Source organism: Bradyrhizobium sp. USDA 376, from assembly GCF_054063675.1.
The window spans coordinates 519,044-575,716 of the sequence record NZ_JBSSGN010000001.1 but is presented as its reverse complement, the minus strand read 5'-3'; the positions used below and the strand labels follow the sequence as shown (position 1 = coordinate 575,716).

Below are 56,673 nucleotides of genomic sequence, written 5' to 3'. Positions count from 1 at the left end.
CGGCGCCCGTGATGCCGATGATCAGCGCCTGGCGGATGATGAATTGCGGCATCAGGCCGAGCTGCATCCAGTCATGCGAGCGCGCGATGCCGTCCTGGGTGTTGGCGACGACGAAGGCGGGCAGCGTCATGCAGCCGATATAGAGCGGCAGCACCTCGGCCGGATCGATCCAGGGCGACAGCAACCTGACGATGCCGGCAAGGCCGAGCGACACCAGCGAGGAGGCGGCAAAGGTCAGCCAGCGGCTGCCGGAGAGGAAGCCGCGCAGCAGCGCATTCTCGCCGCTGGCGCGGTACTCCGGAATGATCTTTTGCGCGGAGGCCGAGATGCCGAAATCCATCATGCTGCCGAGCAGCAGCACCCAGGTCCAGACATAGACATAGACGCCGTAGTCGGACGTGCCCATCCAGCGCGCCAGCAGCACCTGCGAGACATAGGCAAGGCCTGCGCTGATCACGCGGATGATGAAGATCGTGCCCGCCAGCCGCCGCGTCAGCGACGCCTCGCTCGATCCGCCCGTGAGCCTAGCCCGCAGCCGCGCGATCAGCCCGGCCGGTCCGGTCGTTGCGGGTTGTGCATCCATCACGGCCACGTCGAGTCCCCAAGCGTCCCGCACCGAGCGTTCCGCATGCTGCGGCAGCCTTTGACCTAGCAACCATTCGTTAAGATACGGTTGGGTCAAGATGTTGTCCCGGCCTAGGCGCGTACGCATGAACTGGCGCGGTGGTCAGGCCGCGTATGAGGTGAGTGCTGTCCGGCATGAAACAGGCGGCCCTTTGGGGCCGCCTGACGTAGCCAAAGTGCGGATGGGTTATTGGCAGAGATGCTGGCGACCGTCAGCACTAAAGGGTGCCAGGCCTGCAGACGATGCCGTTGCGGGCGGCATATTGAGACCAGCTGCCGTTCCAGCCGTAACCGCCGCCGCCGCCATACATGGCGTAGGAATTGCCCCAGCCGCCGGGATTGCCCCAGCTGCCGGCGGCGGGAGCGCCTACTGGCGCCGGCTGTTGAGACGCCGTTCGACGAGATGCTTGCCGATACCGAGGGCCGGTGGGGGGACTGCCGGTTCCAAGACCCGTGCAGTTGGCGAATTCAGCTTGGCAGAGGTCCGGATTGGATTGGGCCCACTGCGCTGGTGCAGCAGAACTGAACAAGGCGGATGCCGCAACCACGGCCGCGCCAAGAATCCTTGGATTCATCATGGCTTGCTCCTTGTGGTTTGACGTGGTGCTGAATGCCACGTTTGACAGAGCCTATACGACGCTTGCGAGACTGACCATGCTGCTTCGGCATCGCCAAAATTGGGACTGCTCCGGGTCCAGGAACAGTAATGCTCTGGCTGATCGTAAGATTTCCGCTTGAGCGTCAGAGGCTGACGTCTGCGCCTTCTCGAGTACACGTTCTCGTGTGCAATTATGCACGGGGACGGGACGATCGGGAAACATCATTCCAGGTTCGTATTGAACTCGTACGACTTCTCCGGCCCAACCAGCGTGAACTTCAGCGCTGCGCCCTCGGCCTTGGCGCCTGGCGGCAGCCCGTCGAGCTCAAATGAGAAGCGCTTCACGCCGGGCGGGCTGGGCTCGACCGGCGCGGGGATCGGCAACGACCAGTCGGGCGTCGGCCCTTCGACGAACAGATTGACGTTGCGGCCATCAGGCACAATTACGTCGACCACCACATTCTTGGCCCCGTCGCGCTTGATGTCGCGGATGGTGAGCGGATTGGGATCGCCGATCGTGGCGGGCTTGGGCACGGTGTCGAGCGCGGCACGCAGGTTCGCATCTTCGGTCGAGGCCACGCTGTTGAAGCCGAGCTCGGCATTGGCCTCGACGGGAATGCAGAGTTTCTCGCATACCGCGTAGTTGATCTCGGCACGCAGCGTCACCGGCTTGTCGGCGGACTTGGCGACGATGCGCAGCGGCAGCACGATCTGGTCGCGATAGCCGATCGAATGGCCGCCCGCGCCGTCGTCGAACTTCAGCGGCGCCGGCCACATCACCGTCACCGCTTCGACATTTTCGGATTTCGAGAAGTCAAACCGCGGCGGAACGCCGGAATCGCCGGGCATGCGCCAATAGGTCTTCCAGCCGGGCTGGAGCTGGAAGGCGATACCGCCGAGCAGTACGGCGCCGCTGCGCGATCCCGCCAGCAGCCGCACTGCGGAATGTCCGTCGCGCTGCCAGGGCGAGGTGTCATCGGCGCGCGCGGCAAGCGCCAGCGACGACGCAAGCAGGGTTGTCACGACGCCAATCGCCGCACGCGGGGGAACTCTTGTCAGCATGGCACGTCTTTACAGGGTCACACCTAGGCAAACCATTGAATTGCTTGTGATGGATGCACTCGAATTGAGTCTCTGCAAGCCTTGATTTGACAGCGACCCGGCCCGACATCAGGATAGGAATTGAAACCGGAGTGCACCGATGGCTCCCACAGGCAAAAGGACGGGCGAAAGCACCCGCGGCGCGGGCGCCATGCTCCCCAATTCGGCCGGTTATCTCGACGGCCGACTCCTGATCGCGATGCCCGTAATGGGCGATCCCCGCTTCGAACGCTCGGTGATCTATCTCTGCGCCCACTCGGCCGAAGGCGCCATGGGCATCATCGTCAACCATCCCGCCGGCAGCATCGATTTCCCCGAGCTGTTGCAGCAGCTCGGCATCATCAAGAAGGGCGAGCACATCAAGCTGCCGGGGAACGCCGAGAGCATGAAGGTGCTGCAGGGCGGTCCCGTCGACACCGGCCGCGGCTTCGTGCTGCATTCCAGCGACTTCTACATCGAGAAGGCGACGCTGCGGATCGACGACGGCGTCTGCCTCACCGCGACCGTCGACATCCTGCGCGCGATCGCCAATGGCTCCGGCCCCAAGCACGCCATCCTCGCGCTCGGCTATGCCGGCTGGGCGCCGGGCCAGCTCGAGACCGAGATCCAGAGCAATGGCTGGCTGCATTGCGATGCGGATGTGGACCTGATCTTCGGCGACGACGTCGACGAGAAATACGGGCGCGCCCTCCGCAAGATCGGTATCGATCCGGGCATGCTCTCGAACGAGGCGGGGCACGCGTAGGCAGCTCCGCCGTCGTCCCGCCCTCCGCCGTCGTCCTGGCGAAAGCCAGGACCCATTACCACAGGACGTGGTTTGAGGCAGGCTGGTAGCAACAAGCCTTCGCCAAACGACGCTCGGTGGTAATGGGTCCTGGATCGGCGCTCGCTCCGCTCGCTGGTCCAGGACGACGAGGATTGATGCCGCCCCACCCTCCGCTGTCATCCCGGCCTAGTGTTGCGCACTAGGCCGGGACGACAGCGGAATGTGCGGCGCCTACTCCGCCGCCTGCTGCTGCACCGTCGGCTCGGTTCCCGCTACCGTTGCCCTGCGCATGTCGCGCGGTTGCGACTGGTCGTAGCGGCGGACGCGGTGCATGGTCTGGCGGTTGTCCCACATCACGAGATCATGCAGCGTCCATCTATGAACGTAGACGAACTCCGGCTGCGTCGCGTGTTCATTCAGATCGCGCAGCAGCAGCCGTCCCTCCGGCACGCTCATGCCGACGACCTTGCCGGCATGCGATGACAGATACAGCGACTTGCGGCGATGCACGGGATGCGTCCGCACCAGCCGCTGCAGCACCGGCTTGAACATCTCCTTCTCTTCGTCGGTGTACTCGGTGAAGCCGAGCGATCCACGCGAATACATCAGCGAGTGCTCGCAGACGAGGTCCTCGATCTCCGTCTTGGTCTCCTCGTCCAGCGCGTCGTAGGCCGCGCGCATGTCGGCGAATTCGGTGTTGCCGCCCGTCGGATTCACCACCCGCGCCGACAGCAGCGAGAATTTTGCCGGAATGGGACGGAACGAGCTGTCGGAATGCCACAGGCAGTTGCCGAGGTTGAACAGATGCGCGCGGCTGTCCTTCGCCAGCGGCTTGCCGTCCTTGCCGAGATTGGAGACGTCGTTGAGGCCGGACTGCAGCCGGTAATCCTTCTCCTTGGTCACGGTGCCGCCGCGCGCATCCTCGCGCTGGCCGAAATTCAGGGCGAAGGCCATCTGCTGCTCGTCGGTGATGTCCTGGTCGTGGAAGACGAGCACCGCGTATTTGTCCATGGCGGCCTCGACCTCGCGCGCCTCGTAAGGTGTGAGAGGCTTGCGCAGGTCGAGGCCGGACACCTCGCCGACAAAATGTTTCTGAAGCTGCCGGATGGCGATCGTCATGACGTTCTCTCCCGCGTGCCGCGAACGGTTGGTCCCGTTCTGTCGGTGAAAAAGCTACTCCCGCAACTGCCGTTGTCAACGCTCGGAGCGCATGGCTCCCCCGTAGCTCGGATGGAGCGCAGCGCAATCCGGGGAGGTCTTTCCGCGAGGTGAGAACCCCGGATTACGCTGCGCTCCATCCGGGCTACGCACCCATGATGCTGCCTCTCACGCGTTGCGCGCCATCAGGCCTCCGTCGACCGGGATCACCGCGCCGGTGAGGAAGGACGCCGCCGGCAGGCACAGGCTTAGCGTCATATGCGCGACCTCTTCAGGATCGCCGTAACGGCCGAGTGCGGTGCGGCGCTTGGCATAGATGGTCTTGTGCTCCTCGGAAATGCGGTCGGTGATGGCGGTGCGGATCGGGCCCGGGCAGATGCAGTTGACGGTGATGCCCTCGCGGCCGAGCTCGACCGCCAGTGAACGGGTGAGGCTCGCCACGCCGCCCTTCGCCGCCGAATAGGGGCTGTGCAATGCGGTGGCGCCGAGCGCCTCGGTCGAGGCGATGTTGACGATGCGCGGGCTTTTCGACTTGCGCAAGTGAGGCAGCGCGGCGCGGATGATGCGAGCATGCGCCGTCAGCATCACGGCGATGCCTTTGGCCCATGCGTCCTCGTAAGTCTCGTCGTCGATCGCGACGCGCACGGAGATGCCGGCATTGTTGACGACGATATCGAGCCCGCCGAAATGCGCGGCGACATCGCCGACCACGCGCTTGATCTCGCCGCCGTCGGCAACGTCGAGCTTCCACGCCTTTGCCGCTCCGCCGCTCGTCGCGATCTCCCTGGCGACGGCTTGCGCGCCCTGCTCGTCGTAATCGGTGACGGCGACGTTGGCGCCCTCGCTTGCGAACACGCGCGCGGTGGCGCGCCCCATGCCGCTGGCAGCTCCGGTGACGAGAACGGTCAGTCCCTTCACGGAACGACTGAGCTCCTTGAACTCGGACATGCTGTTTCCTCGCGGCGTCTTGCTTGTTGTTATGAGATTGACAAGGCTGGCATCGATCCGCAGACAGGTCAAACAAGCAAAACAAAGGGGAGGCCGCGATGGCGAACGAGCTGGATTTTTCGGGCAAGCAGGTGCTGGTCGTCGGCGGTTCCAGCGGCATCGGCAACGGCATCGCGCAGGCTTTTCGCGCCAGGGGCGCAGCTGTTGCCGTTTGCGGCACGCGTGCTCACGCAGCGGAATATTCAGCTGACGAAGGCTCCGACCTCACAGGTCTTTCCTATGCGCAGCTGGATGTCAGCAATGCCGCTGCGATCGAAGCATTCAAGCCGTCGTTCGATCGCCTCGACATCCTGGTGCTCGCGCAGGGCGCGGTGATCTATCGCCGCGGCGAATTCGAGATGGCTGGCTTCCGCAAGGTCGTCGAGGTCAATCTGATGAGCCTGATGGCTTGCGCAACGCGGTTTCACTCCATGTTGCGGGATGCGAAGGGCGCGCTGATCATGGTGTCGTCGACTGCGGCCTATCATTCCACCATGGGCAATCCCGCCTACAACGCCTCGAAGACCGGTGCGGTCGGATTGACGCGCACGCTGGGCGAGGCCTGGGCCGAGGACGGCATCCGCGTCAACGGCATCGCGCCCGGCCTCGTCGACACCAAGATGACGAAGGTGACGACCGACAATCCCAAGCGGCGCGAAGCGGCGCTGTCACGCATTCCGCTGCGACGACTGGGCACGCCGGCCGACATGGCGGGCGCAGCCTTGTTCCTGGCCTCGCCGCTGTCGTCCTACATCATCGGCCAGACGCTGGTCGTCGATGGCGGGCTGATCTTGTAGCGGGCTACACTTTCGTCGAGACTTGGAACTGCGCTGCTCCTGATCGGTTACTTGGGCTGACCCCCGAGGAGGAGCATCATGGACACGGATCGGATTGTCGGATCAGCCAAGGAATTCGCCGGACGCGCGGAAGGCGCAGTCGGAGACATGGCAGGCGATGCCAAGATGGAGGCGTCGGGCAAGGCGCGCGAAGCTGCAGGCACGGTGCAGAATCTCTACGGTCAGGCCAAGGATGCCGTGCGTGATGCCGCGGACACCGCGACGAGCTACGCCAAGGACGCCTATGAGAGCAGCGGCGACACCTTCCGCGATGGCACGCAGGCGCTGTCGAAGAAAGTGCGGGACAACCCGCTCGGCGCGCTGCTCGTTGCCGGTGGCATCGGCTTTGCGCTCGCGCTTCTGATGTCGCGCCCCGCCCGCCGTCCGCCGCCGCGCTGGCGCTATTACAGCTGAGCGACCTGCCACGTCATTCCGGGGCGCCGCGTCAACGCGGCGAACCCGGAATCCAGATGTTACGGCGCGAGATTCCGGGTTCGCGCTTTGCGCGCCCCGGAATGACATTTCAATCCACGAAATCGACTATCGGAACACTTCCGCCGATCGCCCGACGTTACCCGGCGGACGCGGAATCGCTGGGTTCGGATACGGATTGCGCGGCCCGGGTGCGGGCGCGAATTGACGCGGCGCCGGCTGCGGAGAGCCGAAGCCGAAGAAATCGCGGAACGACGGCGCGGCCTGCGCCGGCTGCTGCTGTGGCGCGACCGGCGGCTTCTTCGGCGCGAGCTTGGGCGGGGCGATCGCCGCGGCCGCCCCTGATGCATTGGGAGAGGCGGCGTTGCCGTCGGGCGTCGTCGCCGCCATCGGCGTATCGCCCTTGGCCTGCTCGCGGCCGACCTCGCGGCGCGGCCAGGCATAATCGTCGGCGCGGCCTGCAGGCGCCGTCAGCGGCTCGCCCTTCACCATCGTCTTCGCAGCGAGCGCATCGACGGCGGCGGGACGTGAGCCCGGGCCGCCCAGCAATTGATCGGTCGAGATCGAGGCAGCGACCAGCGGCACGATCGGGCCGGCGAGCGGCCGCGGCGCCGGCTTGCCGGGCTCGGCACTGGTGTCGGGCGTCGCCGGCTCGCTCGGCAGCGCGATCGGGCCGGAGCGCCCAGCCAGCAGGCGCGTGATCTCGCGCTCGACATAGTGGGCGAGTTTTCGCGCGCCCGGCTTTGTGAAGTAGACGCCGTCGGAGCTGCGGAGCTGGCGGATCTGGCCTTCGAAGTCCGGGCCCTTCTGCAGGAAGCGGCCGGCCTCGTCGACGAAGCCGTCCCAGACGTCGACATAGGTGATGCCGGCCTTGGCCGCGCCCTCGCGATAGAGCGAATCCAGGAACAGCATGTCAGCCGTCCCCTTCTGTCCGCGGATCGCGGGCAGGCCGACCCAGAGCACCGGCACACCCTTGGCCTTGAGCAAATTGGCCAGCTCCTCGACCTTCTTTGTGTAGAGCTCGACCCAGCGTTCGTCGCGGAATTCGTAGAGGCCGTTCGGATTGCGCGCCGTCTTTTCCGGCGCGGCCGCAGGCGCGTCGGCATTGTCGGCGTCGTCCTGCGGCAAGTCGGCATCGGCAGGCTTGTCGTCCGGCTTGGCGGCGGTGTCGCCGGGCTTGGCATCGCCGGGCTTCGCCGGTGGCTTGGCGCGCGTGCCCTTGTCGTTCTTCTTGTCCTTGTCCGAGGCCTTGTCGGATTTATCGGCGACGGGCTCGCGGATCGCGATACGGTCGTTGAGGCCGAGCATGACGACGATCACGTCGGGCTTCTCGGTCTCGAGGATGCCCTTCGCCGCCGCCGTCCAGTCCGAAGGCTCGCCCTTCGGCTGATACTTGATCAGGCCGGACGTGGTCTTGTGCTTGCGGATCACGCCCATGTCGGGCTGCTCGCTATAGGCGTCTTCCAGGCCATAGGCGAGCCAGTCGGCCATGGCGTCGCCGATCACCAGCACGTTCTTGTCAGGCGTGGTGTCGCGCTTGGCTGGTGCCGGCGCGCGCGAAAAATCCTGGCGCGGGGCCTGCGGCTGTTGCTGCTGGAACGGCTGGAAGAAGTCACCGCCGAACCATCCGCCGCCACCGCCACCCTGGCGCGGCGGCGGGGCCGAGCGTTGCGGCGGGCCGCCGAAGCCGGGGAAGTTGAAGAACTGCGCGGAAGCAGGCCCCGCGACCGAGACCAATATCGCAAGCGCCGTCCCCAGCGCGATCAGCGGGCCGGTCTCGGTCAGCGCCTTGAACAGGGACTTCTTCGACATGCGATCTCGGCCGCGCGCAATGGGGTCTGGAATAGGTTCGATATAATAACGGAATCGGGCGCCAAACGGGCAGATTCCGTTGCAGATTTTTGACGGATTCTCGCGCCATACACCGGGGAACAGCCGTCCCCGTCAAGGCTATCAGGCAAAATCCCTGTTCAGGGTTACTTTCGACGCGATTTTACCGCCCGCGTAGCCGCTCCAGCGCGTCGGAGGAGGCAAAACCGTCCGCAGGGATCCCGATCGAGGCCTGGAAGTTGCGCAGGGCCTCCCTCGTCTGGCCGCCGAACTGGCCGTCCGGGGTGCCCTTGTAGAAGCCGCGCTGGGCCAGAAGCTGCTGCAGTTCCAGCCGCTCGGTGCGGGACAGTTCGCGCTCCTGGCGCGGCCAGGGCTGCACGAAGGGCTGCCCCCCGCGCAGGCGGTCGGCGAAATGGCCGATGGCCAGCGCATAGGCCTCGGCCGGGTTGTACTTCATGATGACCCGGTAGTTCTGCAGCATCAGGAAGCCCGGACCCTGCGCGCCCGCCGGCGCCAGCAGATAGGCTTTCTCCGCCGGGTGCGGGAAGGGCTGGCTTGTGGCCCGCTTCAGCCCGAGCTTCTCCCACTGCGCGATCGTCATCGCCTTGGCGCGGTCGGCCAGCATGTAGTTGAACCCTTGCGGCACTACGACCTCGAAGCCCCAGGTCTGACCAGACTGCCAGCCGTCTTTCTTCAGGTTGTTGGCGGTCGAGGCGATCAGGTCGGTGGGATTGTCGACGACGTCGCGCCGTCCGTCGCCGTCGCCGTCCACGGCAAAGCGCTTGAACGCGGTCGGCATGAACTGGGTCGGGCCGAAGGCGCCAGCCCAGGAGCCGCGCATCTGCTCCGGGCGCAGATCGCCGCGGTTGAGGATCTCCAATGCGGAGAGGAATTCGTCCTTGAAATAGGCCTGGCGGCGGCCGATGCAGGCGAGCGTCGCGGTCGATTGCAGCACGCTGCGGTCGCCCATCTGCGTCGAGTAATTGGACTCGATGCCCCAGATCGAGGCGATGATGTAGCGGTCGACGCCGGTGGCCTTTTCCGTGGCATCGAACTGCGCCTTGTATTTGGCGAGCACCTCGCGGCCCTTGGCGAGGCGGTTGTCGTTCACGAGGATGTCGAGATAATCCCAGATCGATTTTGTGAACTCCGGCTGCGAGTCCATCAGGTCCATGATGCGCAGGTCGGGGCTGAGGCCCGCGGTGAAGCGCTGGAAGTTGTCCTGGGTGATGCCGCGCCGTGCGGCATCGGGCCACATCGCGGCGACGCAATTGTCGAAATTGCCGGCGGCCTCGCGGATCGCGGCGGCCGTCATCAGCGGATGGCCGGAGGCGCCGTCCTCGCCGCTCCAGGGTTGTGCGCCGCCTGGGCTTGGTGCGGGTTGCGAGGGCGCAGGGCTCGCGCCCGAGAAGATGCCGCCGAACAGGTTCGACAGCCCGTTCTGCGACTGGGCGTTCACGCTGGCCGGCATCAGCAAGACGGCCGCAACGATTGTTGCGTTGGTCACAAATCCAGCACGTTTTGCCAACCCTGCCATCGATTGCATCATGTCCCATCTGTCCGGCCAAAAATCCGCCATCAGGAGGCCCGGTTACGGTTGCCAATTGCTTAACAAAGGTGAAATTTTAGTGGCTACTTTTTTCTTAACTCGGCACGCGTGAGGCCCCACATCCGCCTTTGTTAGCGGCTGCAAACAGGCTAGCAAGATGCCATTGCTCCCGTCACGCATGCCCTCAGGTATTCGATCAATCCCATGAAAATTCGCAAAGCTGTATTCCCCGTCGCCGGCCTCGGCACCCGCGTCCTGCCCGCCACCAAGGCGATGCCGAAGGAGATGCTGACCATCGTCGACAAGCCGCTGATCCAATACGTCTATGACGAGGCGAGGGAGGCCGGCATCGAGCACTTCATCTTCGTCACCGGCCGCAACAAAAATGTCATCGAAGATCATTTCGACAAGATGTTCGAGCTCGACGCCACGCTGGCCGCGCGCGGCAAGAAGGCCGAGCAGGAAATTCTGGCGCAGAACCAGCCGGACGCCGGCGCCGTCAGCTTCACCCGCCAGCAGGCGCCGCTCGGCCTCGGCCACGCGGTCTGGTGCGCGCGCGACATCGTCGGCAACGAGCCGTTCGCGGTCGTGCTGCCGGACGAACTCGTGCTCAACACGCCCGGCTGCCTGAAGCAGATGATCGAGACCGCCGCAACGCTCGGCGAGAAGTCCAATTTGATCGCGGTCGAGGCGGTGCCCGATTATCTCACCCATCAATACGGCATCTGCGGCGTCGGAAAACGCACCGGCAAGATGTTCGAGGTCGACGGCATGATCGAGAAGCCGGCCAAGGGCACCGCGCCCTCCAACCTCTCGATCACCGGCCGCTACATCCTGCAGCCGGAAATCTTCAAGATCCTGGAGACCCAGGAGCGCGGCGCCGGCGGCGAGATCCAGCTCACCGACGCCATGATCGGCCTCGCCAAGTCGCAGAAATTCTACGGCGTCGAGTTCGAGGGCGAGCGCCATGATTGCGGCTCCAAGCCCGGCTTCCTCCGCGCCAACATCGCCTACGGCCTGAAGCGCCCCGAGCTGCGCGACGGGCTGATCGCGGAGATGAAGAAGTATCTGGGGCAGTGACATCGAAGGCGGACGCCTTCGATGTCATCCCGGGGCGGTCCGCAGGACCGAACCCGGGATCTCGAGATTCTCAGGTGCGCAATTGCGCACCTTAGTACGATGCTTCGCATCGCCCCGGAATGACAGTGTAGATCACGCCACCAGCGACAGCTTCGGCAGGCTCGCGACCACGGACTGGTTGCGGCCGCCGGCTTTGGCGGCGTAGAGCGCCTTGTCGGCGGCGGCGACCAGGATCGTCCAGTCCATGCCGGCGGTGGGGACGAGGCTGGCGATGCCGCAAGACACCGTCGACGTCGCCTGGTCGTCGGACCAGCCCTGCACCTTGAGGCGGATCGTCTCGGCGATCTTGAAGGCCTCAGTGGCCGAGGTGTCCGGCAGCAGCACCGCGAATTCCTCGCCGCCATAGCGCGCGGCGCAGTCGCCGGCCCGCCGCACCGAGTCGGAAATGCAGATCGCGATGCCGACCAGCACCTGGTCGCCGGCCTGGTGGCCGAAGGTGTCGTTGTAGGCCTTGAAGTGATCGGCATCGATCATCAGCAGCGCGACCGGCGTCTTCTGGCGCATCGCGCGCCGCCATTCGATGTCGATGACAGTGTCGAACCTGCGGCGGTTCTTCAGGCCGGTGAGCGCATCCGTCGTCGCCAGCTCCTCGAGCTTGCGCTCGGCCTCGGCGCGCCGTCCGATCTCGCGCGCGAGCACGAGCGTTGATGCCAGCATGAACACGATCAGCGCCAGCACCACGGCGCCGATTCGATAGGCCTCCTTCCGCCACAGCTCGAACACCGCGCTCAGGGGCTTGCCGGCCACGACGAACAGCGGGCCGTCGCCGCTGCTGCGGACATAGAGCCTCGGCGTGGTGTCGACGGGGCCTTGCCCCGCATAGGAGCCGCCGGCGCGGAGGTTGTCGGCCTTCCAGTTCTGACGGCCGTTCAGGTTCCTGCCGATCACGTCGAGATCGAACGGCCGCCGCATCATGATGGTGCGGTCGCGCTTGAGCACGGTGATGGTGTCTTCGGGATCGAGGCTCAGGCGCTCGAACAATTCGTGGAAATAGCTGAAGCGGATCGAGCCGGTGACGACGCCGAGGAAGCCGCCGTCGGTGTCGCTGATGCGCCGGCTCAGCACGATCGAATAGGCGCCGCGGAACAGCATCGGGCGGCTGATGAAGAGGCCGGCGCCGGGATTGTCGCGATGAACCCTGAAATAGTCCTCGTCGCCGCGGTCTTCAAATGGCGGGTCGAGTGTGGATGCGTCGATGGTCAGCCGGCCCTCCGCGTCATAGACCTGGATGGCGCCGAAATGCCGGGCCGTCGTCGCATGATCGAACAGGATCAGGTGCCGGACCGGCTTCGAGACTGTGGCGAGCTCCGGCAGCAGCATGTTGCTGGCGACCGCCTTCAGCGACAAATCGTAGATCTCGATGTTGCGGCTGATGTCGGATTCGATGGTCGTGGCGAGGTTTTCCAGCGTCTGGCGGGCCAGCGCCTCCTCGCCGCGGCGCATGTCTAGCATGACGTTGACGCAAATGGCGGAAAAGCCGATCACCGTCACCACGGACGAGATGATCAGCAATTTCGTCGAAATCCGCCACGGCCGACGGGCCATGACTTCGCGCCATCCAGACAGCATCGTTTGCTCCCGACCCTGATGGATGCGCCCGAAATCTTGAGTAGTGTTTAAGCTGGTACGGCGCTGCCGCAATGAGTTAAGAATCGGTTGATGCGGCTAACGATTTTCGGCAGGCCTCATGTGACGAGATCCGGTCTGCGGACGAGAGGACGAGTGTGAACGACTACGACGCGTTGCGCGATTATCTGCTGCGGCACAAGCAGACGGAATTCGTGCTGACTTTCGAAGAGATCGAGGAGATCATCGGCGCGGCCCTGCCGCGCGCGGCCAATCGTGCCTCGTGGTGGGACAGTTTGCGCAGCCCCGACATCCAGATGCCGCAGCGCGAAGCCTGCCTCGCCGCGGGATTCGTGGCCACACGGATGCCCGATGGCCAGAGCGTGCGGTTCAGGAAGCAGAGCCAGCGGAAGCGGTGAATCCGGGCCGTATGATCCTGCGCTGGCTGAGGGGAATTTTTGGCGCAGCGCTGATCGGTCTGGGCGCGCTGTTCGCGCTCGCCTTCGAGGCCCGCTACTGGCGCTGGCGCGACTGCTTCAACGAGCTCGGCCGCTGCTACGATCCGGTTTCGCAGGACGTCTATCTCGAGCAGGCGGGATTGGTCTGGGGCAGCCTTGCGGCGATCTCGCTGCTGGCGGGATTTTGCCTGGTCGTAAGTCTGCGGCGTAAGGCAAGCTAAAGCACGAGTTGCGGAGACAGTATCGTAGGGTGGGCAAAGCGGAGCGTGCCCACCACCTCTGTCGTAGGGTTGGATGGTGGGCACGGCGCAAGTGCGCCTTTGCCCACCCTACGGTACCAGATCAGGCGGACGCCGCGAACGTGCGAACGGTTGCCGCTAGCCGAGGTGCCGAGCCAAGGCCTTCATTGGCGCGCACGGAGCCAGCGTTCGTCGGCGGCGTGTGCTCGTATCAGACAGCTGGTTGTCTGCCGGTCGCACGCGCGCATGCACACGTTCTGGCGGCCCCGAACGTCACCGGCTCCGCCGGTGTAGTCGGCACATGTGCCGATGCAGTTTGCGCCTCGATCCTCGCATCGTGCAGCCGTCACTGCTTCGGCCGAGGGGGCGAGGAACATTGCGGTGCCTATGAGGGTGATCGCGTAGAAAAGGTGCCGGGTCATACGTAACTCCCGAGAAGAACGCCCTTGGTCTGCTCATTCCAGCCGTTGCGCTTGACGCGTGTGGGCACGCCGAGAACGACAGTGGCGAGCCCAACGACCTCGATGACGAAAACCGTTCTGGATCGAATGCTGCGCGCCAATTTTCGCGGCGGTTGAGCCGCGGCCCATTGATCTGGATCAAGCACGGCCTCATCGGCACCGCACCCCGTGGCTTCGCGGGCGGCCTCTCAAGAAGGGGAGAGGGAGGGATCAGAATCGTAGGGTGGGCAAAGCGAAGCGTGCCCACCATTGGCGCGGCATGTGTGGAGAGATGGTGGGCACGGCGCAAGTGCGCCTTTGCCCACCCTACGATACCGGACTCGCGGGAGCGATCAGCTCGCCGCTTCCAGCCGCACTTCGGTCAGCAGGCGCATCGCGGCGTCCGCGTCCATCGGCTCGCCGAAGGCGAAGCCTTGCGCGTATTCGCAGCCCATCTGGTAGAGCTCGACCGCGTCGGAATCGGTCTCGGCGCCTTCGGCCACGACGTCCATGCCGAGGTCGTGCGCCAGCGCGATGATCGACTTCAGGATCACCGGCCGCGTGCCGCGGTTGGTGGTGCGCACGAAGGACTGGTCGATCTTGATGGTGTCGAACGGGAAGCGCTGCAGATAGGCCAGCGAGGAATGGCCGGTGCCGAAATCGTCGAGCGACAGGCCGGTGCCGAGCTCGCGGATGCGCGTCAGCATCTGGGCTGCATGCTCCGGGTTCTCCATCACCAGCGATTCCGTCAGTTCGAGCTTGAGCGTGCCGCGCGCCACCGAGGAGCGCGACAGCACGGTGCGGATGTCGTGGATCAGATCGTGGCGCAGCAGCTGCCGCGAGGAGACATTGACGCTCGCGAAGATCGGCTCGCGCGAGCGCATCGCGCGCTGCCATACCGAAAGCTGCTTTGCGGTCTGGTCGAGCACGAACATGCCGAGGTCGACGATCAGGCCGGTCTCTTCCGCGATCGAAATGAACTCCGACGGCGCCATGCGGCCGAGCTTCGGATGATCCCAGCGCGCAAGGGCTTCGAAGCCGGCAACCGAGCGATCCTCCAGCCGCACGATCGGCTGGTAGAGGATCGTGATCTCCTGCCGCTCGATGGCGCGGCGCAATTCGCTCTCCAGCGTCAGGCGGTCGGTTTTTCGCGCGCGCATTGCTGGTTTGTACACATCGATGCGGTCGCCGCCGATGCGCTTGGAATGATACATCGCAAGCTCGGCGTCCTTGATGATCTCGTCCGTCAGCTGCGTTTGCGGATCGGAAAGCGCAAGACCGATTGAAGCCGTCAGGAAGATCTCGCGATCGTTGAAGGCGATCGGCGCGCGGATGGTCTTGCGAATGGTCTCGGCGAAGTTGGTGATCCGCGCCGGATCCTGCTCCGACAGCAGGATCAGGCCGAACTGGTCGCCGGCAAGCCGCGCCAGCGTGTCCTGCGGCTTCAGGATGCGGGTAAGGCGGCGGGCGAGGGTGAGCAGGATGGAGTCGCCGACTGCGATGCCGACGGAATCGTTGACCTGCTTGAAGCGGTCGAGGTCGATCACCATCAGCGTCGGCCGCAGCGTCGGCATGGTCTTGGCGAAGTTGGCGACCCCGCCGAGCCGGTCCATGAACAGTTTTCGGTTGGGCAGGCCGGTGAGGTTGTCATGCACGGAATCGTGCAGCAGGCGTTCCTCGGCGTTGCGCAGCTCGGTGACGTCGGTAAGCGTGCCGACCACGCGCGAGACTTCGCCGTCGGAGCCGACCACCGGGCGCGCCTTCAGCGCGAACCACATGAAATGGCCGTCGGGGGTGCGCAGGCGGAAATCCTGCACCAGGCGGCCGCGGCGCTGGTCGAGCACGCTGTCGAGCGCGGCGCGGAAACGGTCCTGGTCGAGCGGATGCAGCACTTCGAGCCAGGAGGCGGCCGGGCCTTCCAGCGTGCCGCGCTTGAGGCCGAGCAGGGCTTCGGTCTCCGGGCTGGTGAAAACCTTGTCGGCGGACACGTCCCAGTCCCAGATCAGGTCGCCGGAACCGGCCAGCGCCAGCGCGCGGCGCTCGATGTCGGAGACGACGCCGGTGGTGGCGCCGCCGCCGGCAAAGGCGTGCTGCATCACCGTGAAGCCGATCAGCATCACGATCAGCACGAGGCCGCCGAGCAGGGCAGGGCCGACGATGTCGTTGGTGACGGAGCCCGCGACCGTCATGCCGGCCGCGACCACCCAGACCACGAGGAGGAACCAGGTCGGGATCAAGAGCACCGCGCGGTCGAAGCCGTGGGTGGAGAGATAGACGATCAGCGCAAAGCCGGCGAAGGCGATCAGCACCAGCGAGATGCGCGCGATGCCGGAGGCGACGGCCGGATCGAACAGCGCGAGCGCGACGAGAGAGCCGAGGAACGCGAGCCAGCCCACCGTGATGTGCGAATAGCGCACATGCCAGCGACTGAGGTTCAGATACGCGAACAGGAACACCAGCAGCGTCGCCGCGAGGATCGCCTCGCCCGCCGCGCGCCAGATGCGCTCGGCGTTGTTCGACATGTCGAGCACCTTGCCCCAGAAGCCGAAATCGACGCCGATATAGACCAGCACCGCCCAGGCCAGCGCCGCGGCGGCCGGGAACATGATGCTGCCCTTCACCACGAACAGGATGGTGAGAACGAGCGCCAAGAGCCCGGAGATGCCGATCACGATGCCCTGGTAGAGCGTGAACGAGTTGACCTTGTCCTTGTAGGATTCGGGCTCCCACAGATAGAGCTGCGGCAGCTTGTCGGTGCGCAGCTCCGCGACGAAGGTGACGACGGCGCCGGGATCGAGCGTGATGCGGAAGACGTCGGCCGTCGCGCTCTCCTGACGTTCGGGCCGGTCGCCGATCGACGGCGTGATGGTCGCGATGCGTGACAGCCCGAGGTCGGGCCAGAGCAATCCTGACGAGACGATGCGGTAATGCGGCGCGACGATCAGGCGGTCGAGCTGGTCGTCGGTGTTATTGGCGAGCGCGAACACCACCCAGTTCTGCCCGCCTTCGCGGGCACGCACCTCGATGCGGCGGACGATGCCGTCGGTGCCGGGCGCGGTCGAGACCTGGATGCGGTCGGCATCGCTGCGCTGATGCTCGAGCACGCCGGTGAGGTCGATCGCGGGCGCGTCACCGCGGACGCTGACGGCGTCGAGCGCGCGCGCGGGGTACGCGGCGACAAGAATCATGAGGCCCAGCGCGATGGGCGCGAGGCACCTGATCAGACGCAAGGTCAGTTCTCCGCGTTCGACGCAACTCTTCGGTGGAAGACGATTTCACACCGGACAGAATTGGTTCGGTGCGTCGCGATAGATGCCACGAAAGCGAGGAAAATCAAAGGGTTTCCGGCGTCTCCCGTGGGCCGCTGGCCTAGACCTCCAACACAATTTTGCCAATATGTGCGCTCGTCTCCATGCGCCGGTGCGCGTCGGCAGCCTTTTCCAGCGGGAAAGTGCTGTCCATCAGCGGTTTGACACGGCCTTCGCGCAAGAGTGGCATCACTTTCTGCTCGATTGCGGCCACCATCGCCGCCTTGTCCGCATTACTACGGGGGCGCAGCGTCGAGCCGGTATGGGTGAGGCGCTTGACCATCACCTTGGCGATGTTGGCGGTGATCTTGGGGCCGTTGAGGGTCGCGATCTGGACGATGCGGCCATCGACGGCGGCGGCATCATAGTTGCGGTCGACATAGTCGCCGGCGACCATGTCGAGGATCAGATTGACGCCGGCCTTGTTGGTCTCTTCCTTGACGACAGTGACGAAGTCTTCGGTCTTGTAATTGATGGCGCGATCGGCACCGAGCTTGAGGCAGGCGTCGATCTTGTCCTGCGATCCCACGGTGACGAACACCTTCGCGCCGAATGCCTTCGCGAGCTGGATCGCCATGGTGCCGATGCCGGAGGAGCCGCCATGGATCAGCAGCGTCTCGCCGGCCTTCAGGCCGCCGCGCTCGAACACATTGTGCCAGACCGTCATCAGGGTTTCCGGCAGCGCGCCGGCTTCCTTGATCGACAGTGCCAGCGGCACGCCCATCGCCTGGGCGTCCTGCGCGATGCAGTACTGCGCATAGCCGCCGCCGGCGACGAGCGACATCACCTTGTCGCCGATCTTGTGCCGCTTGGCGTTGCTGCCGACCGCCACGACTTCGCCGGCGATCTCGAGTCCGGGCAGGTCGCTGGCGCCGGGCGGCGGCGGATAGGCGCCGGAGCGCTGCGCCACGTCGGGCCGGTTGACGCCGGCAGCCATCACCTTGACCAGGATCTCGTCGGGACCGGGCTGCGGAAGGCTGCGTTGTTCCGGCACCAGCACCTCCGGTCCGCCGGGCTTGGAGATGGCGACCACGGTCATTTGCGCGGGCAGCTTGTCCATGATGTGTCCTTGAGCAAAGGTGCGGGAGGAACGAGGCCATTGCTTAGCCAGCGCGGCCCAAGCTGGCAACCGCCTCAGCCGTGTGACAGGCGCGAACGCAGGAGGAACGACATGCCGATCGAAGACGACGACCGCCCGCGCAAGAAGGTCACGCACGAAATCGGACAGGATCTCTCACTCTTGTCGGTGGAGGAGCTGACCGAGCGTGTCGCTCTCCTGAAGACCGAGATCGCCAGACTGGAAGAAGCCGCCACCAAGAAGCGCGCCTCGCGCGATGCGGCGAACAGTTTCTTCAAGTCGTAGTTGCCGCCGCACCATCACCGTCCACCGTCGTCCCGGACAAGCGCGCCACAAGCGCGCGCCGATCCGGGACCCATACCCACAGCGTGCAGTCGTCGCGCGAAGCCGGCAACTCCGAGTCCCGTCGCCACATCACATCCGCCTGTGGCTGGGTCCCGGATCGGCGCTTACGCTTGTCCGGGACGACACCGGGATTTGTCGCTGGGCGCGACGACTGCGAGTTTTGTTCCGCACCGCACTCGGCCGCTGGCCGACATGGCTAACGAACCCTCAAAAAATTCGTTCGTTTACGGTCGATTAAGCTTTCGGGTTTATGACTGGAACTGTCCTCGTTTGGACACCGAGTGGCTCCTGTCCACTCTGTTTGACGCCTCCCTGTTATCAACTTTCAAAGCCGCCGGTCTCCGGCGGCTCTTTTTTTGGTCCAAGGCGTTTTCGAGCGAAGTGGGTATCGGTTCGCGTCAAGAAAGAGCGTCAAACCAAGAGTCTATTCGCGGTTGAATTCCGAGGAATGACCCGCGGAAACCATATCCGCGCTTGTCGCTGGACTCCGCGTCTCGCCCGCGCAATGATTTGTTCATCATAATCCGGCGCCAAAGCCGGACCGGTAAACAGTTGCGTAAGGGGCGTTAACCATGGAACGTTTGCAAGCCGAAGGTGCTCTCGTTCAACTCAGCGAGCGGTTCACCAATTCTGCGGCGTTCGGCGTCCTGTTCCGTGAGGGCATGGATCTGGTCGAAGAGACCGCCGCCTATCTCGACGGCGCCGGCCGGGTCGAGGCCAAGGCGCTCGATCGTGCCGTCAGCCTCACCTATGCAACCGAGAGCATGCGTCTCACCACCCGCCTGATGCAGCTCGCCTCCTGGCTGCTGCTGCATCGCGCGGTCAAGGAAGGCGAGATGACGCTGATGCAGGCCAACCGCGAGAAGACCAAGGTCAAGCTCACCGCGGCCGATCCCGGCCCCGCCGACACCATCGAGAAGCTGCCCTCGCAGCTCCAGGAACTGATCCATCGCTCGATGAGCCTGCAGACCCGCGTGCGCCGCCTCGATACCACCATCCACACCCCGCCGGCCGAACACGTCGCCATCGGCAACCCGCTGGTGCCGCACCTCAACGCGCTGAAGGCCGCGTTCGAGCGGTAATCACAGGTGCCGTAGGGTGGGCAAAGGCTCGCAGCGCCGTGCCCACCATCTGTCTTTCATCATCCTCTGTCATTCCGGGGCGCGAAGCGCGAACTATGGTGCGCACTTGCGCACCAGAGAATCTCGAGGTTCCGGGTTCGATGCTACGCATCGCCCCGGAACGACAGTTGCACAAACAAAAACGCCCCCGGCTCTCCGGGGGCGTTTTTCGTCTCCAGCCTTGCGGGCCGGATCAATCCTTTTTGAGAAAGCCCGAAAACTTCTTCTGGAAGCGTGAGACGCGGCCGCCGCGGTCCATCAGCTGCTGCGAGCCACCGGTCCAGGCCGGGTGCGACTTCGGGTCGATGTCGAGGTGCAGCTTGTCGCCTTCCTTGCCCCAGGTGGAGCGGGTCTGGTACTCGGAACCGTCGGTCATCACGACCGTAATCGTATGATAATTCGGGTGAATTTCGGCTTTCATGGCAATTCCTCGGCGCGCCGGCGCCTTCGTGGGTGGCTAGCGAATGACGGATTTGGGCGGCTCTATACCCCACAGGCCCCCTTAAAACAAGCCATTGTGGGGACTGGAGAACCGGGCCGTCCCCTAAGGGACATCCCGGATTTGCCACTCCTCTTGCACCGGCCTATGTGGGGAGAATTGTCTGCTTGGGTCCGATCTCATGAGCGCAGTGGAACGGCTTGACGACCAGTACCGCGACGAGCGCGATACCGCGCCGGCGGACACCTCCTCGATCGAGGCCGAGCTGATCGAGCAGCCCGCCAAGGGCCGCGCGAAGCTGAGGCCGCTGCTGGCGCTCGCGCCCTATGTGAGCCGCTATCGCGGCCGGGCTGCACTCGCCTTTGTCGCGCTCACGATCGCGGCGCTGACCACGCTGCTGGTTCCGGTCGCAGTGCGCCGGATGATCGATTTCGGCCTGACGCCCGAGGGCATCGAGCTGATCAACAGCTACTTCTCGGTAATGATCGCTGTCGTCGCCGTGCTCGCACTGGCGAGCGCGGCGCGTTACTATCTCGTGATGACGATCGGCGAGCGCATCGTCGCCGATCTGCGCCGTGACGTGTTCGCGCATCTGCTCTCGCTGTCGCCGTCCTTCTTCGATTCCGCGCGCAGCGGCGAGCTGATCTCGCGCCTTACCGCTGACACCACGCAGATCAAGTCCGCCGTCGGCGCCTCCGTGTCGATCGCGCTGCGCAATCTGATGATGTTCCTTGGCGCTGCCGCGATGATGGTGATCACCAGCCCGAAGCTATCGGGCTTCGTGCTGCTCGCCATTCCCCTGATCGTGCTGCCGCTGGTCGCGTTCGGGCGCTGGGTGCGCCGGCTTTCGCGCAACGCGCAGGACACGCTCGCCGATGCCTCCGCCTATGCGGGCGAGCTGGTCGGCGCGATCCGCACCGTCCAGGCCTATACCAGCGAGGGCTTTGCCGAGAAGCGCTTCGGCGGCGAGGTCGAGCAGGCCTACGAGGCCGCGCGCACCTCGACCCAGGCCCGTGCCGTGCTCACGGCCATCATCATCTTCATCGTGTTCGCCAGCGTGGTCGCGATCCTCTGGATCGGCTCGCATGACGTCTTGACCGGCGCGATCACGCCGGGCCGGCTCGGCCAGTTCGTGCTCTATGCGGCCTTCGCCGCCGCCGGCCTCGGCCAGCTCAGCGAGGTCTGGGGCGAGGTCTCGGCGGCCTCGGGCGCCGCCGAGCGCCTGTTCGAGATCTTGCACGTGCAGCCCGAGATCGCCGCTCCCGCTGCACCGCGCGCTTTGCCGGTGCCGCCGCGCGGCGAGGTCGGCTTCGACCGCGTCAGCTTCGCCTATCCGGCGCGTCCCGACGTCAACGTGCTGGACGCCGTGTCGTTCACGGTGCGGCCCGGCGAGAAGGTCGCGATCGTCGGTCCCTCCGGCGCCGGCAAGAGCACGATCTTCCATCTGCTGCTGCGCTTCTACGATCCGCGCAATGGTGCGATCTCGCTCGACGGCGTGCCGGTGAAGTCCGCCGATCCCCGCGATTTCCGCTCGCGCATCGCGCTGGTGCCGCAGGAATCCAACGTGTTCGCCGCGAGTGCGCGCGAAAACATCCGCTTCGGCCGGCCCGATGCGACCGATGCCGAGGTCGAGCGCGCCGCCGAGCTGGCGCACGCCGCCGAGTTCATCCGCCGCCTGCCGGAAGGCTTCGACACTCCGCTCGGCGAGCGCGGCGTGACGCTCTCCGGCGGCCAGCGCCAGCGCATCGCCATCGCGCGCGCCATCCTGCGCGATGCGCCGCTGCTGCTGCTGGATGAAGCGACCTCCGCGCTCGATGCCGAGAGCGAGACGCTGGTGCAGACCGCGCTGGAAGAATTGATGCGCCACCGCACCACGCTGGTGATCGCCCATCGCCTCGCCACCGTCCTGTCCTGCGACCGCATCCTGGTGATGGACCACGGCAGGATCGTCGAGCAGGGCACGCATGCCGAGCTCGTGGCGGCGAACGGGCTCTATGCCAGGCTCGCGAGGCTGCAGTTCGAGGGGGTGTGAGGCGGCGCCGACAGTTTCATCGCTCGCACTTCGGCGAGAGCGCCGGCACGTTCGGCCACAGCCAGTTCTTCCAGCTTCCGTCCGCGTCCACGCAGGCTGATGATCCCGGGCTGTTCGTCTGCGCAGGGGCGCTCGATGTCGCAAAGCGCTGGTCGACATAGCTCGTCGACACATATCCGGCGACGATGACGGCCAGCATCACCGAGGACCCCTTGGCCAGCTCGCTCAGCTTCATCGATCGTCTCCATCGGCTTGTCATGCCTGAGACAACGAATAACCGGCGCTGCGGGATCCCCAACGTGACAGGCCTCACGCCCGCCACACCATCTTCAGCACCGGCCGGCCCGAGGTCGGGTTCACGTCGTCGCCGGCATGGGCAAAGCCGTTGCGCTCGTAGAAGCGGATGGCGCGGGCGTTGTCCTTGTTGACGAGCAGCGTGACGCCCGAAGGCGACAGGCGCTTGGCCTCGTCCACCAGCAGCCGTGCCGCATCCGAGCCCCAATGCGCGGGATCGACCACGAGCTGGTCGAGATAACCCTCGCCGTCGATGGTGACGAAACCGGTCAGCACGCCGGCTTGTTCCGCAACGACAATCGAGGCTTTCGGCACCAGATCCTTGCGCCAGCGCTCGCGCCACCATTCGAGCCGCGCGGCGAAGTCGATCTGCGGATAGGCCTCTTGCCAGGTGCGATGCCAGAGGTCGATCGAGGCTTCCTCGTCCTCGGGGCGGTAGGGGCGGAGGTGGAGCGCGCTCACTACCGCTCCGTCAGCTTCAGCTCGATGCGGCGGTTGCGCTTGAAGGCCTCTTCCGTGTTGCCGTTGTCGAGCGGCTGGAATTCGCCGAAGCCGGCGGCGACGAGACGCTGGGCGGGCACGCCGAGCGAGATCAGATATTGCACCACCGAGATCGATCGCGCAGCCGACAGGTCCCAGTTGGACTTGAAGTTCGCACCGCTCACCGGGCGCACGTCGGTATGGCCGTCGACGCGCAGCACCCAGGGAATATCGCTCGGGATCTTCTTGTCGAGCTCGATCAACGCGGCTGCCAAGGTGTCGAGCTCGGCGCGGCCCTCGGGCAGCAGCGTCGCCTGGCCGGTGTCGAAGAACACTTCGGACTGGAACACGAAGCGGTCGCCGACGACGCGGATGTCGGGGCGGTTGCCGAGGATGGCGCGGAGGCGGCCAAAGAATTCCGAGCGGTAGCGCGACAATTCCTGCACGCGCTGCGCCAGCGCGACATTCAGGCGAGAGCCGAGATCGGCGATCCGGTTCTGCGATTCCTTGTCGCGCTTCTCGGAGGCATCGAGCGCCTCCTCCAGCGCCGCCAATTGCCGGCGCAGTGCGCTGATCTGCTGGTTCAGGACCTCGATCTGCGCCAGCGCCCGCGCTGAAACGGCCTTCTCGGAGTCCAGCGCCTTGCCGAGCTCGGTGGTCTTGCCCTGCGCGTCGCTGCCGGCGGCCGCCAAGCCCTCATAGAGGCCCTTGACGCGGTCGCGCTCGGACTCGGCCGAGGCGAGGCCGGCCCTCAGTTGCGAGACCTGATCGTCGAGCGTGAGCTTGCCGAGCTTTTCCAGCGACAGCAGTTCGTTGAGCTGGGCGATCTTGGCGTTCAGCTGCTCGAGCGCCTTGTCCTTGCCGGTCACCTCCTGCGACAGGAAGAACTGCACCACCAAAAACACCGACAGCAGGAACACGATCGACAGCACCAGCGTCGACAGCGCGTCGACGAAGCCCGGCCAGTAGTTGAAGGCGCCTTCGCTGCGGCGGCCGCGCGCTAGAGCCATTTACGTCTCCGTCCTTTCGTGTCCCGGACGCGGTGCAGCGTGTAACGCTGCTCCGCAGAGCCGGGACCCAGAGTTTTTCTCGAATGGGCCCCGGCTCTGCGACGCATCATTTCATGCTGCGTCGCGTCCGGGGCACGATACCGTCTCAACTCTTTTCCGGCTGGCGCGCGATCCGTTCCAGCAGGCGCCGGATCTCGCGGTTCTGCTCGCCCTGGCCGTCGGCCCATTCGCGGATCATCTGCTGCTCGGTGCGCATGTGCGAGACCAGCGCCTGGATGGCTTCGGCGAGGCTCGCCATCGCCGCGGTGGTGCCGCGGCTGGCACTGCCGTCCTCGAGCACGGAGCGCAGCCGCTCGACGGCGGCTTGAAGCTCGCCGCTGGCAACCCCGCCGCCGGCGGCGGCGACAGGCACTTCGCCGCGGCCATATTCGCGCACGGTGGTGGCGAGCCAGTCCTCGAGGTCGGTGTAGAAGCGGTTCTGCGCCTGGCTCGATTGCAGATCGAGGAAGCCGAGGATCAGCGAGCCGGCGAGGCCGAACAGGGAGCTGGAGAACGAGATGCCCATGCCGCCGAGCGGCGCGGCGAGGCCCTCCTTCAGCGTATCGAACAGCGCCCCGGAATCGCTGCCGACCTTGAGGCCGTCGATCACCTTGCCGACCGAGCCGACCGTCTCGATCAGGCCCCAGAAGGTGCCGAGCAGGCCGAGGAAGACCAAGAGGCCGGTCATGTAGCGGGAGATGTCGCGGGCCTCGTCCAGGCGGGTCGCGATCGAATCGAGCAGGTGCCGCATGGTGGTCTGGGTGATGGTCATCCGCCCGGTGCGCTCGCCGCCCAGGATCATCGCCATCGGCGCCAGCAGTTTCGGGTGCCGGGCGGGGGCAAGGCCCGGATCGGCGATGCGGAAATTGTTGACCCAGGACACCTCGGGGTAGAGCCGGACGACCTGGCGGAAGGCCAGCACGATGCCGATGAACAGCACCGCCCCGATCAGGGCGTTGAGGCCGGGATTGGCGAAAAAGGCCTGGACGATCTGCTTGTAGAGCACCACGCCCACCAGGGTGCACAGCACCAGGAAGACCAGCATCCGCACCAGGAAGACGCTGGGCGAGGACAGTTTTGTGTATTCGATGTCCATGGAGGAGCGGGGCGAGGCGCCTGGCGGCATGGCCGGTATCATCCGTTACGAACTTGATTGCGGGGCGCACTATGGCACAGGCCCGGTCCAAAAAAAGCGCCGGATGCGCCGATTTCTGGCGAGCTTTCGGAACCCAAAGCGGAAACCGCGCTTTGATAACGCGTAATTTGCAAAACTTCGGCATTCCGCAGGCCGCCGGTGCCCTGTGGCTGCGGCTGTCGCCGGCGCCTGCCCGTTCTTCCCTCCGCTGCCCCACGAGACCTGACCAAGGGAGTGGTCGCATGAGCGTCGTTTCCGCGATCATCGGGACTGCTGAACGCGTGCCGCTGCCTGACGTCGTGATTCGCGCGGCGATCCAGCGCCTGTGCTCCCGGGCGGCGACGCGGCTGTCGGCATTGGACGCGGCCGACGATGCCGCCTTCGCCGGGCGGATGATGTTGCGGCCGATTGCCGGGGACGCCGGGCACGACGAGGCGCCAGCTTCCTTTGTCGCGAAGGTGCTCGGCCCCAACCGCAAATATTCGTGCTGCTTCTACAAGACGGACGCGACCACCCTGCAGGAGGCGGAGGAGGAGGCGCTGCGCCAGACCGTCGAGCATGCCGGTCTCGCCGACGGCCAGGCCATCCTCGAGCTCGGCTGCGGCTGGGGCTCGCTGTCGCTGTGGATGGCGCGGCAGTTTCCGCACGCGACGGTGACGGCGGTGTCGACCTCGCAGGCGCAGCGCGCCCTGATCGAGGAGGAGGCGCGGCTGCGCGGGCTGTCGAATCTGCGCGTGGTCACCGCCGACATGAATGCGTTCGCGCCCGATGCCCGGTTCGACCGCATCGTCGCGGTCGAGACGTTCGAGCGCATGATGAACTGGCGCAAGCTGATGACGCGCCTGCGCTCATGGCTCGCGCCCGAGGCGCGCCTCTTCATGCACATCGCCACCCATCGCACCGGCTCCCACCTGTTCGACCCGGCCGATCGCGAGGACTGGATCGCGCAGCATGTCTTCACCGGCGGGCTGATGCCGAGCCATCACCTCGTCAGGCAATTCGACGACATCTTCACGGTCGAGAAGGAATGGTGCTGGAGCGGCACGCATTATCAGCGTACCGCCAACGACTGGCTCGCCAATTTCGACGCCCATCATGGGACGATCGAGGCGGCCTTGCGCAAGGTCTATGGCGATGACACCGGTCTTTGGATGCGGCGCTGGCGCTGGTTCTGCCTCGCGACATCGGGCCTGTTCGGCTATGCCGGCGGAACCGAATGGGGTGTCAGCCATTACCGGATGAAAGCCGTCGATTGATTGCGATCTTCTGTCGCAGCACTTGGTGTGGAACCCGACTCACAATCCGGTGAGTCCCAAAAAACCTCAAAAGGTCAGCACGATAGGTCGTGTGACATTGAGCCGCCCGCAGCATGCGTTGCGTCGCAGCAAGTCCATTCTATCTTGACGGCATCAGCCGCGCGCAAATCACCCAGAACGGGCGGCGCGGCGCGTTAGCAGTTTCAACAATATCGGGGCACTTAACTTCATGTCAGGACTTCGTGCGCGATCGGCATGCGTTGCAATGATGCTCGCGGCCTTGGCGCCGCTGTTGGCAGGATGCGACGAATCAAGCTCGGCCATCTCTACCGCTCCGCCCACCGATCCTGACGTCAGCATCGTCGTCGTCAAGCCGCAGCCGCGTGCCGTGGTTCGCGAGCTGCCGGGTCGCATCGCGCCGACGCGCGTCTCCGACGTGCGGCCGCGCGTCTCCGGCATCGTGGTCGAACGGCTGTTCCGCCAGGGCAGCGAGGTGAAGGCCGGAGATCCGCTCTACCGCATCGATCCGCGTCCGTTCGAGGTCGAGGTGATGGCGAACGAGGCGGCGCTCGCCAAGTCGGAGGCCGCGTTGATGCAGGCCAAGCAGCAGGCGCACCGCATTGCCACCCTCACCAGGGATCGCGCGGCCCCGGAGGCCGAGAACGAGAAGGCGATCGCCGCCGAACGCCAGGCCCATGCCGAGGTCGAGGGCCGGAAGGCCGATCTGGCCCGCGCCAAGCTCAACCTCGACTATGCCACCGTGCGCGCGCCGATCGACGGCGTCGTCGGTGCGGCCCTCGTCAGCGAGGGCGCGCTCGCGGTGCAGAACGAGACCAATCTTGCCACCATCCAGCAGCTCGATCCGATCTATGCCGACTTCACCCAGTCGGTGACCGAGCTCAACCAGCTCCGCCGCGCCTTCGAGAGCGGCGATCTCGAGCGCATCGCGGTCGATGCCGCCAAGGTGCGGCTCGTGCTCGACGACAACACGCTCTATTCGCTCGACGGCAAGCTGCTGTTCTCGGATGCCAAGGTCGATGCCCATACCGGGCAGGTGACGCTGCGCGGCGAGTTCCGCAATCCCAAGCGCGAGCTGCTGCCGGGCATGTATGTCCGCGTCCGCATCGACCAGGGTCTCGACAGCGACGCGATCGCGGTGCCGCAGCAGGCGATCCAGCGCAATGGCGGCGGCGGCAGCGAGGTGTTCGTCGTCAAGGACGATAACCACATCGCGGTGCAGCCGGTGCGCACGGGCTCGGTGCAGGACGGACTCTGGTTCGTCACCGAAGGCCTGAAGGCGGGCGACAAGGTCGTGGTCGAAGGCTTCCAGAAGTTTGCGGCCGGCGACAAGGTCAAGCCGCAATCCTGGTCGGAAGCGGAGGCGACCGCGGACAACCGGCACGCCCAGAAGCTGACGCGGTAACGCGCCATGGCGAGTTTCTTCATCGACAGGCCGATCTTCGCCTGGGTGGTCGCGCTGTTCATCTGTCTGATCGGCGCGATCTCGGTGCCGCTGCTGCCGATCGCGCAATATCCGATCATTGCGCCGCCCTCGATCTCGATCTCGACCAGCTATCCCGGCGCTTCGCCGGAAAACCTCTACAACAGCGTCACGCGGCTGATCGAGGAGGAGCTCAACGGCGCCTCCGGCATCCTCAATTTCGAATCGACCAGCGACTCGCTCGGCCAGGTCGAGATCATCGCCAATTTCGTGCCGGGCACCGACACCAGCGCGGCCTCGGTCGAGGTGCAGAACCGCATCAAGCGCGTCGAGGCGCGCCTGCCGCGCGCGGTGATCCAGCAAGGCATCCTGATCGAGGAAGCCTCCAGCGCGGTGCTCCAGATCATCACGCTGAACTCGACCGACGGCAGCCTCGATGAGGTCGGCCTCGGCGACTTCATGATTCGCAACGTGCTCGGCGAGGTCCGCCGCATTCCCGGCGTCGGCCGCGCCACGCTCTATTCGACCGAACGCAGTCTTCGTGTGTGGGTCGATCCGGCAAAACTGGTCGGCTACGGGCTGGCCGCCGACGACGTCAACAAGGCTATCGCCGCACAGAACGCGCAGGTCGCCTCCGGCAGCATCGGCGCCGAGCCTTCGACGTCGAGCCAGCGCACCTCGGCGCTGGTGCTGGTCAAGGGCCAGCTCTCCTCGCCGGATGAGTTCGGCGCCATCATCCTGCGCGCCAATGCCGACGGTTCGACCGTGCGCCTGCGCGACGTCGCGCGCATCGAGGTCGGCGGCCTCAGCTATCAGTTCAACACCCGCCTCGACGGCAAGCCGACCGCCGGACTTTCCGTGCTGATGTCGCCGACCGGCAATGCGCTGGCGACCGCGAGCGCGGTCGAGGCCAAGATGAAGGAGCTGTCGCGCTTCTTCCCGGCCAACATCTCCTACGAGATCCCCTACAACATCACGCCGGTGGTCGAGGCCTCGATCAAGAAGGTGCTGACGACGCTGGTCGAAGCCGTGGTGCTGGTGTTCGTGGTGATGTTCCTGTTCTTGCAGAACATCCGCTACACCATCATCCCGACCATCGTGGTGCCGGTGGCGCTGCTGGGCGCCTGCAGCACGCTGCTGCTCGCCGGCTACTCCATCAACATGCTCTCGATGTTCGGCATGGTGCTCGCGGTCGGCATCCTCGTCGACGACGCCATCGTAGTGGTCGAGAACGTCGAGCGCATCATGAGCGAGGAGGGCCTGCCGCCGAAGGAGGCGACTCGCAAGGCGATGTCGCAGATATCGGGAGCCATCATCGGCATCACGCTGGTGCTGATGGCGGTGTTCGTGCCGATGGCGTTCTTCCCGGGCTCGGTCGGCATCATCTACCGCCAGTTCTCGGTGACCATGGTCGCCGCGATCGGCTTCTCCGCGTTCCTGGCGCTGTCGCTGACACCGGCGCTGTGCGCGACCTTGCTCAAGCCCGTCACGGCCGGTCATGGCCACGCGAAGCGGGGCGTGTTCGGCTGGTTCAACCGCATGCTCGAAGGCGGCAAGGAAAACTATTCCCGCACCGTCGGCTTCTCGCTGAAGCGCACCGGCCGCCTCATGCTGGTCTATGTCGCGCTGCTGGTTGGCCTGTCCTGGGCCTTCGTCAGCCTGCCCGGCGGCTTCCTGCCCATCGACGACCAGGGCTTCATCACCACCGACGTGCAGACGCCGTCGGATTCGTCCTACGGCCGCACCGAGGCCGTGATCGAGAAGGTCGAAAAATATCTGGCGCAGCGGCCCGGCGTCGACAACGTCACCTTCCTCACCGGCTTCAGCTTCTCCGGCCAGGGCATGAACACCGCGCAGGCCTTCATCACCTTGAAGGATTGGTCGGAGCGCGGCCCAAGCGAGTCGGCCGCGGCGATCGTCAATGACATCAACCGCGATCTGGGGTCGTCGGTCCGCGACGCAAAAATCTCCGCACTGCAGCCGCCGCCGATCGACAATCTCGGCAATTCCTCGGGATTCTCGTTCCGTCTGCAGGATCGCGGCCAGAAGGGCTATCCGGCCCTGATGCGCGCCGCCGACCAGCTGATCGCCGAGGCCAATGCGAGCCCGGTGCTGCAGAAGGTCTATATCGAAGGCCTGCCCGAGGCGGGCGTGGTCAATCTCGTCATCGACCGCGAGAAGGCCGGCGCCTTCGGCGTCACCTTCGAGGACATCAACAACACGATCTCGACCAATCTCGGCTCGAACTACATCAACGACTTCCCGAACCGTGGCCGCATGCAGCGCGTCGTGGTGCAGGCGGACGCCCGCGACCGCATGCGGACCGAGGACATCCTCAACTACAACGTCAAGAACAGCCGCGGCCAGCTCGTGCCGTTCTCGTCCTTTGCCACCGTCGAATGGGCGCGCGGCCCCACGCAGATCGCCGGCTTCAATTATTATCCGGCCGTGCGCATCTCCGGCGAGGCCAGGCCCGGCTTCACCTCGGGCGATGCCATCGCCGAGATGGAGCGGCTCGCCGGCAAGCTGCCGCGCGGCTTCGGCTATGAATGGACCGGCCAGTCGCTGCAGGAAAAGCTGTCTGGATCGCAGGCGCCGTTCCTGCTCGCCCTCTCGATTTTCGTGGTGTTCCTGTGTCTCGCCGCACTCTACGAGAGCTGGACCATTCCGCTCGCGGTGCTGCTCACCGTGCCGCTCGGCATCGTCGGCGCCGTGATCGCGGCGATGCTGCGCGGCCTGCCGAACGACGTCTATTTCACCGTCGGCCTCATCACCATCATCGGCCTTGCGGCAAAGGACGCGATCCTCATCATCGAGTTCGCCAAGGATCTGCGGAAAGAAGGCAAGCCGCTGGTGGAAGCCACCATCGAGGCCTGCCGCCTGCGCTTCCGCCCGATCCTGATGACGGGCCTCGCCTTCATCTGCGGCGTGCTGCCGATGGCCATCGCCCACGGCGCCGGCGGCGCCAGCCAGCAGGCGCTCGGCAGCGTCGTGATGGGCGGCATGATCGCCGTGGTGATCCTGGCGCTCCTGATGGTGCCGGTGTTCTTCGTCTCGGTGCAGCGCGTGCTGGCGGGGGATCGGGAGCCGGAGGCTGTGACGCAAGGCGAGGCGTACGGGCCGCCGGCGAGGGCGAAGCCTTAGCCAAGAGGGCTGGTAAGGGGCGCACGCTGTCTCACTCCCTCGCCCCGTTCTTACGGGGAGAGGGTGGGGTGAGGGGCTGCTTCTACGAACTCGCTCTATGTTGCAGTCAAAGCGCTTTGGCCATCGCAATGCGAGTCGGATGGACCGTCGATTTGACTTACCGATTGCCTTGCCCCTCACCCGGATCGCTACGCGATCCGACCTCTCCCCGCTGAAGGGCGGGGAGAGGTTAAAAGTGTCACTTCCGCAAAATCTTCACCAGCTCCCCGTGCACGAACTCATTGCCGCACACGACGTGCCCCGTGACCAGCGGATCGCCCGGCGTCGCGATGTCGCTCACGGTGCCACCGGCTTCGCGCACCATCAGCATGCCGGCGGCGATGTCCCAGGATTGCAAATTGCGCTCCCAGTAGCCGTCGAGACGGCCGGCGGCGACGAAGGCGAGGTCGAGCGAGGCGGCACCGAAGCGGCGCAGGCCCGCGACGCGGTCCTGGATCGCGGTCATCTCGCGGCGGAATTCCTCGTGGTCGCCGCGGCCGATGTGGGGCAGGCCGCAGGCCACCACGCATTCGTTGAGCTGGCGGCGGCCGGCGACGCGCAGGCGCTGGTCGTTGAGGAACGCACCCTTGCCGCGCTCTGAGATGTAGAGCTCGTCATTGGCGGGGTTGTAGATCACGCCCGCGATCACCGTGCCCTCGCGGGCAAGACCGATCGAGATCGCGAATTGCGGGATGCCGTGCAGGAAGTTGGTGGTGCCGTCGAGCGGATCGACGATCCAGGTGTGGCTCTTGTCGGTGCCCTCGCGGGTGCCGCCTTCCTCGCCGATGAAGCCGTAGCCGGGCCGGGCCTTGGCGAGATCCTGGTAGAGGATCTCCTCGGCGCGCTTGTCTGCGAGCGAGACGAAATTCGCCGGCCCCTTCAGCGAGACCTGCAGATGCTCGATCTCGCCGAGATCGCGCTTGAGGCTGCGGCCGGCGCGGCGCGCCGCCTTGACCATGACGTTGATAGTGGCGGAATACAGCATGTGCTCTAGGTCTTGATCGGGGGAATTTGGCGCAGAAACACGCCTGTTTGAGGGACTGGGTGCCCCGTGAGGGGCCCCGCGTCAAGTCATTTGGTCCCGAGCCATTTCTTGGCGGCAGCCTCCGCCTTGGCCCGGTCGTCGGCCGGCAGTTCGGACAATTGCTTGTCGAGCTCCGGATCGCCCTTGCCGGCGGTTTTGGCCACCAGATGCCATTTGAAGCCTTCGACCTTGTCTACGGGCGCGCCCATACCGTTGATCAGCACCCAGGCGAGGCGGTTCTGCGCGACGGCGCTGCCCTGGCGCGAGGCCTTGCGGAGCAACGCGACAGCTGCCGGCTGGTTCTTCGGCGTTCCAGTGCCGTTGAACATGGCGATGGCGTATTCGACCTCGGCATCGACATTGTCCGCCAGCGAGGCCGCCTGCAGCAGCCGCACCGCGCGTTCCGAGTCCTTCGGCACCCCGGTGCCTTCCTTGTAGAAGGTCGCGAGCGCGTATTGCGCCTCGGGCAGGCCGGCGTCCGCAGCCTGGCGCAACAGCTCGGCGGAACGCTTGACGTCCTGCGGCAAGGTCTGGCCGTCGAGATAGAGCAGAGCGAGATTATAGGCGGCCTTGGGCTCGCCGAGCTTGGCCGCGGAGGCCATCAGCTTGACCGCCTCGCCCTTGTCGACCGGGCCGCCGCGGCCGGAGATGCGCAGCATGGCCAGCGCGAACATCGCCTCGCGGTCGCCGGCGTCGGAGGCACGCTTGTACCATTCGAGCGCCTTGGCGTAGTCGCGGCGGATGCCCATGGCGTTGGAATAGAGCTCGCCCAGCATGGTCATTGCCTTGGGATCGCCGGCTTGGGCGCGGGCGGTGGCGAGCTCGAACGCCGTCTTGTACTGGCCGCGCTGATAGGCGCCGAACACCAGGTCGACACCGGGCGTGTCGGTCGGCGGCGCCGGGATCACGGTCGCGGGCAGCTGAGGTTTTGGAGAAGCGGCCGGCTTGGGCGAGGCCGAAGGTTTCGGCGCCGGCGCGGCCTCCTTCTTCTTGGCGGGCGGAGGCGCCTTGGGTTTCTGCTTCTCGGCCGGAGGGCTCGGCGTCGTGGCCGGTGGCGTGATCTGGAGCTGTGCGGCCGCGGGCCCTGTGAGCAGCAGCGTGGCCAGGATGGTGATGCACGGGAGCTTCATGTCGGGCGCTAGCCGTGCTCCTGACCGGCAGTATCTTGACCGCCAGGCGCCGTCGCGTGGGCCTTCTTGATCGCAACATCGGCCTCGATCAGCGCAGCCTTGGGCCCGCGCGGATCGGCCCAGATGAACTCGCCGACCAGCACGAAATCGGCGCCGCTGGCCGCGAAGTCGTAGGCCTCTTCCAGCGACGTGGCAAAGCCGACGCAGGGCGGCTCGAACAGCTCGGCCCACCAGTCCAGCCGCTCGGCAATCGCCTGCGACGACGGCCGCTGGCCGTTCGCGTCGGGCTCACCGAACAGCAGGTAGTCGGCACCCATCTCGCCCGCATCCATGGAATGGTGCCGCGTCGTCAGTCCGCCGACGCCGGCGATGCGATCGGGCTTGAGCGATGGCAGCGCCTCCTTCAGCGCGGCGATGCCGGGCAGGTGTGCGCCGTCGGCGCCGCCACGTGCGACCAGCTCAGGATGGCCGTCAACGAGCAGCGCAGCGCCCGCTTTCTGCACCGGCGGCGCGAGCGCCTTGATGCGCGAGATCATGCCGCGCTGGTCGGTTTCCTTCAGGCGCAGCAGCACGGCCGCGACGTCGGCGGCGGCGAGCAGGCCCGGCAGCTCGGCGACGAGCGCAGCGGGATCATCGACGACGGGCGTCGCGAGATAAAGGCGCGGCGCCGGGCGCGGCGGGGGCGGTTTGTTCGACAAGATCTAGGCTGCCTTCTTTTCCAGGCTGCTTTGCCACTCGCCCTTGGAGGCGAGACCGTTCATCCGGGCGCGATGGCTGAAGGCGCGCTGTCCGGCCGCGACGTTCTCGGCCTTGCCCGACCAGGCTTTCTGCGGCGCGGCCTGCAGGGCACGGCCGTAGGAGAAGGTCAGGCCCCAGGGCAGCGGGCCGAGCTTGTGCATGGCGTTGAGGTGGGCCGTTGCCTCCTCGTCCGACTGGCCGCCGGAAAGGAAGGCGATGCCCGGCACCGCCGCGGGCACGCAAGACCTGAGCAGCCGGATCGTCTTCTCCGCGACTTCCTCGACGGAAGCCTGCTTCGGTGACTTCTTGCCTGAGATCGCCATGTTCGGTTTCAGCACCATGCCTTCGAGCGCGACGCGCTGCACGCGCAATTCCTGGAACGTCTTGTTGAGCACGCGCTGGGTGACGTCATAGCAGCGATCGATATTGTGGTCGCCGTCCATCAGCACCTCAGGCTCGACGATCGGCACGATCTGCGCGGCCTGGCACAGCGCGGCATAGCGCGCCAGCGCATGGGCGTTGACGCTGATCGCCGTCATCGAGGGAATGCCGCTACCGATGTCGATCACCGCGCGCCATTTGGCAAAGCGCGCGCCGCGCTCGTAATATTTCTTCAGCCGCTCGGCGAGCTTGTCGAGCCCGACGGTGACGAGCTCACCCGGGCACATCGGTAAGCCTTGCGTGCCTTCGTCGACCTTGATGCCGGGAATGGCGCCGCTACTCTCGATCAGCTTGATGAGGGGCGTGCCGTCCTTGGCATCCTGCCAGATCGTCTCGTCATAGAGGATCACGCCGGAAATATACTGGCTCATGGCTTCGTTGGAGCGGAACAGCATCTCGCGGTAGTCGCGGCGATTGGTTTCGGTCGATTCCACGCCGATCGCGTCAAAACGCTTCTTGATGGTGCCGGAGGATTCGTCGGCGGCAAGGATGCCCTTGCCCGGCGCGACCATGGCGGTCGCGATCCCATTGAGCTCAGTCAGATTCATCGAGAGGTCCTCCCAAAACGATTCTGCCCTTGCCCGTGAAAATAGACCGTTCTCGGGCAATTGCCGAGTTAACGTTCGTCGCAGGGTAAAGGGGGGAGGTCAGGGTAAGCGTCGGGCTGGCCGGGCGGCCCTTCACCTCGCCCCGCTTGCGGGGAGAGGTCGGATTTTACGCGATGCGTAAAATCCGGGTGAGGGGGTACAGGTCTATCGATAGGGCACGGCTCGCGGAGAGAGCCCCTCACCCCAACCCTCTCCCCGCGAAGAGCGGGGAGAGGGAGGGAGAGATCATGCCACCTTCGGATCCAGCTCGCCCTTGGCGTAGCGCTTGGCCATCTCGGCGGTGGTCAGCACCTTCTTGATCTTGGAGGCCTGGCCTGCGGTGTTGAACTCCTGCAGGCGCTGCTTGCACAGCTTGGTCATCGCTTCCATGGCCGGCTTCAGGTACTTGCGCGGATCGAACTCTTCCGGGTTGTCCTTGAGCACCTTGCGGATCTGGCCGGTCATCGCCATGCGGTTGTCGGTGTCGATGTTGATCTTGCGCACGCCGTGCTTGATGCCGCGCTGGATCTCGGCCACCGGCACGCCCCAGGTCGGCTTCATCTTGCCGCCATAGGCGTTGATGATGTCCTGCAGGTCCTGCGGCACCGAGGAGGAGCCGTGCATGACGAGATGCGTGTTCGGCAGCTTGCGGTGGATCTCCTCGATCACGTTCATGGCGAGGATGTCGCCGTCGGGCTTGCGGGTGAATTTGTAAGCACCGTGAGAAGTCCCCATCGCGATCGCGAGCGCGTCAACCCTGGTCTCCTGCACGAACTTCACGGCCTCGTCCGGATTGGTCAGGAGCTGGTCGTGGCTGAGCTTGCCCTCGGCGCCGTGGCCGTCTTCCTTGTCGCCCATGCCGGTTTCGAGCGAGCCGAGCACGCCGAGCTCACCCTCCACCGAGATGCCGCCGAGATGGGCCATGTCGGTCACGGTCTTGGTGACGCCGACATTGTAGCCCCAGTCGCCCGGGGTCTTGCCGTCGGCCTTGAGCGAGCCGTCCATCATGACGGAGGTGAAGCCGGCCTGGATCGCGGTCATGCAGGTCGCGGCCTCGTTGCCGTGGTCGAGATGCACGCAGACCGGGATGTGCGGATAGATCTCGGTGACTGCGTCCATCATGTGCTTGAGCATGATGTCGTTGGCGTAGGAACGCGCACCGCGCGAGGCCTGGATGATCACGGGCGCGTCGACCTGGTTGGCCGCGTCCATGATCGCCAGCGCCTGCTCCATGTTGTTGATGTTGAAGGCCGGTACGCCGTAATCGTTCTCCGCTGCATGGTCGAGCAATTGACGTAACGTGATCCGAGCCATGTGTCTTTTTCTCCGTTTGGGCCTACAGGGCCGCTTCTTTCTTGCAGACGAACTACTTGATGCGCAGGACTTCGACGCCGGGCAGGGGCTTGCCTTCCATCCATTCAAGAAATGCGCCACCGGCAGTCGAGACATAGGTGAAGTCACCGGCCACATGGGCCTGGTTGAGGGCTGCAACGGTGTCGCCGCCGCCCGCGATCGAGATCAGCTTCTTGGCCTTGGTGCGTTCGGCGGCGTGCTTGGCGGCCGTCACGGTGCCGCGGTCGAACGGCTGCAGCTCGAAGGCCCCGAGCGGGCCGTTCCAGACCAGCGTCGCCGCATCGTCGATCGCAGCCTGGACGCGCACGACCGATTGCGGGCCGACGTCGAGGATCATGCCCTCGGCCGGGATCGCATCGAGCCCGTAGGCGTGCGAGGGCGCGTTCGCGGCGAAATGATAGGCGACGGTGGCGTCCACCGGCAGGATGATCGCGCAGTTGGCGGCTTCCGCCTTCTCCATGATGCGCAGCGCCGTCGGGGCGAGATCCTTCTCGGCCAGCGACTTGCCGACGGCGACGCCCTGGGCGTGCAGGAAGGTGTTGGCCATGCCGCCGCCGATCACGAGCGCATCGACCTTGTTCACGAGATTTTCGAGCAGGTCGATCTTGGTCGAGACCTTTGCGCCGCCGATGATGGCGATGACGGGCTTGGTCGGCGAGCCCAGCGCCTTCTCCAGCGCATCGAGCTCGGCCTGCATGGTGCGCCCGGCATAGGCCGGCAGCTTGTGGCCGAGGCCTTCGGTCGAGGCGTGGGCGCGGTGCGCGGCCGAGAACGCGTCGCTGACCCAGATGTCGCCGAGCTTTGCCAATTCCGCGACGAAGGCGGGATCGTTCTTTTCCTCTTCCTTGTGGAAGCGGGTGTTTTCCAGACACAGAATGTCGCCGTCGTTCAGAGCTGCAACCGCCGTGGCCGCCGGCTCGCCGATGCAGTCATCGGCGAAGGCGACGGGCTTCTTCACGACCTTGGACAGCGCTTCGGCAACGGGCTTCAGCGAGTCCTTGGCATCGCGGCCCTTGGGCCGGCCGAAATGCGCGAGCAGGATGACCTTGCCGCCCTTGTCCGAGATTTCAGTGATGGTCGGCGCGACGCGCTCGAGCCGCGTTGCGTCGGTGACGCGCCCGTTGTCCATGGGCACGTTCAGGTCGACGCGCAGCAGCACGCGCTTGCCCTTCACGTCGACGTCGTCGAGGGTGCGGAATTTGTTGGTCATCTGACGCTTCCTTGTCCCGGGCGCTGCGCAGCGCAAAGCGGTGCGCTGCAGAACCGGGACCTACGCGGGGGACATGGGTCCCGGCTCTGCGGCGCACCGTGAAGACACGCTGCGCCGCGTCCGGGACACGAGAGTAACGCTCAGATCACCTTCGCCAACGCGACGGCGGTGTCCGCCATGCGGTTCGAGAAGCCCCACTCGTTGTCGTACCAGGACATCACGCGCACCAGCGTGCCGTTCTGCACCTTGGTCTGGTCTTCGTGGAAGGTCGAGGAGTGCGGGTCGTGGTTGAAGTCGATCGAGACGTTCGGCGCACTGGTGTAGCCGAGGATGCCCTTGAGCTGCTGCTCAGAGGCGCGCTTCATCGCCGCGTTGATTTCCTTGGCGTCGGTGGCGCGCTTGGCGACGATCTTGAGGTCGACCACCGAGACGTTCGGGGTCGGCACGCGGATCGCGACGCCGTCGAGCTTGCCCTTCAGTTCCGGCAGCACGAGGCCGATCGCCTTGGCGGCGCCGGTCGAGGTCGGGATCATCGACATCGCGGCCGCGCGGCCGCGGTAGAGATCCTTGTGCAGCGTGTCCAGCGTCGGCTGGTCGCCGGTATAGGCATGGATCGTGGTCATGAAGCCGGTCTCGATGCCGACGAGATCGTTCAGCACCTTGGCGACCGGCGCGAGGCAGTTGGTGGTGCAGCTTCCGTTGGAGACGACCAGATGATCCTTGGTCAGCGTGTCGTGGTTGACGCCGTAAACGATGGTGGCGTCGGCGCCGTCGGCGGGCGCGGAGACCAGCACGCGCTTGGCGCCGGCGGTCAGATGCGCGGAGGCCTTGTCCTTCGAGGTGAAGATGCCGGTGCACTCGAGCGCGATGTCGACGCCGAGATCCTTCCAGGGCAGCTTCGAGGGATCGCGCTCGGCGGTCACCTTGATCTTGTTGGCGCCGAGACTGATCGAGTCACCATCGACGGTCACGGTGCCGGGGAAGCGGCCATGCACGCTGTCGAAGCGGAGCAGATGGGCGTTGGTCTCGACCGGGCCGAGATCGTTGATGCCGACGACCTCGATGTCCTTGCGGCCTGACTCGGCGATAGCCCGCAGTACGTTGCGGCCGATGCGGCCAAAACCGTTGATTCCGACGCGGACTGCCATGTTTCGTCTCCTTCAATGACCGTTGTCGTCCCGCAGAACGCGCTTCGCGCGCCTGCGTGGATTTTTTAGGGCGGACGCCCGGTTCGGCCGGGCGGGGGCTTGATCATATGAGACGTTACGTAGTCCTTTTTTTTGACAAGCTCAACTCTCAGCTAACGCGCTTCAGCACAGCGTTAACCGCAGCCTCGGCGGTGATGCCGAAATGCTTGTAAAGCTCCTTCGCCGGACCGCTTTCGCCGAAGGAATGCATGCCGATGAATTCGCCATCCTGGCCGATCACGGCATCCCAGCCCCAGCGTACTGCGGCCTCGATTGCGATCTTCACCGGCGCATTGCCGATGATGGCGGCGCGCTTGGCTTCTGGTTGCGCTAACAAAAGCTCGAGCGAGGGCACCGACACCACCCGTGACGCGATGCCGCGCTCGGCGAGCTGCTTCTGTGCGGCAACTGCGATCTCGACCTCCGAGCCCGACGCGAACAGCGTCACCTTGGCTTCGCCCTGCGCCGGAACCAGTTCATACGCGCCGGCCGCGCAAGGGTTGTCGTTCGGTGCGGTGGTGCGGAGCTGCGGCAGGTTCTGCCGCGTCAGCGCCAGCACGGTCGGACCGTCGACGCGGTTCAGCGCCAGTTCCCAGCACTCGGCGACCTCGATGGAATCGCAGGGGCGGAACACGCGCATGTTCGGCATGGCGCGAAGTGCGGCGAGATGCTCGACCGGCTGATGGGTCGGGCCGTCCTCGCCGAGGCCGATGGAGTCGTGGGTCATCACGTAGACGACACCGGCGCCCATCAGCGCGGCAAGGCGCATCGCAGGACGCGCATAATCGGTGAAGACGAGGAAGGTCGCGCCGTTCGGTGCGAATCCGCCATGCAGGAAGATGCCGTTCATCGCAGCCGCCATGCCGTGCTCGCGGATGCCGTAATGGATGAAGCGACCCTTCGGCGTCTTGGCGGAGAAGGCGGTCGCCGACTTCGCCTTGTTGTTGTTGGAGCCGGTGAGATCGGCCGAGCCCGCCAAAAATTCCATCGGCATTGCGGCTGCGATCGCCTCGATCGCTGCTTCCGACGATTTGCGCGTGGCGGCAACGAGCGGCTTCTCCAGCAGATCCTTCTTGTGCGCCTTCAGCGCCTTTGCCAGCGAGGCCGGACGTTCATGGCGCAGGCGGCGCTCGAACTCGGCGCGCTTGCGGCTGCCGAGCTCACCGAGCCGTGCTTCCCATTCCTGCCGTGCCGCTGCGCCACGGGAGCCTGCATCACGCCAGGCCTTCAGCACGTCGTCGGCGACCGCGAACGGCTCGAGCGAGATGCCGAGATTTTCCTTGGCGGCCTTGAGCTCGTCGGCGCCGAGCGCCTCGCCGTGCACCTTCGAGGTGCCGGCCTTGTTCGGCGCGCCGAAGCCGATGGTGGTGCGGCAGGCGATCAGCGTCGGCTTGTTGGATTTCTTCGCGCGCGTAATCGCAGCGGCGATGGCGGCCTGGTCCTGGCCGTCGATCTTCTCGGCGGCCCAGCCGGCGGACTTGAAGCGCTTCACCTGGTCGACGGAATCGGCGAGCGAGGTCGGGCCGTCGATCGAGATGCCATTGTCGTCATAGAGCACGATCAGCTTGTTGAGCTTCCAGTGCCCGGCCATCGCGATCGCTTCCTGCGAGACGCCTTCCATCAGGTCGCCGTCGGAGGCGAGCACATAGGTGTGGTGGTCGACGATCTTCTTGCCGAACTCGGCGGCGAGCATCTTCTCGGCGAGCGCCATGCCGACCGCGGTCGAGATGCCCTGGCCGAGCGGGCCGGTCGTGGTCTCGATGCCCTTGGTGCGGAAATTCTCGGGATGTCCGGGGGTCAGCGAATCGACCTGGCGGAACTGCTTGATCTGGTCCAGCGTCATCTCGGCATTGCCGGTGAGATACAGCAGCGAATAGAGCAGCATCGAGCCGTGGCCGGCCGACAGCACGAAGCGGTCTCGGTCCGGCCAGGCGGGCGCTGCGGCGTCGAATTTCAGGAACTGCGTGAACAGCACCGTGGCGATGTCGGCGGCGCCCATCGGCAGGCCCGGATGGCCCGATTTCGCCTTCTCGACAGCGTCCATCGAAAGGCCACGGATGGCGTTGGCCATACGGGTGGCATCGACCTGCGTATGGGCCATACGGGTGGCGTCGAGCTGCATCATGATGAAAATCCGTCTGAAATGAGGCGCTTGATGGCCGTGCACGCCGCGCGGGATCGCGCCTGGCGGCCACGGGAGATGGGGGCTGGATAGCACCTCGGTCCCGGGAGTCCAAGGCAATCAAACGCCGGTTTGACCGTAAAAGTTGCCTGTGTGGAGACCGGTTTTCCGCCGGGATCGTGCCGGTGGGAATCGCCCGATCGGGACGATGTCCTTCCGATCTATCGGTGCATAGTTTCCGGGCGGCGTTGCGCTTGGCTAGCTTGCCACGTAAATTTCTGCTTCTAACCGCTTGCCGAACCGAGTCTTTTGCCGGGCGGCAAGCTCCAGGGAAAGGCCACTGGGCAAAGGCCGCCAGGTTCCGCCGCTGACTGCATGAACGATCGCGTGTCCAACAGCTCTGCCATGACGGAGTCCTCTGCCGTCGAGATCGAGATCGCGACCCGCAGGCTCATGGCGGCTCTCGATGCGCTCGAAAGCGCGGTCGAGCGGCGGCGCGATGCCGATCGCGACGAGAACGAGCTTGCGGCGCGAATCCAGGCCTTGGGTGCAGATCGCTCGCGGCTTGCCGACGAGCTCGACGGCGCGCTGGTGAAGGCGCGCAAGCTCGAGCGTACCAATCGCGAGATCTCCGACCGGCTGGATTCCGCAATCGTCACGATACGCTCGGTGCTCGATACCGGAGAGGATGGATGAGCCACATCAACGTCACCATCAACGGCCGGCAATACCGCATGGCCTGCGAGGAGGGCCAGGAGGTGCGGCTGCTCAAGCTCGCCGAAACCCTGGAGACACGCATCCAGTCGCTGCGCGGAAAATTCGGCGAGATCGGCGATGCACGGCTCACCGTGATGGCCGCGCTGACCGTCTGCGACGAACTGATCGATACCGGCAACCGTGTCCGCACCCTCGAGCAGGAGTTGACCGAGCTCCGGGATTTCCGCAACGCCGCGGTCGAGCGCGCCCGCATGACCCAGACCGCGGTGGTGAACGCCCTGAACGCCGCCGCCGAGCGCATCGAGAAGTCGACCCAGGTCCTGAACCGGACCGTCGGCAACGGGATTGCGATCGGGTAGGGGCCGCTGCCGCGCGGCCTGCGCAAGCGCCTCGTCCTTCGAGACGACCGCTCCGCGGTCTCCTCAGGATGAGGCTGACCGGCAGCTTTGCCTGTAAAAATTGCTGCTAAGCACTCAGTCCTCATCCTGAGGAGCCCGCAAAGCGGGCGTCTCGAAGGATGGCCGCATGCGGGCTTCGCGCCACTGGCGATTCGTCAGTATCGTTGTTACATTGCGCGGGCGAGGCTGCGACGTGCGTCAGGAGCCATATATCCCCGGGGCCTTATCGATCCTTTAGGGAACTGTCCCTGGCCGGGCCCGTGGGCCCGGACATATGGTGCCCACCTACTTTCGTAGGGAACTCCGGGATCGAGTGCTTCAACGGCGTACGCGGCTTCGCACTTTTGTTTGCTTGGTTTGCGCTTGTTGAAACGGACTGCGGCCAGTTCAACAGGTGTCATGCCCCCGAGTGCGCAATTGCGCACGGGGCGGGGCATCCAGTACGCCGCGGCCTTTGTGTGAATCACGACCGCCTCTGGAATACTGGATCACCCGCATTCGCGGGTGATGACATGGGGGACCAAAGCGCATGTCAAATTCGAAAGCCGAGCTCCGTGCCAAAGCCCTCGCCAAACGCGATGCGCTGAGCGAGAAGAAGCGCGCGGCGGCGGCTGCAAAACTTGCCAAGCGCGGGCTGCCGTTCGAGCTGCTGCCCGGCAGCATCGTCTCCGGCTATTCGCCGATCCGCAGCGAGATCGATCCGATGCCGCTGTTGAAGAAGCTTGCGGAGCAGGGTGCCAGGCTGGCGCTGCCTTGCGTCACCGCGCGCGGCCAGTCGCTGATCTTCCGCATCTTTCATCCGAACGACCGCCTGATGCTCGGCCCGCTCGGCATTCCCGAGCCGTCGCCGGCAGCCGCTGAAGTCATCCCCGACATCATGCTGACGCCGCTCGCGGCCTTCGACCGCCTCGGCCATCGCATCGGCTATGGCGCGGGGCATTACGACCACACCTTCGCGCATTTGCGGAAAGCCAAGCAGATCGTCGGCATCGGGCTTGCGTTTGCAGCGCAGGAGATCGAGGCGGTTCCGGCACTATCGCACGACGTGGCGCTGGATTATGTGCTAACGGAATCGGACGTGTTCGATTTCCGGAGTTCTGAAGTTGCGCATTCTCTTCGTGGGTGATGTCGTCGGCCGTAGTGGGCGCGAGGCCGTCGCCGAATATCTGCCCGGCATGGTCAAGGACTGGTCGCTCGATTTCGTCGTGGTCAACGGCGAGAATTCGGCGGGCGGCTTCGGCATCACGGAAGCGATCTACCGGGAGTTCATCGAGGCCGGCGCCGACGCGGTGACGCTCGGCAACCACTCCTGGGACCAGCGTGAGGCCCTGGTGTTCATCGAGCGCGCCGACCGCCTGGTGCGCCCGGCGAACTATCCGCGCGGCACGCCCGGCCGCGGCGCCGCCTTGGTCGAGACCAAGAACGGCAAGCATGCGCTCGTCGTCAACGCTTTGGGCCGCGTCTTCATGACGCCGTTCGACGATCCCTTCGCCGCGCTCGAGCGCGAGCTCGGCGCCTGCCCGCTCGGCGTTGCGGCCGATGCCATCGTCGTCGATTTCCATTGCGAGGCGACCAGTGAGAAGCAGGGCATCGGCTTCTTCTGCGACGGCCGCGCCAGCCTCGTCGTCGGCACGCACACGCATGTGCCGACCGCCGACCACCAGATCCTGTCGGGCGGCACCGCCTACATGACCGACGCCGGCATGACCGGCGATTACGACTCCATCATCGGCATGCAGAAGGAAGAACCGCTGCGCCGGTTCACGTCAGGAATTCCCTCGAGCCGCTTCGAGCCGGCCGCGGGCGCTGCGACGCTCAGCGGTGTTGCCGTGGAGACGGACGATGCAACCGGCCTCGCACTCCGCATCGCGCCGGTGCGCATGGGCGGAAGGCTGGAGCCGACGACGCCGAGATTCTGGCTGAGTTTGAACGGCGCGCCGCACACTCAGTGTCGTCCCGGCGAAGGCCGGGACCCATAACCCCAGGGAGTGGTTTGGCGCGACGCTGGTAACCACGAGTCTTCGCCAAACTCCTCCCTGTGGTTATGGGTCCCGGATCTACGCTTCGCTTGTCCGGGACGACAGTGGAGGTTGACGCGCGAGATCGCGCATCAACCACGCCGCAAGTAAGACCGCCCACTACTCCGCCGTCTGCCCCCTCAGCTCCGCCACGTCCTTCGCCGTAAGCTTCGAGCCCTTGGTCCCGAACCGTGCCGTGACATAGTTCGCCACCGCTGCGATCTCGTCGTCCGTGTACGCGCTCCCGAACGCGGGCATCGACAGCGCGCCATCCGGCGTATGCCGTTTGGTGCCCGAGATCACGATCTGCGCGACGTTGGTGGCGGCGGGGTCGTTGACGGCCCAGGTGCCGGTCAGCGTTGCCATCGGCGAGACCGGGCTCTCGCCGCTCCAGCCATGGCAACTGGCGCAGGCGCTGGCGAACACTTTTTTGCCGCGCGCGTCCGCTGTCACGCCTTCCTTGTGCGAGGCGGGGGCGACCGGCGCCGTGGTTGCCGGCAGGTCGGGCGAGGGCTGCGACGGCACGCTGCGCAAGTAAGCAACGATGCTGCTGATGTCTTCGGGGGCGAACTGGCTAAAACTGTGGTCGACCGCTTCACCCATCGGACCCGAGGCCGAGCCATGGCCCGGCGCATGGCCGAGCGACAGATAGGAGATCAGATCCTGGTCGCTCCAGTTGCCGAGACCAGTGGCCTTGTCCGAGGAGATGTTGAAGGCGCGCCAGCCGGCGGTGATGGCGCCTGCGAACTTCTTGCGGTTATCCAGCGCGAAGCCGAGATTGCGCGGCGTGTGGCACTCGCCGCAATGCGCCAGCGCCTCCGCAAGATACGCACCTCTGTTCCACTCCGGGCTCTTCGATGAATCGGGCGCAAAGCGCGTGTCCGGATTGAACACGGCCGACCAGACGATCATCGCCCAGCGCTGGTTGAACGGGAACGACAACGTATTCTCAGGTGCCTTGGCGCGCACCGCCGGCAGGCTGAACAGATAGGCCTTCACCGCCAGCACGTCCTCGCCCGTCATGAAGGTGTAGGACGTGTAAGGCATGGCCGGATAGAGCCGCGCGCCGTCACGGCGCTTGCCGTGCTGGACCGCGTTCAAAAAGTCCTGGTCGCTGTAATTGCCGATACCGGTGTCCTTGTCCGGCGTGATGTTGGTCGAATAGAGCGTGCCGAACGGCAGCTTGAAGGCGAGCCCGCCGGAATAGTTCTTCTCGCCCGGCTTGGTGTGGCAGACCATGCAGTCGGCGGCCTTGGCGAGATACTCGCCGCGTTCGACCAGGCTCGCCTTCTCCAGCTTGGCCGGCACGCCGGTCGGCTTGCCGGCGCGGTAATCCGCCAGCGCCACCTTGCTGCCGCCCGCGAAGTCGAGCGGGCCGGGCCCGCGGATGATCCAGACCGCGAGTCCCGCCACCACGATGGCGATCACGACGAGGCTTCCGAGGATACGCATTGTCCTGCTCATGCCTTCTTCCCCGCAGCCAGCTGTTTCCGATCGATAGGCAGGCGCCGCAGCGCCACGCCGGTTGCCGCGTAAATCGCGTTGCGCAGCGCCGGCGCTCCGGCATTGACGCCGGCCTCGCCGATGCCCCCGGGGGCCTCTCCGCTCTTCACGACGATCACCTCGATCTTCGGCGTCTCGTTGATGCGCATCATGCGGTAGTCGTGGAAGTTCGACTGCTGCACGCGGCCCTTGTCGATGGTGATCTCGCCATAGAGCGCGGCGGTGAGGCCGAAGATCAGGCCACCCTCGATCTGCGCCTTCACCGTGTCGGGGTTCACCGCGATGCCGGTGTCGACCACCGAGGTGATGCGGCGAAGCACAATCTCGCCGATGTCGTCGATCTCGGCCTCGACCACCGTCGCGATGAAGCTTGCGAATGACGGCTGCACGCAGACGCCGCGGCCGACGCGTGGAGGAAGCGGTTGGCCCCAGCCGGATTTCTCCGCGACCTGGTCGAGCACCGCGAGCATGCGCGGGTTCTTGGTCAGCATGGACTTGCGGAATTCGATCGGGTCCTTGCCGGCCTTGCGCGCGAGCTCGTCCATCGCGCATTCGACCGCGAACACGTTGTTGTTCGGGCCGACGCCGCGCCAGAAGCCCGTCGGCACCGCCGGCGGCTCGGCGCGGACATATTCGACGTGGAAGTTGGCGAAGTCGTAGGGCGCATCCACCGCGGCATCGATCGCGTCGATGTCGATGCCCTTCTGGAACGCCGGCGGCAGCCAGCGCGCCAGCACGGCGGAGCCGGCGACCTTGTACTTCCAACCCGCGACCTTGCCGTCGACCAGCGACGCCGTGATCTGGTCGCGATAGACCGGGCGGTAGACGTCGTGCTGGATATCCTCCTCGCGGGTCCACACCACCTTCACGGGGTAGTCGACCTGCTTGGCGATCTTCACCGCGGCGATCACCATGTCGGGCTCGAGCTTGCGGCCGAAGCCGCCGCCGAGCAGATGGTTGTTGACGATCACCTTGTCGACCGGCAGGCCCGCGGCCTTCGCTGCCTCGGACTGCACGCGCGTCATGATCTGCGTGCCGGTCCATATCTCGCAGGCATCCGGCCTGACATGAACCGTGGCGTTGATCGGCTCCATCGAGGCGTGCGCCAGGAACGGCAGCTCGTAGGCCGCTTCGAACTTGTCGCCGCTGGCGAGCGCCTTGGCGATGTCGCCGTCGGACTTGGCGATCGCGCCGTCCTTCTGGCTGGCCTTGCGCAGATCGTCCCAGATATCTTTCGTGGTGATCTCAGCGTTGGGTCCCTCGTTCCACTCGATCTTGAGTGCTTCGAGACCCTTCTTCGCCGCCCACATGTGGTCGCCGATCACGGCGACCATGTCATCGAGCACCACGACCTTGCGCACGCCGGGGAGTTTGACCGCGGCGCTGTCGTCGACCTTGCCGACCTTGCCGCCGAAGACGGGGCAGGCGGCCACGGTCGCGAACTTCATGCCGGGCAGGATCGCGTCGATGCCGTAGATGGCCTTGCCGTTGACCTTGTCGGGCGTGTCGAGCCGCTTCAGCGGCTGGCCGATGATGACGAAGTCCTTGGGGTCCTTCAGTGCGACATCCTTCGGCGGGGTCTGGCTCTGGGCTGCGAGCGCCAGCGCGCCGTAAGCGAGCTTGCGGCCGCTTGCGGCATGCGCGACCTCGCCCTTCGACGCGGTGCAGCTTGCAGGCTCGACGCCCCACTGGCTTGCCGCCGCCTGCACCAGCATCGCGCGCGCGGTTGCGCCGGCTTGGCGCAGCGGCAGCCACCAGGCGCGGATCGAGTTGGAGTTGCCGGTGACCTGCAAGCCGAAGGTCGGGTTGCCGTAGAGCTTGTCGTTCGGTGGCGCATGCTGCACCTCGACCTTGCTCCAGTCGGCATCCAGCTCTTCGGCGAGCACGGCGGAGATCGAGGTATAGGTGCCCTGGCCCATCTCGACCTGCGGCATCATCAGCACGGTGCGGCCGGTCTCGTCGATGCGGATGAAGGCGTTGGGCGCGAACTTGCCGTCGGTCGTATCGCGCGGCTGCACCGGTTCGTTGACGGCGGCGCGCAGCGGCAGATGGAAGGCGAGCAGGAAGCCGGTGGCGAGGCCGCCGGTCAGCATCGCGCGGCGGGAGACGCTGTTATGTGCATTCATGGCGAACCTCACGACTGCCGGCCGTTGGCCGCGTGCTTGATGGCCTCGCGGATGCGGACATAGGTGCCGCAGCGGCAGATGTTGCCGGCCATCGCGGCGTCGATGTCGGAATCATCAGGGTTCGGTGTTGCCGCCAGCAGCGCGGCGGCCGCCATGATCTGGCCGGACTGGCAATAGCCGCACTGGATCACCTCGGCCTCCAGCCAGGCCTTCTGCACCTTCGCGCCGGCAGGCGTGCTGCCGACATGCTCGATGGTGGTCACAGTGCGGTTCTCGACCGCGCTCACCGGCAGCACGCAGGAGCGCACGGCCTTGCCGTCGACATGCACCGTGCAGGCGCCGCACTGCGCGATGCCGCAGCCGAACTTGGTGCCGGTCATGCCGAGGATGTCGCGCAGCACCCACAGCAAGGGCATTTCAGGTGGCGCGTCGAACGATTTCGTTTCGCCGTTGATGGTGAGAGTTGTTGCCATGTGCATCCCCTTGTTCGACGAGCGCTTACGGCGTCGGCGATTTGCGCGACCCTAATCATAACGACGCGAAACGATGAAGCGTCGAAATTTCCGGCAATGCATATTTGCGCGAACGAAGCCTCAGGCCATGACGTTCACGAATTTGTGCGGCGATCGCTGCAGCGATTATGGGCTAAATGATATGATAATCGTCATGTTTTGACGCATTTTCGTCGCGCGCGTCGATGGTCGCCGCAGATGGTCGTGCGAATGCGCAAAATCTTGCGATGACGAATTTCGTGCGATTGGGAAAGTCAGGGACGACACGTCCTTGCTTGCGGCCATCCTTCGAGACGCCCCGCCTGCGGCGGGCCCTCAGGATGAGGGCGGAGTGTGCGGAAGCATTCAACGGGCGCCAAAGCCGCTTAGCCTCATCCTGAGGGACCGCGAAGCGGTCGTCTCGAAGGACGAGGCGCTTGCTCAGGCCGTCACCAAGGAGTCACCTGCGTTAGCTCTATCTTGCCGGAGAGGGCGACGACGAGACCATGCCTTTTTCGGAATAATGGCATTATGCCCCTGTTTTGCCCGACGAGTCAAAGCGCGCCACGGCCTGCCGGCGTAAGCCATTGATCCCACACGCCCCGGCTACTGTGCATGGGGTTGTTTTCGAGCTTTTATATTTCAGGACGCCAGAAACGCCGGCCGTCAGCTCTGGCGAAAGCCCATCCGGAAGGCGCCCCAGTGCTTGCCGCGAACAACGATCGGCGAGGACAGGTCCTTCATCAGCACGAACTGGCCGCCGCCCATGTCGCGGCGATAGGTCTGCAGCAGGAAGGGTTTTGTGTTGGCCGCGACCTTCTTCACCGCGCGATCGGTGAACAGGCGGCGGTTGCGGCAGTTGGCGTTATTCCAGACCGGGTCCTTGCCCTGCGGCAGGCGATAGTTCGGATTGTGGGTCGGCAGGTACCCGCCCTTGGCCCAGGCGACGCAGAACACGATGCGGGGATCGGATTTCTGGATCGGGTCCTGGATCGCGGGCAGCACGCGGTCGGTGAAGTCGACGTAATTGGTGTTGTACTGCTTTGGATCGGTGCCTGATATCTCGCGGTACTTCTCGTCCATGAGCTGGTCGAGCGTGATCTCGCCGCGGTCGATCGCGGCCTCGAACTCGGCCGAGATCAGCTTGGCGGTCTCGACGACGGTGCGGATCAGCGGCGCGTCCGATGTCTCGACGCCGCTGTCGGCGATCAGCGCGATCAGGCCTTCGGAGGTGTCGAGCAGTTTTGTCACCCGCTGATCGGCGCTCTTGAGATCGCGCGAGGACAGGTCGACGCCCTTGGCGAGCTCGTTCAGCTCGCTGATCACGGTGTCGCAGTGCCCGAGATTGGAGGTCGCCGCGCGCGCGACGCTGTCGATCTCCGCTTCCACCGAGGCAAAGCCCTGCTGGACCCGCGAGATGATGCCGGAGATCTGCTGGGCGCCTTCGCCGGCGGTCTTGGCGCGCTGCGAGGCGTCGCTGCTTTCGCCGATCAGGCCTTCGATCTGGCCGTCGAGATCGCGCACGGTGTCGGAGATCTGATGCGTGGCCTGGCGGGTGGCTTCGGCGAGGTTCTTCACCTCGCTTGCGACCACCGCGAAGCCGCGGCCGGCATTGCCCGCGCGCGCGGCTTCGATGGTCGCGTTGAGCGCGAGCAGGTTGGTCTGCTTCGCGATCGCCTCGATCGAGCCGGACACCTTTGCGACCTGCGCCAGCGCCGAGCCGACGGCGCTGAGGCGCGCCTCGATGCGTTCCACAGCGGCGACCAATTCGGAGATATGGGTGACGGCGGTATCGACCGCGCTGCGCGACTGCGCGATCTCGCCGACCGCCGCGGACGTCGTCGTCTGCACCGCCTGTGATGCGTTGGCGATGTCGTGGTTGGCCGAGACCATCGTCTCGGCCGTCTTCTGCAGGTGATGAAACCGTTCCGACTGGTTGGCGACGCGGTTCGCGACTTCCTGGACGTTGCCGGCAATGTCGGCGAGCTCGACGCCGAGGCCGCCGATGCGGTCGGCGAGCTGGTCGATCAGCCGTTCAGCCAGCGTCCGGTTCGATCCGGTGTCCAGTACTGCAAGTTGTGCCAGGGACATGTACGCGCTTTCTCCAGTCAGGACCGGTGATCGGCTCTCGGCGGCATTCCCATTCCAGTTTTGAGTTAGAGGATGATTCGCGGCCGGCGTCTTGCCCAGGAGTGCACGAGAGCGGGCATTACAGCTTATATGCTGTGCGGAATCCGCCCCAGTGCCGGCCCTTGACGCGGATCGGCACGTCGATCTCGCGCATCATCACGGTGTTCCCGTTGCCCATGTCGCGCGCATAGCTCTGGATCAGGTACGAGCGCTGGTTGTGTGCGGCAGCGAGCCCCGCCGGATCGTTGAAGATGCGCCGGTTGCGGCTGTTGGCCGTGTTCCAGGCGACATCGCCCGGTCGCTGCGGATGCGAATAGATCTTGTTGTGCACCGGCAAAAGGCCGTTGCGGTCGACCATGGCGCAGAACGCCATGCGCGGGTCCTTGGCGAGGAAGGCTTCCTGGAACGGCGGCAACGCGCGGTCGGCCCAGTCGAGATACCGGGTACGGTATTGCTGCGGATTGCTGCCGGCAATCTCCACATAGTCGGTGTCGAAGAGGTCGTCGATCTTGACGTCGCCGCGCGCGACCGCCTGCTCGAAGATCGCGGTCAGCGCGGTGCCCGCTTCCATGGCGCGGGTGACGAACTCGGTGTTCTCCTCGTGGATCGACCAGAGCTTGTCCTCGATCTTCTCGTTGAGCTCGGCATTCGGGCTGACGAACTGCGCGCGGGCACCGGCCTTGGATTGCTCGACTACGCGCAGGCGGCAGGCGCCGACCTGTTCGAGGCTGCCTTCGATGATCGCCTGCGGCGCCAGCCGGCCCGCATCCGCGCCGCCGATCAGCACCCCCTCCATGGAGATTTCATAGACCGGCATCACGGCGCGCGCGCTCTCGAGCTTGAGATGGCAGGGCAGCCGCTCGGTCTTGCGGCGGTCGTCGTGCTCGCTCTGGCGCAGCAGCACCGCGCAGCGCGATTTCAGCTTCTGGGCGAAGGTGGTGACCGCCTTGCCGGCGCTGGCGACGCTCTCGCCATGGGTCTCGGCCGCCTTGGTCGCGGCATCGATCTCGGCCGCGCTCTCGCCGACCGAGATGATGAACTCCGAGGCGCTGGCGGCATTGCCGGAGACCTCGCTCGTGGTGGCGTTCTGCTCGGCCACCGCGCCGTTGACGGTCTCGAACACCGGGCGGATCGCCTCGATCGCCTGCGAGATGCGGTGCACGGCATCGGCCGAGCCCGCGGCATCGCGCTGCAGCGCGTCGATCTTTTTTGTGATCTCCTCCGTCGCGCCCTGGGTCTGCACCGCGAGCGCCTTCACTTCGGTCGCGACCACCGCAAATCCCTTGCCGGCGGCGCCTGCGCGCGCGGCCTCGATGGTCGAGTTGAGCGCGAGCAGCGTCGTCTGCCGCGCGATCTGTGCGATCAGATTGACAACGTTGCCGATCGCGGCGGAGGACTCCCGCAAGCGATCGACATTGGCGCGCGCTTCCTGCGCCGCGGCGCTGGCCTCGTCGGCGAGCTTGCCGGCCGCGCGGACCTGCGCGCCGATGCCTTGCGCGGACTGGGTGAACTTGTCGGCGGCATGGGCGAAGGTGGAGGCGGTCGATTGGGCGGCGTTGGTGCGGCCGGTCAGGGCGTCGGTGCGGTCGCGAATGGCGGCAAGCGTCGTGGCGGTCGCTTCCGCCCCGCCGGCCACCGAATTGGCGGCGCGCTCGAGCTGGCGGATCATGGCCCCGAGCTCGAGTTCCAGCAGTTCCAGGATTTCCCTGGCCGAATCGCCCTCATTGGCCGGGACGGGCTCGGAAATGGCCGCCGGCTGCGCAGCCTGCGGGGCGGCTGCCGGCGCAGCCATATCCGGCAGACGCTTCCGAAACAGTTCGAATGCCATGAGGTCTCTCTTGTCGGCGGGCGGGCGGACGCTATTTTCGCAGCCCGGAATGAAATCAGGGTTAACAATGCCCGACATCTGGGCACGGGCCGTTACGGTGGCTATCTTTACAGTGCTACCTTGAAGCCTCAGGGCCCCTTTGATTCCGGTGGGTTGGCGGCCTATAAGGCCGCGCTTCCCACGCTCACCTTTGGCTGACTATTCCTCAAGAGACCACGCATGGCCGGACATTCCCAATTCAAGAACATCATGCACCGCAAGGGGCGGCAGGATGCGCAGAAGTCGAAACTGTTCGGCAAGCTGGCGCGGGAAATCACCGTCGCCGCCAAGCTCGGCACGCCCGACCCCGCCATGAATCCGCGCCTGCGCGCCGCCGTGATCGCCGCGCGCCAGGAGAACATGCCGAAGGACAATATCGAGCGCGCCATCAAGAAGGCGCTCGGCAGCGACGGCGAGAACTATGACGAGATCCGCTACGAGGGCTATGGCCCCGGCGGCGTCGCCGTCATCGTCGAGGCGCTGACCGACAACCGCAACCGCGCCGCCTCCGACATCCGCTCCTTCTTCACCAAGTCGGGCGGAAATCTCGGCGAAACCGGCTCGGTCTCCTTCATGTTCGACCGCACCGGCATCATCGAATATGACCGCAGTGTCGCTTCCGATGACGCGGTGCTGGATGCCGCGATCGAGGCCGGCGCCGATGACGTGATCTCCGGCGAAGGCGGCCACGAGATCTACGCCTCGACCGAAAGCTATCGCGACGTCGCCAAGGCGCTGGAAGCCAAGTTCGGCGAGCCGCGCAAGGCCGCGCTGATCTGGAAGCCGCAGAACACGGTCGCGGTCGACGACGAAACCGGCGAGAAGCTGCTCAAGCTGATGGATCTGCTCAACGAGCACGACGACGTCCAGAACGTCTACGCCAATTTCGAGGTGTCGGACGCGCTTGTTGCGAAGATGGGCGGGTAGTAGGTCCGCTCGGGCGGTGTGCTCCCTCGCCCCGCTCTTGCGGGGAGAGGGTTGGGGTGAGGGGCTCTCTCCACGTACTCGGGGACAGTCGGATTCGCGGAGAGTCCCCCTCACCCGGAATTCGCGCTTTCAGCGCGTATTCCGGCCTCTCCCCGCAAGCGGGGAGAGGCGAAGAGCCACTTCCCCTGTTACTTTCGTTCTGTTTCTGTTTCGCTTCCAGCGGCCAGCCGCTATCACTGGCCCATGACTGCGCTCCCGATTCGTGGCCCCGTTCGCATCCTCGGCATCGACCCCGGCCTGCGCCGCACCGGCTGGGGCGTGATCGAGGCTGAGGGCAATCGCCTGATCTACGTCGCCTGCGGCTCGGTGGAACCGCCGGACGATCTGCCCTTGTCGAGCCGGCTGCTCGCGATCCATGAAGGGCTCGCGTCCGTCCTGTCCAATCACCAGCCGATGGAAGCCGCGGTCGAGCAGACGTTCGTCAACAAGGACGGCGTTGCGACGCTGAAGCTCGGCCAGGCCCGCGGCGTCGCCATGCTGGCGCCCGCAATGTTCGGCATCAGTGTCGCCGAATACGCGCCGAACCAGGTCAAGAAGACGGTGGTCGGCGCCGGCCACGCCGACAAGCAACAGATCGCGATGATGCTGAAGATATTGCTGCCGAAAGCCGAGCCGCCGTCCGCTGATGCTGCCGACGCACTCGCCATCGCCATCACCCACGCCCATCACCGCCAGAGCACGGCGCTCCGGCTGAAGGTGGCGGGACTATGATCGGCAAGCTCAAGGGCCTGATCGATACCTACGGCGAGGATTTCGTCATCCTCGACGTCGGCGGCGTCGGTTACCAGGTGCACTGCTCGTCGCGCACGCTGCAACATCTGCCTTCGCCCGGCGAAGCCGCCGTGCTGTCGATCGAGACTTACGTCCGCGAGGATCAAATAAAGCTGTTCGGCTTCCGTACCGACCAGGAGCGCGAATGGTTTCGCCTGCTGCAGACCGTGCAGGGCGTCGGTGCCAAGGTCGCGCTCGCCGTGCTCGGCACGCTACAGCCTTCCGATCTCGCCAATGCCATCGCGCTGCGCGACAAGGCCGCGGTGTCGCGGACGCCCGGCGTCGGCCCCAAGGTCGCCGAGCGCATCGTCACCGAATTGAAGGACAAGGCGCCGGCCTTCGCCAATGTCGATCCGGCCGTCGTGCATCTCGCCGGCGCCGTCGACGACCAGCGCGCGCCGCGCCCGGTGGCGGATGCGATCTCCGCGCTGGTCAATCTCGGTTATGGCCAGCCGCAGGCCGCCGCGGCGATTGCGTCGGCCTCGCGCAGCGCGGGTGAAGGCGCCGAGACGGCGCAGCTCATTCGCCTCGGCCTGAAGGAACTGGCGAAGTGAGCGATCCCAAGGCCAATCGCATGGTCTCGCCCGAGCGCCGCAGCGATGATGTCGGCGACACCGCGCTGCGCCCGCAATCGCTGTCCGATTTCGTCGGCCAGCAGCAGGCGCGCAAGAACCTCTCGATCTTCATCGAGGCGGCGCGCAAGCGCGGCGAGGCGCTGGATCATGTGCTGTTCGTAGGTCCCCCCGGCCTCGGCAAGACCACGCTGGCGCAGATCGTGGCCAAGGAGCTCGGCGTCGGCTTTCGTGCGACGTCGGGCCCGGTGATCGCCAAGGCCGGCGATCTCGCCGCGCTGCTCACCAATCTCGAAGAGCGCGACGTGCTTTTCATCGACGAGATCCATCGCCTGAGCCCGGCGGTCGAGGAAGTGCTCTATCCCGCGATGGAGGATTTTCAGCTCGACCTCATCATCGGCGAGGGCCCGGCGGCGCGCTCGGTGAAGATCGAGCTGTCGAAATTCACCCTCGTCGGCGCCACCACGCGCGCCGGCCTGCTCACCAACCCCTTGCGCGACCGCTTCGGCATTCCGGTCCGGCTCAATTTCTACACGATCGAGGAGCTCGAGAGCATCGTCAGCCGCGGCGCACGCGTGCTCAATGTCGGCATGAGCGCGGACGGCGCCAACGAGATCGCGCGCCGCGCCCGCGGTACGCCGCGTATCGCAGGGCGGCTGCTGCGTCGCGTGCGCGATTTTGCCTCGGCCGCCGATGCCGCCTCGATCGACCGCAAGATCGCCGATCATGCATTGAGCGCACTCGAGGTGGACGCCGCGGGCCTGGATGCCATGGACCGGCGCTATCTCTCGACCATCGCGCTCAACTATGGCGGCGGTCCCGTCGGCGTCGAGACGATGGCCGCGGCGCTGTCCGAGCCGCGCGATGCGATCGAGGACATCATCGAGCCCTATCTGATCCAGTGCGGCTATCTCCAGCGTACTCCGCGCGGCCGCCTGCTCACCTCGCACGCTTTCCGCCATCTCGGTCTCGCCGAGCCCAATCGCGATGCGGCACAGTTCGGCCTGTTCGGCACCGACGAAAGCGACGACTGATCGCCGCAGCCGATGAACCCGGCGGTTTCATTCCATCACTAATCCGAACGCGCGGCGAACGGGATCGCCGCGGATGGATTGGAGTGGGAAGGAATGGCGCCAGCGGACAATAGCGGATTGCTCGAGACCGTCGCGGCGGCGCCGCAACTGCGTACGCCCGACGAGACCGAGGCATTCCTCGATTCCCTGCCGCTCGGCGAACTGGCGTCGATGTGGTGTGCGCTTCAGCGCGTCAGCCGGCGCGACCAGGCCGGCAGCATCTGGGCCATCAAACTCTATTTCGACCATCTGCCGCATCGCCTGCCGCAGGCCGCGCTCGATCTCGTGCTGGAGGTGCTGAAGACGGAGGCCGACAAGTCTACGGTGATGCAGCTCAACGACAAGTTCCTGCTGGCGCTGCTCTATGCGCACGGCCCGGACGTGATCGCGCGGATCGAGCGCGAAGCCGCGCACAATGACCGGCTGCGCTGGCTGCTCGGCGGCGTGCATGGCGGTCCCGACGACCCCTTGATGCCCCGCATCGCGCGCATCGCCGACAGCGAGGCCTGGCAGGCCGATCATCTGGCGCAGCGCACGCCGCGCGAGCCACTCGATTGCGCCAGCATGTCGGTTTCCGAGCTCGCCCGCGCCTGGGTCGAGCAATATTCGAGGTCCGAGCGCGACCAGGATGGCAATCTGTTCACGATCATGGATTTCGAGCGCGACCTGCGCGAGGACGATCCCGATAGGATGATCGATCTGATCCTGGAGATCCTGAAGATCGAGTCCAATCCGGTGCTGCTGGCACTGCTGGCCGCGGGGCCTCTCGAGGACGTGATCAGCGCCGGCACGATCGACCGCATCGAGCGCGAGGCCAGGATCAACGAACGTTTTCGTGATCTGCTCGGCGGTGTCTGGTATTACCGGGCGTCCGACGAGCTGAAGACGCGGCTGGATGCGCTGGTCGGCGAGAGCCGCTGGTAGGTTTGTGCAGGCCTCTGCACGCAGATGCAGACGGTCTGCACGAGCCTACCCCAATTCCGCTCCAATCGGACCGCATCAAGAAGCTGCATCACCATCGGGCTTCCATGATCACACGGCGTCGTTTCATCCGGTCCATCGGGGCCTTGTCAGCCCTCGGCGTATCGAGCGCGGCCTACGGTGTCGGCGTCGAACCGATGCTGCGGCTCCGCGTCACCCGCTATCATCCGACCCCGCGGCAATGGCCGGCGGATTTTCCGCTGAAGATTGCCGCGATCGCCGACATCCATGCCTGCGATCCCTGGATGTCGCTGGAGCGCATAGAAGGCATCGTCGATCGCACCAACGCGCTCAAGCCCGACCTCATCGTGCTGCTCGGCGATTATGTCGCCGGCCTTCACCAGGTCACGCGCTTCATTCCG

49 protein-coding genes and 1 other RNA gene (2 of these 50 only partly in view) are annotated in these 56,673 nt (G+C 65.5%); 23 read left to right on the top strand and 27 right to left on the bottom strand.

Annotated elements, in window-relative coordinates:
* Together ACVJ19_RS02510 and ACVJ19_RS02505 are read right to left on the bottom strand one after the other, a co-directional pair.
* Positions 1–592 carry the 5' end (the start) of a flippase gene (locus tag ACVJ19_RS02510; protein WP_453955057.1) on the bottom strand. The gene continues 776 nt to the left of window position 1, outside the view, so the window shows 592 of its 1,368 coding nt (coding positions 1–592); it begins with the start codon at positions 590–592; its stop codon lies beyond the left edge, outside the window.
* Between the two features lie 852 nt (positions 593–1,444).
* Positions 1,445–2,284, bottom strand: coding sequence for a protein-disulfide reductase DsbD domain-containing protein (locus tag ACVJ19_RS02505; RefSeq protein WP_453947874.1), 840 nt, complete (start codon positions 2,282–2,284; stop codon positions 1,445–1,447).
* Positions 2,285–2,423: 139 nt separating this feature from the next.
* Between ACVJ19_RS02505 and ACVJ19_RS02500 the strand changes: the two genes are divergently transcribed.
* Entirely contained in the window at positions 2,424–3,068 is a 645-nt protein-coding gene (locus ACVJ19_RS02500; protein WP_453947873.1) for a YqgE/AlgH family protein, read from the top strand.
* A gap of 252 nt (positions 3,069–3,320) precedes the next feature.
* On the opposite strand, the gene ACVJ19_RS02495 is transcribed toward ACVJ19_RS02500, so the two are convergent.
* A complete protein-coding gene (locus ACVJ19_RS02495) occupies positions 3,321–4,208 on the bottom strand; it encodes a TauD/TfdA dioxygenase family protein (protein ID WP_453947872.1) in 888 nt (295 codons plus the stop codon).
* Between the two features lie 207 nt (positions 4,209–4,415).
* Entirely contained in the window at positions 4,416–5,195 is a 780-nt protein-coding gene (locus ACVJ19_RS02490) for an SDR family NAD(P)-dependent oxidoreductase (RefSeq protein WP_453947871.1), read from the bottom strand.
* Positions 5,196–5,293: 98 nt separating this feature from the next.
* Between ACVJ19_RS02490 and ACVJ19_RS02485 the strand changes: the two genes are divergently transcribed.
* Both ACVJ19_RS02485 and ACVJ19_RS02480 read left to right on the top strand, forming a co-directional pair.
* The gene (locus ACVJ19_RS02485) at positions 5,294–6,031 is read left to right on the top strand and encodes an SDR family NAD(P)-dependent oxidoreductase (RefSeq protein WP_453947870.1); all 738 of its coding nucleotides are present in this window, start codon (positions 5,294–5,296) and stop codon (positions 6,029–6,031) included.
* Positions 6,032–6,109: 78 nt separating this feature from the next.
* On the top strand, positions 6,110–6,484 hold the full coding sequence (locus ACVJ19_RS02480; RefSeq protein WP_453947869.1) for a CsbD family protein: 375 nt from the start codon (positions 6,110–6,112) through the stop codon (positions 6,482–6,484).
* Between the two features lie 126 nt (positions 6,485–6,610).
* Here ACVJ19_RS02480 and ACVJ19_RS02475 read toward each other — a convergent pair whose 3' ends face one another.
* Both ACVJ19_RS02475 and ACVJ19_RS02470 read right to left on the bottom strand, forming a co-directional pair.
* Complete coding sequence (locus tag ACVJ19_RS02475) at positions 6,611–8,314, bottom strand: SGNH/GDSL hydrolase family protein (protein WP_453947867.1); 1,704 nt, start codon at positions 8,312–8,314, stop codon at positions 6,611–6,613.
* 181 nt (positions 8,315–8,495) lie between these two features.
* Positions 8,496–9,881, bottom strand: a complete 1,386-nt coding sequence (locus ACVJ19_RS02470) for a lytic murein transglycosylase (RefSeq protein WP_453947865.1) — start codon at positions 9,879–9,881, stop codon at positions 8,496–8,498.
* Between the two features lie 204 nt (positions 9,882–10,085).
* On the opposite strand from ACVJ19_RS02470, the gene ACVJ19_RS02465 reads away from it, so the two are divergent.
* Complete coding sequence (locus ACVJ19_RS02465; RefSeq protein ID WP_453947864.1) at positions 10,086–10,961, top strand: UTP--glucose-1-phosphate uridylyltransferase; 876 nt, start codon at positions 10,086–10,088, stop codon at positions 10,959–10,961.
* A gap of 132 nt (positions 10,962–11,093) precedes the next feature.
* Here ACVJ19_RS02465 and ACVJ19_RS02460 read toward each other — a convergent pair whose 3' ends face one another.
* A complete protein-coding gene (locus ACVJ19_RS02460; RefSeq protein ID WP_453947863.1) occupies positions 11,094–12,590 on the bottom strand; it encodes a sensor domain-containing diguanylate cyclase in 1,497 nt (498 codons plus the stop codon).
* A gap of 155 nt (positions 12,591–12,745) precedes the next feature.
* Here ACVJ19_RS02460 and ACVJ19_RS02455 point away from each other — a divergent pair, with 155 nt between their 5' ends.
* A complete protein-coding gene (locus ACVJ19_RS02455) occupies positions 12,746–13,006 on the top strand; it encodes a DUF7662 domain-containing protein (protein ID WP_453947862.1) in 261 nt (86 codons plus the stop codon).
* Complete coding sequence (locus ACVJ19_RS02450; protein ID WP_453947861.1) at positions 13,003–13,266, top strand: hypothetical protein; 264 nt, start codon at positions 13,003–13,005, stop codon at positions 13,264–13,266. Before ACVJ19_RS02455 ends, ACVJ19_RS02450 begins: the two co-directional genes overlap by 4 nt.
* Before the next feature lie 811 nt (positions 13,267–14,077).
* On the opposite strand, the gene ACVJ19_RS02445 is transcribed toward ACVJ19_RS02450, so the two are convergent.
* Both ACVJ19_RS02445 and ACVJ19_RS02440 read right to left on the bottom strand, forming a co-directional pair.
* Positions 14,078–16,954: an EAL domain-containing protein gene (locus ACVJ19_RS02445; protein WP_456739347.1), complete on the bottom strand. Its 2,877-nt coding sequence runs from the start codon at positions 16,952–16,954 to the stop codon at positions 14,078–14,080.
* A gap of 139 nt (positions 16,955–17,093) precedes the next feature.
* Positions 17,094–18,092, bottom strand: a complete 999-nt coding sequence (locus ACVJ19_RS02440) for an NAD(P)H-quinone oxidoreductase (RefSeq protein WP_453947860.1) — start codon at positions 18,090–18,092, stop codon at positions 17,094–17,096.
* Between the two features lie 111 nt (positions 18,093–18,203).
* On the opposite strand from ACVJ19_RS02440, the gene ACVJ19_RS02435 reads away from it, so the two are divergent.
* Both ACVJ19_RS02435 and rcdA read left to right on the top strand, forming a co-directional pair.
* Complete coding sequence (locus tag ACVJ19_RS02435) at positions 18,204–18,395, top strand: DUF1192 domain-containing protein (RefSeq protein ID WP_018646675.1); 192 nt, start codon at positions 18,204–18,206, stop codon at positions 18,393–18,395.
* Positions 18,396–19,027: 632 nt separating this feature from the next.
* Positions 19,028–19,537, top strand: a complete 510-nt coding sequence (gene rcdA, locus ACVJ19_RS02430) for a protease adaptor protein RcdA (protein WP_453947859.1) — start codon at positions 19,028–19,030, stop codon at positions 19,535–19,537.
* Positions 19,538–19,769: 232 nt separating this feature from the next.
* Here rcdA and rpmE read toward each other — a convergent pair whose 3' ends face one another.
* Positions 19,770–19,997 (bottom strand): 50S ribosomal protein L31, encoded by a 228-nt coding sequence (gene rpmE, locus ACVJ19_RS02425; protein ID WP_018646677.1) that lies wholly within the window; start codon positions 19,995–19,997, stop codon positions 19,770–19,772.
* A gap of 199 nt (positions 19,998–20,196) precedes the next feature.
* On the opposite strand from rpmE, the gene ACVJ19_RS02420 reads away from it, so the two are divergent.
* Positions 20,197–22,047: an ABC transporter ATP-binding protein/permease gene (locus ACVJ19_RS02420; protein WP_453947858.1), complete on the top strand. Its 1,851-nt coding sequence runs from the start codon at positions 20,197–20,199 to the stop codon at positions 22,045–22,047.
* Between the two features lie 16 nt (positions 22,048–22,063).
* Here ACVJ19_RS02420 and ACVJ19_RS02415 read toward each other — a convergent pair whose 3' ends face one another.
* The 4 genes from ACVJ19_RS02415 to ACVJ19_RS02400 all read right to left on the bottom strand — a co-directional run bounded on the left by ACVJ19_RS02415 (position 22,064) and on the right by ACVJ19_RS02400 (position 24,996).
* Positions 22,064–22,282, bottom strand: a complete 219-nt coding sequence (locus ACVJ19_RS02415) for a hypothetical protein (RefSeq protein WP_453947857.1) — start codon at positions 22,280–22,282, stop codon at positions 22,064–22,066.
* Positions 22,283–22,356: 74 nt separating this feature from the next.
* The gene (locus ACVJ19_RS02410; protein WP_453947856.1) at positions 22,357–22,803 is read right to left on the bottom strand and encodes a GNAT family N-acetyltransferase; all 447 of its coding nucleotides are present in this window, start codon (positions 22,801–22,803) and stop codon (positions 22,357–22,359) included.
* Positions 22,803–23,831, bottom strand: coding sequence for a peptidoglycan -binding protein (locus ACVJ19_RS02405; RefSeq protein WP_453947855.1), 1,029 nt, complete (start codon positions 23,829–23,831; stop codon positions 22,803–22,805). The genes ACVJ19_RS02410 and ACVJ19_RS02405 overlap by 1 nt, the downstream gene beginning before the upstream one ends.
* A gap of 145 nt (positions 23,832–23,976) precedes the next feature.
* Positions 23,977–24,996, bottom strand: a complete 1,020-nt coding sequence (locus ACVJ19_RS02400; protein ID WP_453947854.1) for a flagellar motor protein MotA — start codon at positions 24,994–24,996, stop codon at positions 23,977–23,979.
* A gap of 251 nt (positions 24,997–25,247) precedes the next feature.
* Between ACVJ19_RS02400 and ACVJ19_RS02395 the strand changes: the two genes are divergently transcribed.
* From ACVJ19_RS02395 to ACVJ19_RS02385, 3 genes are all read left to right on the top strand, one after another.
* Positions 25,248–26,261, top strand: coding sequence for a class I SAM-dependent methyltransferase (locus ACVJ19_RS02395; protein WP_453947853.1), 1,014 nt, complete (start codon positions 25,248–25,250; stop codon positions 26,259–26,261).
* A 229-nt stretch (positions 26,262–26,490) separates the two neighbouring features.
* Positions 26,491–27,684: an efflux RND transporter periplasmic adaptor subunit gene (locus ACVJ19_RS02390; protein WP_453947852.1), complete on the top strand. Its 1,194-nt coding sequence runs from the start codon at positions 26,491–26,493 to the stop codon at positions 27,682–27,684.
* A 6-nt stretch (positions 27,685–27,690) separates the two neighbouring features.
* On the top strand, positions 27,691–30,846 hold the full coding sequence (locus ACVJ19_RS02385; protein WP_453947851.1) for a multidrug efflux RND transporter permease subunit: 3,156 nt from the start codon (positions 27,691–27,693) through the stop codon (positions 30,844–30,846).
* Between the two features lie 238 nt (positions 30,847–31,084).
* Here the strand turns inward: ACVJ19_RS02385 and ACVJ19_RS02380 are convergent, their stop codons facing one another.
* The 8 genes from ACVJ19_RS02380 to tkt form a co-directional block, all read right to left on the bottom strand.
* On the bottom strand, positions 31,085–31,870 hold the full coding sequence (locus ACVJ19_RS02380; protein WP_453947850.1) for an inositol monophosphatase family protein: 786 nt from the start codon (positions 31,868–31,870) through the stop codon (positions 31,085–31,087).
* An 86-nt stretch (positions 31,871–31,956) separates the two neighbouring features.
* On the bottom strand, positions 31,957–33,039 hold the full coding sequence (locus tag ACVJ19_RS02375) for a tetratricopeptide repeat protein (RefSeq protein ID WP_453947849.1): 1,083 nt from the start codon (positions 33,037–33,039) through the stop codon (positions 31,957–31,959).
* Between the two features lie 8 nt (positions 33,040–33,047).
* On the bottom strand, positions 33,048–33,737 hold the full coding sequence (locus tag ACVJ19_RS02370; protein ID WP_453947848.1) for a thiamine phosphate synthase: 690 nt from the start codon (positions 33,735–33,737) through the stop codon (positions 33,048–33,050).
* 3 nt (positions 33,738–33,740) lie between these two features.
* A complete protein-coding gene (locus ACVJ19_RS02365) occupies positions 33,741–34,766 on the bottom strand; it encodes a class I fructose-bisphosphate aldolase (RefSeq protein ID WP_453947847.1) in 1,026 nt (341 codons plus the stop codon).
* Between the two features lie 285 nt (positions 34,767–35,051).
* Complete coding sequence (fba, locus tag ACVJ19_RS02360; protein ID WP_453947846.1) at positions 35,052–36,119, bottom strand: class II fructose-bisphosphate aldolase; 1,068 nt, start codon at positions 36,117–36,119, stop codon at positions 35,052–35,054.
* 52 nt (positions 36,120–36,171) lie between these two features.
* The gene (locus tag ACVJ19_RS02355) at positions 36,172–37,368 is read right to left on the bottom strand and encodes a phosphoglycerate kinase (RefSeq protein ID WP_453947845.1); all 1,197 of its coding nucleotides are present in this window, start codon (positions 37,366–37,368) and stop codon (positions 36,172–36,174) included.
* Between the two features lie 140 nt (positions 37,369–37,508).
* Complete coding sequence (gene gap / locus ACVJ19_RS02350; protein WP_018646694.1) at positions 37,509–38,516, bottom strand: type I glyceraldehyde-3-phosphate dehydrogenase; 1,008 nt, start codon at positions 38,514–38,516, stop codon at positions 37,509–37,511.
* Between the two features lie 148 nt (positions 38,517–38,664).
* Entirely contained in the window at positions 38,665–40,680 is a 2,016-nt protein-coding gene (gene tkt / locus ACVJ19_RS02345; RefSeq protein WP_453947844.1) for a transketolase, read from the bottom strand.
* 372 nt (positions 40,681–41,052) lie between these two features.
* Between tkt and ACVJ19_RS02340 the strand changes: the two genes are divergently transcribed.
* The 5 genes from ACVJ19_RS02340 to ACVJ19_RS02320 all read left to right on the top strand — a co-directional run bounded on the left by ACVJ19_RS02340 (position 41,053) and on the right by ACVJ19_RS02320 (position 43,771).
* Entirely contained in the window at positions 41,053–41,373 is a 321-nt protein-coding gene (locus ACVJ19_RS02340; protein WP_020608063.1) for a DUF4164 domain-containing protein, read from the top strand.
* Positions 41,370–41,753 carry a cell division protein ZapA gene (locus ACVJ19_RS02335; RefSeq protein WP_212372419.1) on the top strand — a complete coding sequence of 128 codons (384 nt, stop codon included), beginning with the start codon at positions 41,370–41,372 and terminating at the stop codon, positions 41,751–41,753. The genes ACVJ19_RS02340 and ACVJ19_RS02335 overlap by 4 nt, the downstream gene beginning before the upstream one ends.
* Before the next feature lie 219 nt (positions 41,754–41,972).
* Positions 41,973–42,133: non-coding RNA, 6S RNA (gene ssrS / locus ACVJ19_RS02330), on the top strand.
* Positions 42,134–42,321: 188 nt separating this feature from the next.
* Positions 42,322–42,918 carry a 5-formyltetrahydrofolate cyclo-ligase gene (locus ACVJ19_RS02325; RefSeq protein WP_453947843.1) on the top strand — a complete coding sequence of 199 codons (597 nt, stop codon included), beginning with the start codon at positions 42,322–42,324 and terminating at the stop codon, positions 42,916–42,918.
* On the top strand, positions 42,896–43,771 hold the full coding sequence (locus tag ACVJ19_RS02320; protein WP_456739346.1) for a TIGR00282 family metallophosphoesterase: 876 nt from the start codon (positions 42,896–42,898) through the stop codon (positions 43,769–43,771). Before ACVJ19_RS02325 ends, ACVJ19_RS02320 begins: the two co-directional genes overlap by 23 nt.
* Positions 43,772–43,930: 159 nt before the next feature.
* Here the strand turns inward: ACVJ19_RS02320 and ACVJ19_RS02315 are convergent, their stop codons facing one another.
* The 5 genes from ACVJ19_RS02315 to ACVJ19_RS02295 form a co-directional block, all read right to left on the bottom strand.
* Entirely contained in the window at positions 43,931–45,274 is a 1,344-nt protein-coding gene (locus ACVJ19_RS02315) for a c-type cytochrome (RefSeq protein WP_453947841.1), read from the bottom strand.
* Positions 45,271–47,439, bottom strand: coding sequence for a molybdopterin cofactor-binding domain-containing protein (locus ACVJ19_RS02310; RefSeq protein ID WP_453947840.1), 2,169 nt, complete (start codon positions 47,437–47,439; stop codon positions 45,271–45,273). Before ACVJ19_RS02310 ends, ACVJ19_RS02315 begins: the two co-directional genes overlap by 4 nt.
* Before the next feature lie 8 nt (positions 47,440–47,447).
* A complete protein-coding gene (locus ACVJ19_RS02305) occupies positions 47,448–47,912 on the bottom strand; it encodes a (2Fe-2S)-binding protein (RefSeq protein ID WP_453947839.1) in 465 nt (154 codons plus the stop codon).
* Positions 47,913–48,596: 684 nt separating this feature from the next.
* Positions 48,597–50,021, bottom strand: coding sequence for a methyl-accepting chemotaxis protein (locus ACVJ19_RS02300; protein ID WP_453947838.1), 1,425 nt, complete (start codon positions 50,019–50,021; stop codon positions 48,597–48,599).
* A 118-nt stretch (positions 50,022–50,139) separates the two neighbouring features.
* Positions 50,140–51,888: a methyl-accepting chemotaxis protein gene (locus ACVJ19_RS02295; RefSeq protein ID WP_453947837.1), complete on the bottom strand. Its 1,749-nt coding sequence runs from the start codon at positions 51,886–51,888 to the stop codon at positions 50,140–50,142.
* A gap of 219 nt (positions 51,889–52,107) precedes the next feature.
* Between ACVJ19_RS02295 and ACVJ19_RS02290 the strand changes: the two genes are divergently transcribed.
* From ACVJ19_RS02290 to ACVJ19_RS02265, 6 genes are all read left to right on the top strand, one after another.
* Complete coding sequence (locus ACVJ19_RS02290) at positions 52,108–52,854, top strand: YebC/PmpR family DNA-binding transcriptional regulator (RefSeq protein ID WP_453947836.1); 747 nt, start codon at positions 52,108–52,110, stop codon at positions 52,852–52,854.
* 243 nt (positions 52,855–53,097) lie between these two features.
* Positions 53,098–53,625: a crossover junction endodeoxyribonuclease RuvC gene (ruvC, locus tag ACVJ19_RS02285; RefSeq protein WP_453947835.1), complete on the top strand. Its 528-nt coding sequence runs from the start codon at positions 53,098–53,100 to the stop codon at positions 53,623–53,625.
* Positions 53,622–54,239 (top strand): Holliday junction branch migration protein RuvA, encoded by a 618-nt coding sequence (ruvA, locus tag ACVJ19_RS02280; RefSeq protein WP_212344874.1) that lies wholly within the window; start codon positions 53,622–53,624, stop codon positions 54,237–54,239. The genes ruvC and ruvA overlap by 4 nt, the downstream gene beginning before the upstream one ends.
* Positions 54,240–54,259: 20 nt before the next feature.
* Complete coding sequence (gene ruvB / locus ACVJ19_RS02275; RefSeq protein ID WP_453955056.1) at positions 54,260–55,291, top strand: Holliday junction branch migration DNA helicase RuvB; 1,032 nt, start codon at positions 54,260–54,262, stop codon at positions 55,289–55,291.
* 93 nt (positions 55,292–55,384) lie between these two features.
* A complete protein-coding gene (locus ACVJ19_RS02270) occupies positions 55,385–56,254 on the top strand; it encodes a DUF6869 domain-containing protein (protein WP_453947833.1) in 870 nt (289 codons plus the stop codon).
* Positions 56,255–56,358: 104 nt separating this feature from the next.
* Positions 56,359–56,673: the start of a metallophosphoesterase gene (locus ACVJ19_RS02265; protein WP_453947832.1), read on the top strand. The gene runs 606 nt beyond the window's last position; the window shows 315 of its 921 coding nt (coding positions 1–315); its start codon is at positions 56,359–56,361; its stop codon lies off the right edge, out of view.

Excerpts from the sequence above, each read along its gene's own strand:
- ACVJ19_RS02380 (WP_453947850.1), bottom strand. The coding sequence starts at position 31,870 with ATGCTGTATTCCGCCACTATCAACGTCATGGTCAAGGCGGCGCGCCGC.
- ACVJ19_RS02385 (WP_453947851.1), top strand. The coding sequence starts at position 27,691 with ATGGCGAGTTTCTTCATCGACAGGCCGATCTTCGCCTGGGTGGTCGCG.
- ruvC (WP_453947835.1), top strand. The coding sequence starts at position 53,098 with ATGACTGCGCTCCCGATTCGTGGCCCCGTTCGCATCCTCGGCATCGAC.
- ACVJ19_RS02415 (WP_453947857.1), bottom strand. The coding sequence starts at position 22,282 with ATGAAGCTGAGCGAGCTGGCCAAGGGGTCCTCGGTGATGCTGGCCGTC.
- ACVJ19_RS02405 (WP_453947855.1), bottom strand. The coding sequence starts at position 23,831 with ATGGCTCTAGCGCGCGGCCGCCGCAGCGAAGGCGCCTTCAACTACTGG.
- ACVJ19_RS02310 (WP_453947840.1), bottom strand. The coding sequence starts at position 47,439 with ATGAATGCACATAACAGCGTCTCCCGCCGCGCGATGCTGACCGGCGGC.
- ACVJ19_RS02365 (WP_453947847.1), bottom strand. The coding sequence starts at position 34,766 with ATGAATCTGACTGAGCTCAATGGGATCGCGACCGCCATGGTCGCGCCG.
- ACVJ19_RS02490 (WP_453947871.1), bottom strand. The coding sequence starts at position 5,195 with ATGTCCGAGTTCAAGGAGCTCAGTCGTTCCGTGAAGGGACTGACCGTT.
- gap (WP_018646694.1), bottom strand. The coding sequence starts at position 38,516 with ATGGCAGTCCGCGTCGGAATCAACGGTTTTGGCCGCATCGGCCGCAAC.
- ACVJ19_RS02470 (WP_453947865.1), bottom strand. The coding sequence starts at position 9,881 with ATGATGCAATCGATGGCAGGGTTGGCAAAACGTGCTGGATTTGTGACC.
- ACVJ19_RS02465 (WP_453947864.1), top strand. The coding sequence starts at position 10,086 with ATGAAAATTCGCAAAGCTGTATTCCCCGTCGCCGGCCTCGGCACCCGC.
- ACVJ19_RS02505 (WP_453947874.1), bottom strand. The coding sequence starts at position 2,284 with ATGCTGACAAGAGTTCCCCCGCGTGCGGCGATTGGCGTCGTGACAACC.
- ACVJ19_RS02325 (WP_453947843.1), top strand. The coding sequence starts at position 42,322 with ATGTCAAATTCGAAAGCCGAGCTCCGTGCCAAAGCCCTCGCCAAACGC.
- ACVJ19_RS02300 (WP_453947838.1), bottom strand. The coding sequence starts at position 50,021 with ATGTCCCTGGCACAACTTGCAGTACTGGACACCGGATCGAACCGGACG.
- rpmE (WP_018646677.1), bottom strand. The coding sequence starts at position 19,997 with ATGAAAGCCGAAATTCACCCGAATTATCATACGATTACGGTCGTGATG.
- ACVJ19_RS02500 (WP_453947873.1), top strand. The coding sequence starts at position 2,424 with ATGGCTCCCACAGGCAAAAGGACGGGCGAAAGCACCCGCGGCGCGGGC.
- ACVJ19_RS02295 (WP_453947837.1), bottom strand. The coding sequence starts at position 51,888 with ATGGCATTCGAACTGTTTCGGAAGCGTCTGCCGGATATGGCTGCGCCG.
- ACVJ19_RS02485 (WP_453947870.1), top strand. The coding sequence starts at position 5,294 with ATGGCGAACGAGCTGGATTTTTCGGGCAAGCAGGTGCTGGTCGTCGGC.
- ACVJ19_RS02375 (WP_453947849.1), bottom strand. The coding sequence starts at position 33,039 with ATGAAGCTCCCGTGCATCACCATCCTGGCCACGCTGCTGCTCACAGGG.
- ACVJ19_RS02440 (WP_453947860.1), bottom strand. The coding sequence starts at position 18,092 with ATGGACAAGCTGCCCGCGCAAATGACCGTGGTCGCCATCTCCAAGCCC.
- ruvB (WP_453955056.1), top strand. The coding sequence starts at position 54,260 with ATGGTCTCGCCCGAGCGCCGCAGCGATGATGTCGGCGACACCGCGCTG.
- ACVJ19_RS02390 (WP_453947852.1), top strand. The coding sequence starts at position 26,491 with ATGTCAGGACTTCGTGCGCGATCGGCATGCGTTGCAATGATGCTCGCG.
- ACVJ19_RS02305 (WP_453947839.1), bottom strand. The coding sequence starts at position 47,912 with ATGGCAACAACTCTCACCATCAACGGCGAAACGAAATCGTTCGACGCG.
- ACVJ19_RS02340 (WP_020608063.1), top strand. The coding sequence starts at position 41,053 with ATGAACGATCGCGTGTCCAACAGCTCTGCCATGACGGAGTCCTCTGCC.
- ACVJ19_RS02315 (WP_453947841.1), bottom strand. The coding sequence starts at position 45,274 with ATGAGCAGGACAATGCGTATCCTCGGAAGCCTCGTCGTGATCGCCATC.
- ACVJ19_RS02335 (WP_212372419.1), top strand. The coding sequence starts at position 41,370 with ATGAGCCACATCAACGTCACCATCAACGGCCGGCAATACCGCATGGCC.
- ACVJ19_RS02420 (WP_453947858.1), top strand. The coding sequence starts at position 20,197 with ATGAGCGCAGTGGAACGGCTTGACGACCAGTACCGCGACGAGCGCGAT.
- ACVJ19_RS02395 (WP_453947853.1), top strand. The coding sequence starts at position 25,248 with ATGAGCGTCGTTTCCGCGATCATCGGGACTGCTGAACGCGTGCCGCTG.
- ACVJ19_RS02270 (WP_453947833.1), top strand. The coding sequence starts at position 55,385 with ATGGCGCCAGCGGACAATAGCGGATTGCTCGAGACCGTCGCGGCGGCG.
- ACVJ19_RS02460 (WP_453947863.1), bottom strand. The coding sequence starts at position 12,590 with ATGCTGTCTGGATGGCGCGAAGTCATGGCCCGTCGGCCGTGGCGGATT.
- ACVJ19_RS02290 (WP_453947836.1), top strand. The coding sequence starts at position 52,108 with ATGGCCGGACATTCCCAATTCAAGAACATCATGCACCGCAAGGGGCGG.
- ACVJ19_RS02480 (WP_453947869.1), top strand. The coding sequence starts at position 6,110 with ATGGACACGGATCGGATTGTCGGATCAGCCAAGGAATTCGCCGGACGC.
- ACVJ19_RS02400 (WP_453947854.1), bottom strand. The coding sequence starts at position 24,996 with ATGCCGCCAGGCGCCTCGCCCCGCTCCTCCATGGACATCGAATACACA.
- rcdA (WP_453947859.1), top strand. The coding sequence starts at position 19,028 with ATGGAACGTTTGCAAGCCGAAGGTGCTCTCGTTCAACTCAGCGAGCGG.
- fba (WP_453947846.1), bottom strand. The coding sequence starts at position 36,119 with ATGGCTCGGATCACGTTACGTCAATTGCTCGACCATGCAGCGGAGAAC.
- ruvA (WP_212344874.1), top strand. The coding sequence starts at position 53,622 with ATGATCGGCAAGCTCAAGGGCCTGATCGATACCTACGGCGAGGATTTC.
- ACVJ19_RS02495 (WP_453947872.1), bottom strand. The coding sequence starts at position 4,208 with ATGACGATCGCCATCCGGCAGCTTCAGAAACATTTTGTCGGCGAGGTG.
- tkt (WP_453947844.1), bottom strand. The coding sequence starts at position 40,680 with ATGATGCAGCTCGACGCCACCCGTATGGCCCATACGCAGGTCGATGCC.
- ACVJ19_RS02355 (WP_453947845.1), bottom strand. The coding sequence starts at position 37,368 with ATGACCAACAAATTCCGCACCCTCGACGACGTCGACGTGAAGGGCAAG.
- ACVJ19_RS02475 (WP_453947867.1), bottom strand. The coding sequence starts at position 8,314 with ATGTCGAAGAAGTCCCTGTTCAAGGCGCTGACCGAGACCGGCCCGCTG.
- ACVJ19_RS02435 (WP_018646675.1), top strand. The coding sequence starts at position 18,204 with ATGCCGATCGAAGACGACGACCGCCCGCGCAAGAAGGTCACGCACGAA.